Source organism: Lactobacillus ultunensis DSM 16047, from assembly GCF_001436305.1.
In the GTDB taxonomy this organism is placed as follows: domain Bacteria; phylum Bacillota; class Bacilli; order Lactobacillales; family Lactobacillaceae; genus Lactobacillus; species Lactobacillus ultunensis.
Window position 1 is genome coordinate 1 of sequence record NZ_AZFO01000016.1, and the last position, 44,266, is coordinate 44,266.

Below are 44,266 nucleotides of genomic sequence, written 5' to 3' on the forward strand. Positions count from 1 at the left end.
TTTAACTAGCACCACGCGTACTATTTATAAATAGTTTTATGATCGATCTATTCAACTTTTTTTGTAAAAAAATAATCCTCACACTAGTGAGGATCATTATAACTCAACTGTTGGTTACTTTTACTTTAAACGGTTTTGTTCGTCAAAGATTTGGTGAATTGAACGATCATTGTAAACATAATCGATACCACGTGCTAAAAGTTGATCTACAGAAATACGAACCATTCTGTCTGGGTAACGAGTATGCTTAATAGTATCAGTTACAACGATTTGTTCAATTGGCAATTCATTAAGTACTTCAGTTGCATTCTTTGAAAGAAGTGCATGAGTCGCAGCAACGTAAACTTTCTTAGCACCAGCTGCTAAAACTGACTTAGTTGAAGATGAGATACGAGAACCAGTATCGATTAAATCATCAACGATGATACACTTCTTATCTTTTACATCCCCAATAATATCGTGAACTTCAGTATCATAGCGTGCACCTCTTTGATCAACAATAGCAATTGGAGCATTGAAGTATTGACCAAAATTACGAGCAAGCTTAGCACCTGAGTGATCAGGTGAAACAACTACGATATCATCGTCTTCCTTAGTGGCAATACCATTATCTAAGAAGTATTGGCCAAGAAGTGGAATAGCATGTAAATGATCTACAGGAATGTTGTAAAAACCTTGAATTTGTGAAGCGTGCAAATCAACAGTGATCAGACGATCCATACCAGTTAATTGAAGCAAGTTAGCAACAAGCTTGGCAGTGATAGGTTCACGTGAACGTGTCTTGGTGTCTGAACGTGAATATGCTAAGTATGGGACTACCACGTTAATAGTATGAGCTGATGCACGATGAAGTGCGTCCAAAACAATTTCAAGTTCCATAAAGTTTTCGTTAACTGGATCTTGAATAGATTGAATAACGAAAACATCACAACCTCTAACTGATTCACCAATATTAACTTGAATTTCACCATCGCTAAAGTGATGAACTGCAGTTTCGATCAGTGGTTGATGCAAAATTGAAGCAATTTTTTCATTTAATGCGGGGTTACCACCTAACCCGATCACCTTCATTGGGTGCAATAATTGATGGAGTTCTTCCTTGTTCATAGCTACCTCTTCTGAAATTTTTAACACATATACAGATCTATTATATACAAAAAAACCACTCTTATAAATAAAAGAGCAGTGATTTTAGCTATCTTTGAATTTACGTCCCTTTTTGCACGCAAATTCATGATTTTTCGTCCAAAAAAGGACGCAAAATTTTGCGTCCCTTTTTACGTTCAAAATGAAACGTAAATCTAATTAATTTTTCTTCTAGAAATTCCAAACAAAATCAACCCAATAATGGCTGCTAATTCTGGAACAAATAAGTTTTGAAAATTTAGATTTAAATTATGAATGAAATAGACTAAACAAACCGCCGCAACTTCTATTGCAACTGCTACATCCCGCAAGTTGATTATTCTTGTCGCCTTTGTTACAAAACCAATGATTAAAGCAATAATCCCGATAACGACTAAAATTCCACCAGTAAACATCAGTATTGATGACTCATCGAAATCATTTAGCACCGGTATTGCTCCGATCATTAAAACTAGTCCAAATACTATGAAAACTGTACCTGCAGTAAACCAGTTAAACGCTTCTTGTCTTTCTTTTAGGCCGAAATAGGCTAACGCAATTGCAACCAATAAGTTAATTATCAATACTATCCACATTTTTATTATGTAACCCTTTATTTGTTAATATAAAAATCGCACTCTTTTTGGAGAGAGCGATCATTTTATTTTAATTCAAATTAATACCAACTTGGCTTGTCGCCTTCAGTACCTGGCTTACCTAAACCAATTGACTTATCAACGTCTTCCTTAGGATTCTTAATCAAGTGATAAATATATGCAGCTACAGACTTACGTGAAACCTCAGTGTCCTTAATAGGTTCACCTTTTTCGCTCTTTTCGTAGTCAACTTCATCCTTGTTAGTCATCCAAGTTGGACGAATAATAGTGTAATCCAAACCAGATTCTTCAATTCTCTTAGCAGCCTTAGCATATTCAGTAATGTAGTCGCCTAAAGTTTCTTTATTCCATTCACCGAACTTGCCAGGAACTTCGTCATAAATGCCTAAAGTTGAAATCCAAATAATTCTCTTCACATTGGCATTCTTCATAGCTTCAACAGTGGCTTCAGCTTCCAAGTCAATTTCATCTTTGCCACCTAAGTTAGCATAAACGATGTCTTGACCTTTCATTGCTTTCTCAAGTTGAGCAGCATCTGTAGCACTGCCTTCAAAAATCGTAGCTTGATTCTTTTTATCTTCCATACGAGCAGCGTTACGTAAAAATAATGAAGGCTTAACTTCTTTATCCGCGAATAAAAACTTTTCTACGATTTGGGCTACTTGTCCGTGAGCACCAAGTACTACAACTTTAACCATAATTTGCTCCTTTTCAATCTAGTCAAAATTTATTATGCAATCTTACTACTTTCCATACTAGACCAAAACGAAAAAATAAGCCAATTTACTTACAAAAATCTTTAATTAGATCAAGTAATTTTAGGCTTCTAACCGCATAACTATCATGGGTTTGACGAGGCATAATTACTAATCGAGCATTAGGCATAAACTGACTATACCAACGGACATGCTCGACCTTAACCCAATCTTTTTCTCCTACTACACACAAAGTTGGCGTCGTAATCTTTTTGAGATCATCAACGGAAATAAATGACTCAGTTAGTTCAACTCGACTATCACGATCTAACTTAAAAAAGCGGTGAAATCCTTCAGTTAAGTAGTGGTATGGACGGATACCTGCCCCATTGACAAAAACGCCAGCTACAATCATTTTCTTAAAAATTTGTGGATGCTGTTTAGCAAGCATCATTGCTACTAAACCACCAGCATCAAAACCAAAGCAGTAACACCCTTCAATCCCTACTTGTTTGATAAAGGCATAAACGTCTTCTACTTCAGTTTGATAATGTTCCGCAATATCGCCTTCACTTAATCCATGACCACGCATGTCCAAAACATAAACAGTATAGTAAAGAGAAAGCGGAGCAACGATCTTGTCAAACATGCCACCATCTAAATGGTGTCCATGAAGAAGAAGCAAAGGTGTCCCTTTGCCTAACTTGTGGTAATAAAATTCGACACCATTAACTTTTTCTTTCATACAATCCTCTCTTATTGAACGTCACTATCGCGCAAAGCTGAGCGATCTAGCTTTTTGCGCATTTTTTCATCTTCACGATCCTTAAGCATTGTCTTAATAATCTTGCGCCATACTCGGTAATTGCCACGAAAATTATCCGCAACTTTTTTAATATTTGGTTGATGAATAATGCTGCCTTTTCTTTGCCAATAATGATAATAAGGTTTTTGCGTATAATAAACGCCTTTGGCAACAGAAATATATTTTACGTTAAAAATTTGATCTTCTAACAAAGAAATATCTCGATCAAATTTTAAATGATATTTTCGAATTATTGCAGTCTTATAGGCTTTGTTCCAGCTGTATCCCTTCATCGGCGAGCCGAAGACATTAGTCAATTTAAGATAGGTCTCACCGCGTGTTAAAAAACCACGCTCTGGGTGACCAACTACACGTGATTTTTTGTCAGGATAATCCATCCAGTAACCACAAGAAACTAGGCTAACATCTGGATGTTCCTCAAAAGCTCTAATAAAAAATGCAGTATAACCAGGATCGACCCAATCATCGCCATCATGAAAGGTGACATATGGCGTATCGATATATTTCATACCGACATTACGTGCATCGGATGGGCCGCCATTTTTCTTTTGAATTAATTTGAAATATGGAAAGCGATTGGCATAGTTCTTGGCTACCTCAACCGAATTATCCGTTGAGCCATCATCAACCACAATCAGCTTAAAGCTCTTATCAATTTGCTTAAGCAGAGCATTAAAAGCGCGTGGTAGATATTGTGCCGTATTATAAATCGGCATAATGATAGTTAACTTAGGCACTTGTAACATATTGTCCCCCTTTGTTGCTACTTATTATACCATCTTCAAGATTTAGGTCGAAATTAAGAAAGTTTTAGTGTATGCTTTATTCTCTCTGAAGAATTTTTTAGTATAATATTTCGTATCAAAGGGAATAAACATTCGATTTAAGAGGAAAAAATCATGAAAAAAATTATCACATTACTTACAGCACTTTTCAGTGTTGTCCTAGTACTGTCATTTAGCCACAAAGTTTTGGCCGATGATGATACTCCAGTTGTAACGCTTGGTACTTCATTGACTGATTCACAAAAAGACGGTACTTTAAAAACTTTAACTGCACCTTTGAATGGTGGCAATTATCAAACCATTACAGTTACCGGATCTGATTTGGTTAAATATTTAAACCCATCGGGTGATAACTTCACCACTTCCTCTGGCGTTTGGTCCAGTGCTATGATTCAAAAAACTAGTAGCGGTTCAGGTATTAACGTGAAAATTTTGGATTACAATGGCAAAAACAACATCACAACCATTACTGCTAACCAATACAAGAACGCAGCTTTAACTGCTGGTATTACTGATGCTAATATTTACGTCACTAGTGCAATTCCAATTGACGGTTCCGGTGCTTTAGCTGGTGTTTATGCTGCTTATGCTAAAAATGGCAATGCTTTAAATCAAAAGCAGGTCAATGCAGCTCAAGATGAAATGAATACTTTAAGTGGTATTACTCAAGACAATAAAAATAAAAAAGGCTATTCAGATGCCCAATTAAACAACGCTGTAGCTGGTGCCAAGAACGAAATGGCTAAGCAAGGCCAAAATATTTCTGATAGTCAAATCCGCGATATTGTTAATAATCAAATCAATATCAACCATTTAGGCAATACTATTAACAATAACCAAAAGAATCAAATCGTTAATTTATTAATCGAAATTCGTGATTCAGGTGCGCTTAAGAACGGTGACTTTAAAGGACAAGCTGCTAAATTGTCCAGCCAAATTGAAAATGGTGCTAAAAATATTTTTAATAAATTCAATACTCCTGAAAACCGCAACTGGTTACAACAATTGTGGGATAGCATCGTTGGTTTCTTTAGTCACTTATTTGGCGGAATTATCTTAGGTTAAGCAAAAGGCTTGGAAATTTCCAAGCCTTTTACTTTTTTTACATGTGATTATCCATATAACGATTCAATTCATGATCAACAAATTCATTGCCACGATTATTGGCATGTCCCTTCGTCCATTCAAAAGTGGTATCAGGAAATTTCTGCAACAAATGATCTAATTCTTTCCATTCTGGAACATTTTTAAGTGGACCTCCAGAGCGTTTCCAACCACGCTTTTTCCACCCTTGCAACCAGTGTTGATTGATGGCATTTAAGACATATTTAGAATCAAGCACAAACAACAAATGCTTTTCATTAAAGCCAAGTTCAATCAATTTTTTCAAAGCATTAATCAAAGCAGTTTGTTCCATCTTATTGTTTGTAGCGCCGTATTCACCACCTGAACCATGAACTGATTGATCGTCCCATTCAATTAAATATGCCCACGCTGCTTTATCCGTCTTTTTAACATGACCACCGCTATGAACGCCAGTATTACGTGAACCACCATCAGTATAAGTAGTTGCAAAATAATTGTCATTAGTTGTTATTCGCTTTTGAGAGACTTTTGAAACAGGCTTTGTACTATTTTCTCTTATTTTTTTAATCGCATTTTCTAGCGTATCATCCTTACGATTCAATGTTTCCTGTCGAGCTTTTTCTTGCCAGCCTAAATAATCAATAGCGTCAGTAATATTCTTAAAAGATTTATACTCAGCTTCAGAAAAGCCATCAACTTGTTCTTTGGCCTCATCCCAACTGCGGTAAACACCTGGTTTACGGCCCTTTTTTACTGCATAAAACTTCATAAAATACCTCAAAAAATCAAAAAACTTCTGCTCAATGTTAAAATATACTTATTATTACTAACATTATAAGGAAAAAACAAAAAGAAGGTGGGCAAAAGGTGTTCTTTAACAGTAAAAAATATGCAGAGGAAGCTGAAAAAAATCATCGTCATAATCTTCAGCAAGAGCCTAGCATGTTTAATATGATTTCTTTAGGACTGCTTGCCACCTTTGGCCCAACCCGTATTTTCCTTAAAATGCACAAACGTCATATTATTAATCAAGCTAAGATTGAATCTAGTAGTTTAACACAAGTACCTATTATTTACTTCCATGGCTTCCGTGGTGGAGATTACACGACCAACGTAATGGTTCACCAAGCTACTAAAGACAAAGGCAATGAAAAGTTTTTAAAGGTTACTGTCGATCTGTTAGGCAATTTCAAGCTAGAAGGTACTTGGACCAGCGACAAGCATCCCATTGTTCAAATAGCTTTTCGCCAAAGAATCGTTGGTATCTACGGGATTGACTATTACCTTAGCTTTGTTCTTCCTTTTCTAGCTAAACGCTATAATTTCCGTAATTACATTGCAGTTGCCCATTCTTTAGCCTGTCCTTGCATTATTCGGACGGAAATGAAGCATTATTCTAGCAAAACTTTTCCGCATTTAATCAAATGTGCCATGATTGCTGGTCCCTTTGATGGTGTTACTTATCTCGGCGATATCCCCAACGTTAATGTTCTAAACGAAAAAGGTCGACCAACTATGATGAATCCCCATTACCTTTACCTTTTGTTCAATCGAAGGAAATTTAATCCTAACATTTCAGTCTTAAACATTTATGGCAATGTACTAGACAACACCAATACGGACAAATTCATCTCAGTAGTTTCAGCTAAAAGCATTCGTTATATTCTTGCTCCTAAAGCTCACTTTTATCAGGAAGTCGAGGTTCGAGGCAAAAACGATGCAGAACATAGCTGGATGCATGACAATCCTTTTGTAATTGATATCATCGATAAATTTCTTAATCTAAAAAAGTAATTTCTATGTTGGAGGAAGACAATGATCTGGTGGCATGACTTTATCAGAATTATTTTTATTACTAATACAATCTTAGCCTTCTACATCGTTTTCCACCGTAGAAGATCCGTATCTACCACTTGGGCTTGGTTAATCATTCTGCTTATTTTCCCAGTAATTGGTCTTACTTTATATGCTTTCTTTGGTCGAGGTATTTCCCAGGAAAATATTTTTGCTATTAATAAACAACGACACATTGGACTACGCAATGTCCAAAAGTCAATTGCTAAAGCACCGAAAAAGACCAGTTCTTCCGATACGTCCAAAGCTGGTGAAATTGCAATTAACTTTTTTAACCATAAACATGAATCGCCATTAACTAAAAACAATAAAGTGGAATTGTACACTGATGGTGAAGTGTTTTTCCATGATATGCTTAAAGACATTGTTCGCGCTAAAGAAACAATTAATGTCGAATTTTATACTTTCTACAGCGACAATATTGGCAATCGTGTTTTGCAATTATTAATCAAAAAAGCACGACAAGGCGTGAAGGTTCGCGTAATTTATGACGCTTGGGGCTCAATGGGAGCAACTAAAGCCTGGTTTGATCAATTACGCCACGCTGGAGGCGAAGTATTGCCTTTCATCACTTCTAAAAATATGATCACTAGATATCGTATTAACTATCACTTGCACCGCAAAATCGTAGTTATCGATGGTAAAATTTCCTGGACTGGCGGATTTAATATTGGTGACCAATATCTAGGCAAGAAAAAGAAATTTGGTCACTGGCGTGATAGTCAAGTGCGTATCGTGGGCTCAGCTTCTCTCCTGCTTCAAGAGCGATTCGTGATGGATTGGAACGCATCCGTTAAGCGTCCAGCACAGCTTATTCGCTTCAATTCCACTCTTTTCCCAGATCTTGATGAGAAAAACATTCATCAGGATGACGTCGCTACGCAAATCATTTCAGATGGTCCCGACCGTTATACGCCTTACATGCGCAACGGCATGATGCGACTAATGTTGTTAGCGAGAAAAAGATTGTGGATTCAAACCCCATATTTGATTCCAGATGATGCGGTTTTTGCAGCTTGGCAAACTATTGCAATGTCTGGTGTCGACGTTCGCATTATGATTCCATGCAAACCAGATCACCCTTTCATTTACCGTGCTACTCAATGGTACGCTAATGAATTGACGCGGTGCGGCGTTAAAATTTATATTTACGAAGATGGTTTCATGCATGCAAAAACCACTATCGTTGATGATACTTTTTCTACCGTTGGCTCCATGAATCAAGACTACCGTTCGTATGATTTAAATTTTGAAGACAATGCTGTTTTTTACGATAAAAAATTCAATCAAAAAATGGTTCAAGTATTTGAAGAGGATATGAAAAAGTCCCACCTACTCACACCTGAAGAAATAAAAAAACAAGGACGCTTATTGCGTACCTTGCAAAGCTTCTCACGTATGCTTTCACCAATCTTATGATTGGATTTCTACGGGAATATTTTTACCGATATATTTTTGCAGAGCTGGAAGCACTTCGGTGACCTGAATGCGGAAACGCATCATGTAGGCACGATTATTATTAGTTCTAAAAAGTGCCATGACCAGCGGCTTCTTTTGACTAGGGACATTAATTAAAGTGATATTGGCAATTTCATCATACTTAACAGTACGCTTGAAATAGCCAGAAACCACCATTCTTTTAGCGCTAAAGCCAGAGAAGCCATCCACAATACTAATTAATAAGAATAAGGCTAGAAAGACATTGAGACCTGGATCGCCCTTTTCGATATAGTTCCAGGTAAAACCTAACCAAATAAAAATAATTGCCCATATAATTGAGGAGATGCGATAACGTCCGTGAAATTCAACTTTAGCCTGCCAATACCAACTGTAACAAGCATAAGCAAGCATGATAATATTAACTACGATGTAAAAATAGGACATATAAGTCATAAAAAATTCTCCTCAACAGCTTCATTTTTTTCTATTATAACAAAGGCATGATTTATAATTAAATTAATGAATTCTAAAGGAAGCATTTTATGGAACAAAGTGATTTGACTGAATTACAACAAGATATCAATAATGCAAAGCATATCGTTTTCTTAACCGGTGCTGGTGTCTCAACTCATTCAGGCATTCCCGACTATCGGTCAAAGAATGGTATTTATAATGGCGTGCAGGAAAGTCCAGAGACAATTTTGAGTCCCGATACGCTCTATAATCGACCTCAATTTTTCTATCATTTTGTGATGAACAACATGTACTTTCCAAATGCTCGTCCTAATTTAATTCATAAAAAGATTGCTGAAATTTGTAACCGTAAGGGTGATCTAATCACACAAAATATTGATCGCCTAGATACTAAAGCCGGGAATCAACATGTAACAGAATTCCACGGAAATTTGTACAAAATTTATTGTACTAAGTGTCATCACCCCGTTTCTTATAAAGAATATGCAACCAGTTATCTACACAAAAACTGTGGCGGTATTATTCGACCTGGTATTGTGCTTTATAATGAATCCATCAATCCAGAGACTTTAAATAATTCTATTGAGATCATGCAAAAATCTGATTTAATTATTATTAGTGGCACAAGCTTTGTAGTTTATCCGTTCGCACAACTCCTAGCTTACCGCCAAGAAAACGCCAAGATTTATTCAATTAATAAAACAGAAATACCTGCTCCTGGCGTTAAGCAAATTATTAGTGATGCATTAGATGTATTTAAGGAATTGAATTAGAATACACGGTTTGTTATTCTTAGACTATTAGTTTTTTTAACATTTATAGGTGGTGAAAAAAACATGGCAGAGGTTTTTTATTATGATTATGTTACGATTGCACCGTGGACATACTTTTTAACGGCGTCAGAATTCGGTTTAACATATGTAGGGCTTAAAGGAGATGAAACTGTTTCACCTATTTTCAGTTTCTATCCTCACCGAATGCTCGTACGTGATCCTAAGAAATTGGCACCATACACTAAACAATTAAAAGAATATTTTGCTGGAACAAGAAAAAAATTTGATGTTCCAATAGATATCTCCGAGTTTGGCACTGATTTTCAAAGAAAAGTTTTACAAGCAGTACAACGTATTCCTTACGGAATGACTATCAGTTATGGGGATGTAGCAACAAGTTTGCCTGATGCGACTTCTTCTCGTTCAGTAGCACACGCTGTTGCCTTAAACCCAGTATTGATTTTTATTCCTGATCATCGAGTTATTTTATCTAACAATAAGGTAGGAACTTACCGATTAGGACAAAAAGAAAAGATTAGATTAATAGAATTAGAAAAGAGTCATTTGCATGACAATTCTTAAAATGTACGCTCCCTTCTTTGATCTAGGTAATTGGGCACATGTCTTAACTAGTGGCAAAGATTGGATGATTATCCTAACTTTGATTTTAATGGAATGTCTTCTTTCAGTTGATAATGCCGTAGTTTTAGCAGCTCAGACTCAAGTTTTGCCTACTAAGTCGGAGAAAGAAAAATCATTATTATATGGTCTTTGGGGCGCATATCTTTTCAGATTCATCGTTATTGGAATTGGTACTTACTTAATCAACTTCTGGGAGATTAAGCTAGCTGGAAGTATTTATCTTTTCTACCTGTCCTTTAAGTTCTTCTATGATCAACGTCATCCTAAGCAAGCAGCTGAACATGAGAAAGAAAAAGAAGCACGTGAAAGAGCACGTCATAAAGGAAAGAAAAAGAGAAAACATGTCCTTTCACTATTTTGGCGGACTGTTATCTCAATTGAATCAATGGATATTGTATTTTCAATCGACTCAGTTTTGGCAGCGTTGGCTATTTCGGACAATCCAGTTGTTGTTTTAATCGGTGGAATGATCGGAATCCTATGTATGAGAGGGGTTGCCGAGATCATCATCAAGTTAATGGATATTATTCCAGAATTGCAGCCAATGGCTTATGTACTGATTGGAATCATCGCATTGAAATTACTGTTGGCATTACCGCCGCTGAAATGGGAAATGCCAAATACGGCATTTGCGATTATTGTTTTCAGTATTTTAATTCTTACGATTCTATTCCACTTTTGGCGAATCAAGAAGCATGGGCACAAACATATTTAATGAAAAATAGAGCACAGTTTTGGCCGTGCTCTATTTTTGTATGATTTTCTGCTATGTTTACTACAGTTTTTCTTCTACATATTCTTTCAAGACAACTGCTTGATTGTGTTCTCTATTCTTTGCACCATAAAGGAAAAGTACATCACCTTGTTGCAACTTTTCTCTTACTGTTTTAATAAACTCAGGCGTAAAATCATTATCATCTAATTCCTTGATATATTTTTCTTCAAACTTAGGGAATTTTTCATCTTCATGATTAAACCATTTTCTCAGTTCATTAGTAGGGCCAATCTGCTTGTCCCACTCACCTAAATCTGCCTTAATCTTGCTCATGCCACGAGGCCACATCCGATCGACCAATATTCTATAGCCTTCAGGTTGTTCATGATCATAAATTCTGACTAACTTAATTTCTGACATTTTTTACTCCTTCCAACCATGATCTTCTCGCATATCTCGCTTTTTCATATCAGAGACAAATGGATTACCTGCAACATAATAACGCAAAGGTTTCTTAGCCCACTCTGGATCTGACTGATTAATTCCCACACGTGGAGCTGCAATAATTTCCTGGGGAATCTTCTTATGATTATCATCAAGGTCAATTGTAAATGGCGAATCTGATAGAAAATGTAAATCCCAATGACGACTGTGAATACCAAAGGCTTGCATCATTTTTGCTGGACCATTAGTTAACAATACGCCTTGCTTGCCACTACGATTTTTAATCATTGTATCTATTCCCCAGATGGGTTCAATCGCTCTAACCAAGACCCCTTGTGGTTCATTTTCTTCCTGGCAAGCAACATCGAAGAAAAAGTATTGTCTCTGAGAATAAATATAAATTGTTCCACCTCTACGGTAAAGTCCCTCATTCGCTTGACTTCTACGACCTGCATAAGAGTGAGCAGCACGATCTTTTTTGCCCATGTAAGCTTCAGCTTCAACAATATAGCCACCTAATTTTTCACCATTATTAAAAATTAGAGGGCGACCAATTAAATCTTTAGTTATTTTGTCAGTTGTATTTTGTGTGAAATATGTTGTGTAATCCATAGCTTTTTCTCCATTCGTTACTTATTTTACGACTTATATCAATAAGAGTTCTTGACAATAATCAAGTAATTTCCATTTGACAATAAATTAAATATAGTTTAATCTCTTTATCAGTTAAATAATTTTCCAATGCAATAGAGGTTGCGACAATCACAAGATATTTTGGAGTCCGCGAAGATGCAGAAGATTATCTCAGGATTGCCGCCGAAATGGATTCAATATTCGCGTATTAATCTGTTGGGCTATAGAATAATATTCTATAGACTGTCCTGGTTAGTCCCCAGGGAGCGCTATAAGATTTGGTTTAAACACTGATGATTATGACCTCGCGATTCTTTGGAATAGCGAGTTTTTTTATTTACGCTTTATTGTATTGGCTTTATGTTAAAACTATTTTTTGGAGGTTTTACAATTGAAGTCAAGATTTAGATGGGTTGCTGCATTGATGGCAATTCTTCTCAGTTTATTTATTGGATTCAGCTTTAACAGTCACGAGACTCACGCTGCTAAAAAAGATTCCAATACGTTAAAGATTGGTATGGAAGCAAACTATCCACCATATAACTGGACTCAACCTACTAAGTCCAATGGTGCTGTTCCAATCGATGGTTCTAATTCCTACGCTAATGGTTACGATGTACAGATCGCTAAGATCATCGGCAAGCGTCTTCACAAAAAAGTTATCGTTGAAAAGACACAATGGGATGGACTTCTACCAGCTTTAACTTCAGGCAAGATTGATCTGATCATCGCTGGTATGTCTCCTACTCCAGAAAGACGCAAGGCAATTAACTTCTCAGCTCCTTACCGTAAGAGTACTTTTGTTGTTATCACTAACAAGGCAAGCAAGTATTCTAACGCCAAGAAGTTAACTGACTTCAAGGGTGCTAAGTTGACCGCTCAACAAGGTACTTTACACTACGATTTAATCAAGCAATTAAAAGGTGCTAAGCGTGAACCCGCTATGCGTGACTTCTCAGCTATGCGTCAAAGTTTAGCTTCTGGTACCATTGATGGTTACGTTGCTGAAGATATCGAATTTGAAAGTTACCACAATGTTAACCCTAACATCATTGCTGTTAATTTGAACAAGATGGCCGGCTTCCACGTTGACCATGACGATTCTGTTACTAGTATCGGTGTTAAGAAAGGCAACACTAAGCTTTTAGACGAAGTTAACGCAACTTTAAGAACTATTTCTAATAAAAAACGTGATCAATTGATGTCACAAGCCGTTAAGGAACAACCTAAGGCTGGCAATGAAACCAAGAAAGAAAACTGGTTAGTTACTACTTGGAAGCAATATGGTGGCATGATCATGTCTGGTATCGGCATGACTTTACTCTTAGCCTTAGTCGGTACTATCGTTGGTTTCTTCATCGGTTTATTAGTTGGTATTGTTCGTACCATCCCTACCCCAACTACTCGCGGCAAGCGTTGGGCACTTAACTTTGTTAAGTGGTTACTTTCAGTTTACGTTGAAATTTTCCGTGGTACTCCAATGATGGTTCAGGCAGCTGTAATTTACTATGGTATCGCTCAATTCTGGCACTTAAACCTGAATAGAACTTTAGCCGCTTTAATCATTGTTTCTATCAACACTGGTGCCTACCTAGCTGAAGTTATCCGTGGTGGTATTATTTCAACTCCTGAAGGTCAATTTGAAGCTGCTAGTGCTCTTGGTATGACTCATAACCAAAGAATGTGGCACATTATTTTGCCTCAAGCTATTAGAAACTGTTTACCATCAATCACCAACGAATTTATCGTAAATATCAAGGATACTTCAGTATTGAGTATTATTTCAGTTTCTGAATTGTTCTTCGTTGGTACAACAATTGCCAGTCAATCATTTAAGTTCTTCCCAACTTACTTAATGATTTCAGCAATTTACTTGATTTTGACATTCACTATTACTAGAATCTTCAACTTCATTGAAAAGAAACTTGAAGGTAATAAGAATTACAACTTGATGGCTAACCAAGTCCAAGTTGGTACTCCAAAAGATGCGGAGGCTAACAACTAATGACAAAAAGTAACGAAGTAATTTTAAGTTTAAAACACATGCAAAAGTCCTATGGGGCTCACAAAGTATTAAAAGATATTTCTTTTGATATTAATAAAGGTGAAATCGTAACAATCATCGGTCCTTCTGGCGGTGGTAAGTCTACGACATTGCGTTGTATTAATTTGCTTGAAGAACCTACAGGTGGCGAAATCGATTTCCACGGCGAAAACATTTTGCACCCCGGCTACAACCGCAACGCCTTTCGCTCAAAGGTCGGCATGGTATTCCAACAATTCGATTTATTTGAAAACAAAAACGTGTTGGAAAATTGCATGATTGGCCAAGAATTAGTCTTGAAGCGTTCAAAAGATGAAGCACGTAAGATTGCTATGGAGAACCTTAAAAAAGTTGGTATGGATCCATTTATTAAGGCTAAGCCACAACAATTATCCGGTGGTCAACAACAGCGTGTCGCTATTGCACGTGCTATTTCTATGAATCCGGAGGTTCTACTCTTTGATGAACCTACTAGTGCCCTTGACCCAGAAATGGTTGGCGAAGTACTAGAGGTTATGCAAAAGTTAGCTACAACTGGTTTGACAATGGTCATCGTTACTCACGAAATGGGCTTTGCCAAGAGTATTTCTGATCGTGTATTGTTCATCAGTGATGGAATTATTACTGAACAAGGTTCACCTGATGAAATTTTTGATCATCCAAAGAATGAAAAGACACAAAAGTTCTTAAGCAATTTTAGAAAAAATGAATTTTAAATTCAAAAGGGCGAGAAGTTTAATTACTTCCCGCCTTTTTTAGCGTATAATTAGACAAAATTAATATTGGAGGAGTAAAAATGAATAATCGAGTATATTATTTCATCAAATCCTATGATGAAAATCTGCCCATGCCCCCTGCAGAAAGTTTTGTCCAAATTTTAAATGAAACTTATTTGCATCCCTTCGACTGGAAAGCAAGAACCACACGTAAATCTTTCTGGTGGAGTGTTTTAATTAATCCTATCATCAGCATCTTATGCATCATCTTGAGCTTCTACGCCTTTAATGAAAACATCAATCCTGGTATTAGAGTAATTGATGGTGTTATTGCACTTGCCGTTTACATCTGGATTTTTTTAGCTGGACTAGGTCAAACCGTTCGTCGCTTACATGATGTCGGTTATAGTGGCTACTGGTACTGGGCTGCTTTTACTGGCTATGGCGCAATGTTTTTATTCTACTTAGAATTACAACCATCTGCTCAAAGAAAAGTTAAATGGGGCCAATATCTCTTTAGCAATCAAGATTATCCTCAAGGTCATGAAGATAAAGTCCCAGTACCAACTATTGGTCAAATTTTAAAGGAACACTTTTTTGATTGTTTCAAATGGAATGCTAGATCTACCAGAACCTCTTTCTGGGTCGGAACTGCATTTAGCCAGGTAATAATGAGCATTTCTATTTTGTTCATTTACCTCTTTTCTTTCTTATTTGCCTTCATTCCTAGTCCGATAGTAAATGAACATATTCCTACGGCTGTAGCCATTGCCTTTCTTTGTTTCTTAATACTTGTATTAATCATTACAATCTGGGCATTTTTAGCCCAACTAGGACATACTGTACGCCGGTTACATGACGCTGGCTTCAGCGGTGGTTGGTGGTGGTTAAGCATCATCCCTTACTTAGGAGACTTGCTTTTAGCATTTTTGTTGTTCCACCCTACGACTAAATCAGATGTCAAATGGGACAAGTACTTATTTGAACCTGAAGACAGAATAAGATAATTATACAAAACGCTCATTCCTTCAAAATTGGAATGAGCGTTTTATAATGCATAATATTAATTTTTTAAATAATATCTTTATTTTCCTTAATACGCGCTAATTTCCAACCAGTATCAAAATATGTTTTACGGGTTTCACGCAAATCATCATAATCACTTTGCAAACTATCAATTGCATCTTGCAGTTGCTTATTTTGCTTCCGAATTTCATTCAATTCAGGATCATTGATGACACCCTTAAGATGAACCTGAGCAGCTAAGTAACGACGACGATGCTCAAATTCTTCTTTTAAAGTACCTAGCGCATTTTCATATTTAACCAGCTTTTTGTTAATACCAGAAATTTGATCATTCAGGTGAATAAACAACTCATATGGCATATCAGACTTGATTCGATTGCATTCAGCACAAGCTAGGGTTAAATTATCCAAACTATTATTGTGACTAAGCGAAACAGGATCCTTATGATCAACGCTTTGCCCGTGTCTGCCACAATACTGACAGCGATATTTATATTTAGCACGAATGCGTTCACGATCAATGAAATCAACTTCATTCAGCTGAAAATTGACCTCTAACCTCAGTTCTTTCAAGTTCTGAGCAAAAGTAACGCCTTGGTTAGGTATATAACCTAGCTTGCCATCTTCGCTCTTAATTATTGCTAAATTAAGATCTGCGCGCTTTATTTGTTGTTTAGCAATTTCATTGCCATCATAATCTTGTAAAAAGGCCTCATACTTTTTACGATCCTTTTTATTTTTAACAATCATATCTGGCTTTACAGTCGCTTCTTTCTCTTTACCTACATAAGTGTAAAGCAGACCCTTAGCAAAAGTAGCTACCGCTGTATTGGCATAATCTTCCGCATTTAAGCCACGAGTTAAACAAATATCGCAAATACTTGTTAATTTTGGGTTCATTAACCCAGCCTGTTTAAAATGCAAAGAGTCCATGCGTAAACCACATGAACTGCATAGAAATTTCACCTATTCATCATCCCCTAACAATAGAATGCTAAAAGCTATCCTTTGCATTTTATCCTTTCCGGCGAAATCACCTTTAAACAAATCTGGCAAGATCTTCTTAATAAAGTATTGTACACAAACTAAATCATCAAACTTCTTAATAGTTTCCAGACTTTCTTTAAACATTTGCATATATACCGGATTAGGATTGCCTAATTCAATTTCACCATACGCTTCATAAAGCAAATCTAATTTATCACAGATTGACAAGATTTTGCCTTCCAAGGTATTATCTTTGCCTTCTGAAAGTCGCTTAGTATAAATTTCCTGAAATTCTTCAGGGATCTCATCCTTAATAAATTTGGTCGTCATCGTTTCTTCAACGTCACCGATCATTTTTCTAAGTTGAGGAGTGGCATATTTAACTGGCGTCTTAATATCACCAATAAAACGTTCAGTATAGTCATGATTTAGACTCTTTTCATACAAAGCCTTCCAGTTGACCTTCTTTTTGCCATGAACTTCTTCAATATCACCCATCATTTGAGCAAGTTCAGCTGTTCTGAAACAGTGGTCAGCTACTGAGTGATGATGATACTTAAAGTAGCCTGGTGCACGATCAATTGACTCTAAACTATTAAAACCTTGAATGTATGCATTTAATCCCATATTTTGTTCCTCCCCAATACTTTATAAAAATTTTTACTATGTTACCAAAAAAAGGGAGGACCTGCAAGACACAATTCTAAATTCGATCAGCAGATAAAGCTACGATAGTCGTTAAAGCTGCATCATAATAATTCCTGGTAGGCAAATGGCGAGTAAAAACATATTGCTGGGACATAAACAAATTGTCATAGCCCTCGTTACGATTAAAAGTTACTGCATCAAATATTGGTGCACTAAAACTAGCGGACTGATATTTATTTAATGGCGTACCCTTTAACGTATAGCCAGCAGTTACAGTGGACTGTTTGCTGAAGAATTTAAGCATACGCTTAAGAGTATTTTGTGCTAATGGATCATTACAGTCTGCAAGCATTAAAGGAACACGACACGCATTAGCTGAGAAATTGCCATCGTTAACAGTTGCGACAGTTTTAGGTTTTGCAGGAATAGCATGCTTAGCAGTTACCTAAGCAAAATCTGGTACTAAACCGCTTTTGTGAAGATGACTTAGCTCATTTAATCGCTTAAGCATCGTTTTTTTAATTATTAACCAACGACCATCACCAGTTGCTTGATAGAAATTATCGAAAAATTCCGGCATTACATCTGATGTACGCATAAGATTATAATATTTTGACTTGGAATTGGCCCAATCACCCACAGTCAAGGTCTTAGTCCGAGCATTATATTCATAATGTAAAATATCAGCTAGTAAAGCTGTTGCTTCATTTTTATACTTTTTATTCTTCCACTGCTTACTTGCAAGTAATAATGCCTGGGCAATAAATAAATCACCATCTGTAGCACTATTTTTATCTATTGACCATTTGCCTTTCTTTTCAATTGCACGCCATGACATTAACATTGTCTTTTTCTTATTTACTGTGTCACGATGCTTTAGATAAAAATTGTTTAATTGCTCAAAGTCTTTTTGGTGACCCCATTTTCTCTCAGCAGCCAAAGCAGCAATATACATTCCGTAGCCTTGTCCTTCTGATAAAGCAACTTTTTTATCTGTATGTGGAGTAGTATTGACATACTTTTCATCAGACTTCATTTCCACCACATAATATCTCTGCCAGTGTAGATAAAAACTACGACGTACTTCCCGGCTATTATCAAACCGAACATATGCCATAATTGCCACAAAAATGGCAACCACGGTTACTATATACAGCGATAAATACTTTCGTCTTTTCATTTTCTTTTCCCAAATTAATCCGCAAATCTCTTTGTTTTAACCCATTTTGTCCCATCACGATGAAAAATTTTATCGCAAAAAACAGAACAAACTGCATGAACAGAAACAATAATGAATAATTGCGAGTAAGTAAAATATGACGCCAGAGATAACCAAATTTGCTCTGTAGTTGCCTGCCCATATTGCGTACACATTGCCACATTAATTTGTAAAATATAAAGCAAGATCATGAGTAGCCAATTAAGCAACAATATCTGAGCTAACAAAATGTTGCTAGAAGTAATGGTAAACGGCAAAGTAACATTCGGTTGCCAAATATGAATAATCATCGCACACAAATTAGCTAGAAAGATAAAATCTGATAGTACAATTGCGGCATTAAACCAAAAGAAAGTACATGAATAATAAAAAGTTTCTAGTTTAACTCGCCAATTACTATGGTCAAAAAGATGCTTGAAATTGCCAATTACTACTTCATAGTTACCTTTAGCCCAACGTAATCGTTGAAAATAGTAATCTTTCAACTTTTCTGGTTCTTGCTGGAAAGCTTCAGAATTATATGCCAAAGCTATTAATTTACCCGATCCCATAATTTTAAATGAAATATCTGTATCTTCAGTTAAAGCGCCGTTACGCCAGCCTCCAATTGATTCAACATACTCTTTATTAATAATGAAATTCGTCCCAGGAATACGACCTATTTTAAATAATTGCCAAATTCCACAGTGTTGTATTCGCTGCGTTACAACAATTTCCTGGTTAATGCATCTAGTTAAAAAGTTCTGCTTAGCGTTACGCGTTTTGTTACGACCGAAGGCAGCCATGTAGCGTTGCGGATTTCCTAAAACCTTTTTAACTAAAAAATACAATGCATTTTCTTCTGGCATTGCATCTGCATCATATACGCCCAAATATTCACCATGTGCAATTTTTAGTGCATCATTTAATACACCAGCTTTACCACCTGTACCAGTTCTTCTGATCACTTGCACATGATGATGACGATATTCTGGCCTTCGAACTACTTCATCTAACACATCCGCCGTTTTGTCTTCACAATTATCTGCATAAAATAGCACTTCTAATTTATCCTTGGGATAATTTAAATTCAAAATTGCTGTTGCTGTTTTTTCAATTACTACCTCTTCATTATGAGCTGGTACGACAACTGTTATTTTTGGATAACGTGGAAGTGGCGTAATTTTAACTAATACTTTACTGTGTTTTAACCAAAATACAATTGCCCCACTTAAAGTAATAATCGCCATTAAAAGTGAAAGCCAAATAGAAATCAAAGTAATTATTTGCATTGCATCATTCATTTTTCTTATTCCTTTTTGACTTAATCAATGTTCTTTCAACGTTGTAATAGATCTGCATTGCGCAAATAAAAATTACGATGAAACTTATGATAAAGATCAGCGTAATTCCAATTGCTAAGAAGTAAAACCAATTAGTCATTTTGATCATCCTTCAAGTATTCAACAATAATATCTGTCTCTAGTCCTCGCTCCAAATGTTTCATCACGTTATCAAGAGTATCGAATTTTTTATAATTAGTTTTGTCAATTCTTTGTGTCGCTACTTTGAGCATTAATGGGATATCAACATCCAGTGCCTGCAAACGAACATGTGCTTCTTGATTTAATTTCTGATACATATCATCCGAAACTTGTGGCGAAATAATCAAAAACATGCCGTCACCCATATAATAAATGAATTCATTCTTTAGACGCGTGTCCTTCAAGACCTTGGCAATTTTACGCAAAACCTCTGCGTAATAATCTGGATGATATTCCGCAACTTGTTGATGGCGGTCCCAACGAATTAGCTCTACGTTAGTCCAGAGATCCCAATCAGCATAATTTTCTATCTGTTTAATTTCATTCTTATAAAATTTATTGGCATTATAACCAGTTTGCAATTTAACATTTAAATCATAGTGATCAATATGCCGTTAAACGTCTTCATCTCTACTCCAGCCAATATTCCAATGTAAAAGATGGTGGCGAATTACACTAAGTAAACTAGCCTCAATTGGAAAGGCAATAATTAAAATTATCTTTTCAGGAGTAGGCATAACTACATAGCCTAACAAAAGAAAACCTGCAGCTATTGTCGTTAAAACAATAATCAGCCAGCTAATTGTGTATCTAGCTGACGATAACCCAACAAAAATAGCCAGTACAAATACCATCATTACGCCATTAGTAACATTAGGTGAAAAGGAGTCTGCTACCCAAAGCGTAATTACCGGAAAAATAAGTGCTGACATTAATGCTAGATATACTAGTCGAATATATCTCTTTGTCATCTTCTCAATCCCTCTTCAAAAATTCCCCACGACAGAAAAAAAGACTACTAAAAAATCTTAGTAATCTCTTAGTAGTCTCTCTGTTTTTTATGTTTTAAAAAACGAAATTACTTGTTTTCGTCTTTTGCGGCCTTGTTAAGAAATGCAACAACTGCTGCTACGTGAGCAACACGCTTCTTTGCGTTTCTCTTGTTCTTAGGTCTTTGGTTTGGTTCACAACCAGTGTTGTAATTTTCACCTTTACGCATAGTACTATACTTCCTTTCAGATTTTCGAAAATCTAGTATAGTTTACCATGCGACGCCTTTCAGATCAAGTCTATGCTTCAAGATCATTAGGCATTCGTACAACTGTAATGTAATTTAGAATTCTATTAGCATAACTTGAATTCCGTTGAAACTCCTTAATTGTTTTCTTAGCCAGTCCCACTTTATCAGTAATAATGCCATCAACTTGGTCATACATCATCTCTTTCATTAATCTCTCGTCATTAATTGTCCAAGCATAAACGGGATGATCTTGTAAATGAGCTTGCCAAATAAAATCAGTATTCAAAGTTGAATATTCCATTGAATAACCATCAGCCAAGCTATGCGGATAAGTGAAATTATATGGCTGAATATAAAAGACAGTAAGTTTAGGATTAATTTGATGAAGGCCTTCAATGACATGATAGTCAAGCGATTGGAGTTGATATTTATTCTTAAGAACCGTCTTACCGTATTTTTCGTTAAAGCGTTCTAACATTTCTTTAGAATCATTCGGCGTTGTTTTAATTTCAACTAACAGTTTTCGATGTAACTTTTCGGCTTCTTTAATATATTGATCAAAACTAGCTAATTTTGCTTCATGACCATTATCTTTAGCAATTAATTTAGTTAATTGTTTTAAAGTCAGCTGACTAGGGACCTCATCAAGACCTGTTAATTTATTTAGATTATCATCGTGTACAACAATGAATTGCTTATCTTTAGTTTCATGCAAGTCGATTTCTACAAAATCTGGTTTTTCTTTTGCCGTTTTCTTCAATGACTGAATCGTATTTTGTACACCATTTTGATCATCTACTCCACGGTGAGAAATAATTAATGGTGCGTGGGCATTAACATGTATCAAATAGAAAATATTTGTAGCTACTGCAGTAACAACTACCGCTCCGAATACCAAGGAAGTGAAGACAGCTAAAGTTCTATGTTTTACAGCGGTTCTTGTTTTAATTGGTAATCGCTTCAGTTTTAGTGGTTTAAAGACAATGAACAAACTTAAAACAGTAGCATACACAATCGTTAATTCACTAACAATCTGAATAAGCGTAAGATTAGCAATTGCAAAAATTAAAGCAGGATATTTCCCTGGCAATAAATCCCATAAAAGCTGTAAGCCATAAACTACCAAATAAAAGATTCCTATAGCGATTGCAACAACAATTCCTAGAACAAGTAAACGCCAAATGATTGACCACCATTGTTTGTTTTTAGTTAAACGCCAGCTTTTCTTCATTGCCATTCTGGTTTTCTTCTATTCAAAAATCATGAGTGGCAAAGTAAACAACAATCTCACTCCAAGGAAGAACACAATTACATAAAAGACTAGCAATATCGTAAGTAAAATTGGCGTTCTAGTCATATAATCCAAAATAAATTCAGGGATCTGAATTTTTGCCAATAATGGCGTCCGGAAAACAATGTCAGCGAAAGGAACGATTAATAGGAAATAAATAGATAAAAGTAATAACGAACTTAAGCGTATTTTTTTAATATTTTGCCAAGTTTGAATAAAACTATGCTTTAAAGTAAAAGAATCATTACAAATGTCGTGAATCCCATGAAGCAAATAAGCAAACTGAGCATAGATTACCACTAGCAAAAATAGCAATTCTATAATCAAGATGATAAAAATAAAAGTATGCGTAGTTATGATCGTCACTACGTTTTGATAAGAAACAAAAGGAATTGCACTAGCTTGCAAGATGAAAGTAGTAATGTAATGGAAAAAAGGAATGACAATAAACTGATTCAATAAATCTAAACTGAGAAAAAGCATCAAGTATCCTAGCCAATGCTTTTTGAACTCTTCAGTATAGATTCTTAGTTCTTTAAAAAAATCCATTTTTCTCTCCTCAATATCTAATCACTTTTTCTATTCTAAACTAAAAAGCGAGGGTAATCCCCTCGCTTCAGATAATATTCAGTTTTTTAGCATTGACCGCCATTCTTTAAATCATCTTCAGTAACAGCTTCTGGTTTAAATTGCGATACAGTCATACCACCATCGATAATGCCACTATCTGATGACAGACTTAAAGTTGAATTGCGTGCATTAACTACTAATCCTGGTTCAAAGAAAGTCGTTTCAGGTTGAGCAGTATACAGATCAAGACCAGCGTTATTCTCAAGTTTAATATTGTATTTAGGGTCCTTATTAGCTAAAACTACAAATTGGAAGCTATCGCCAATAGTACAAGTACCTCCCTTTTTAGAATACTTGTTGGAACCATCATCTAAAGCTAAGATAACGATTTGGTGATCAGGATCCATTTTGCTTTTAATTGCTTCTACTGCGTCAGGTTTAATATTGATTGAAAAATTTTCTTCCATAACATTACCTCGTTTCAGCCTATATATTACTTACTTAAATATAGCATCTGTAAGCCTCTTCTCACTAAAAATATGCTCAAAAATGTACTCTTTCTTTAGATTTTTCAAATTTATCATTGCAAGCTACAATAAAAAGGCTCAAAATGATACATAGGGTTTTAGACGATTGTAATACGTAAGGGGGACCTTTTATGACCGTCTTAAAGAATATTGCTAAAGATAGAATTTTACAAATAACCGTAATTATTACAGTAGTCAGTCTTTTTTTTGCAAGACCACGATTTGCGGATATTAACTTCCATACATTGTGGTCCGTTGCTGCAATGTTAACAATTATCCAGATCTATGCTTATCTGCACGTTCTGGATGTTTTAGCGTACAAGCTGACAAGCATTGCGGACAATACGCGTAAGCTTAACATTTTATTCACGCTTTTAGCTGTTCTTGCAGGGATGTTTTTGGGCAATGATATTACCGCACTGACCTTAATTCCATTGTATTTGAATATTGCTAAGCGTTACAAGCTGCCACAGATTTTACCTGTCACTTTAATTGGTATGGGTGCTAACATTGGGGCAGCATTTACGCCATGGGGTAATCCACACAACATTTTCTTAGTTAGCCGGTTCGATGTTAGTCCACTGCTTTTCTTTAAGTGGTCTGTACCGTACTTGCTAATTTCATGTGTTTTAATGTGCGTTGTCTTTTTATTTGTGCCTAAAAAAGAGATACCTGCACAAAAAACTGAAATGATTAACGTCAGTTGGCGTCTTACAATTATTACAACTGTAGTATTTATTTTCTTCTTCTTTGGCGTATTCAGAATCGTCAATATTATTTGGCCTTTAATCGTGGCGGTTGTTTTAGCATTAGCAATCAATCCTCGCATCATGCTCAAGATTGACTACGCGTTGCTATTAACTTTCACTGGCTTCTTCATCTTTATTAGTGATATCCAGCAAATCCCCGCTATCGTAAATTTAATTCACGGAACTGTCCACTCAGAGATTTCAACTTACTTCGCTTCAATCATCACAAGTCAGGTAATGAGCAATGTTCCATCAACTATCTTAGTTGGTAAATTTACTAACTATGCTCAAGCTTTGTTCTTGGGTTCCAACATTGGTGGTTTTGGTTCTGCTATTGGTTCTATGGCCAACATGCTTGTTCTTAAGACCTTCAACCAACATGCCAGCGTAAGTCGAAAGAAATTCTTTATTCAATGGACAATCATGCAATTTGCAGGATTAATCATTTTAACAATTGTTGGTTTAGGTCTATTAATCTTTAGAATTTAAAGTTTCATCAAGAATGTCGCAATGACATTCTTTTTTATTGCCCTTAGATTTCCAATTAGATAAAATTAAGTAAACATTCTGGGAGGGTTTTATTATGTCACCATTATTTTGGATAATTCTAGGTATTATAGTTTTAATCGTAGCTATTTATATTACGACATACAACGGTTTACAAAAAGCAAAAGTTTACACTGAAGAATCATGGAGTCAAATCGATGTTCAACTTAAGCGACGTAATGATTTAATTCCTAACTTAGTAGAAACCGTTAAAGGATATGCCAAGCACGAAAGCGAAACTTTCGAAAAGGTTGTCAAACTGCGTAATCAATTAACGCAAGTTCCTGCTAGCGATCGTGAAGAAAAATTAAAAGTTTCTAATCAAATTACTGACTCATTGAAGACAATTTTTGCTTTGTCAGAAAACTATCCAAACTTAAAAGCAAACCAAAACTTCTTAAGTTTACAGGAAGAACTGACTAATACTGAAAACAAAATTGCTTACTCACGTCAGCTTTACAACTCAAGTGCTGCTCAATATGATCAAAAGCTTTTGACTTTCCCATCAAATATTGTAGCTAAGCTTCACCACTTTACTAAGGTGGACTACTTAGAGACACCTACGGAAGAAAAAGAAGTACCAAAAGTTAAATTTTAGAGGTTAATCAATGCTATACCAACAAATTGCATGTAATAAACGCAAAACTGTCCTGGTTATGGCTGCCTTTGTAATTATTTTGACTTTAGTTGGAGCTGGATTCGGCTATCTTTTTAGCGATACCCCGTGGGGCGGAATTGCTATTGCCTTGATTGGTAGCTTAATCTACCTCTTTTTGGTAATGCGTAATCCTGCCAATATGGTCATGAGCTTAAATCATGCTCAAGAGATTCATGAACAAGATAATCCACAACTATGGCATATTGTAGAAGATATGGCCATGGTTGGCCGTGTTCCAATGCCTCGAGTTTTTATTATTAACGATCCGAGTCCCAATGCTTTTGCGACTGGTCGTGATCCTGATCACAGTGCCGTTGCCGTCACTCAAGGATTGTTAGATCTAATGGATCGTGAAGAACTAGAAGGAGTTCTAGGACACGAAATTTCTCACATTAGAAACTACGACATTCGCTTATCGACAATTGCAGTTGTCCTAGTGGGAGTAATTTCCTTTCTTTCAGGCATTGCCAGTCGCTTTATCTGGTTTGGCGGTGGCAACAGCGACGATGATGACAATAACAATGCATTTACAATGATCTTTAAAGTTGTAGCTATTGTCTTCGTACTCATTTTAGGGCCGTTATCAGCTACTCTCGCTCAAATGGCTTTGTCACGCAATCGTGAATACTTAGCAGATGCCGGCTCAGTTGAATTAACACGCAATCCGCAAGGACTTATCTCTGCTTTGACTAAAATCGAAGGTAGTCAGCCAATGAAAAAAGCTGACCGTTCAAGCAGTGGCATGTATATCGAAAATCCTTTTAAACATAGTGGAAGCTTATTCGATACACACCCACCTACAGAAGAACGTATTAAACGGCTTGAAAAAATGTAATAAAAAGAGATCTGAATTTTATTTCAGATCTTTTTTCTTTACCGTAAATTGATATTTGCTTGTTTGAATAATTCCTCGCGCATCGCAGCAGGCGTCATGTGATAATATTGATTAAATTTCTTATAGAAAAATGACTTGCTAGAGTAGCCAACGCGACCAATAATATCTTTTAATGAAATATCTGGTTGAGCTAAAAGTTCACGTGCTTCTTGCATTCTACGATCATCAACATGATCAACAAAACTCTTTCCTGTCTTCGTCTTAACCATGTTTGAGAAGTAATTTGGATTAAAGCCAAAGTATTTTGCGGCATCAGACAGCGACACATCAGCAAAGTGAGCATCAATATAATTATCCAAAGATTTCTTTTCAAATTTGGTTTTATCCAAGTTATTCGGCGTTGCCATGCGTTGATTTCTAATTGAAATAATCAACATAACTGTTAGCTCAGCTTGAATTAAGGCTTTAGCAAATAAGTCATTATTTAAATAGCCACCAATAATATGTTGCATCACTTGTGAAGCCCGAGTTATTTGATTATTCTTCAGCCATAAGACATGTTCATTTTGAAGGCTATCAACAATTTGATTAATTATCTTATTTTCCTGCTTGCCTTTATAACTAAAGTCTTTAAAGTACTTGCGGTATTTAAAGCCTGGTCTGAATTTCAATTTAGCCAAAACCGTATCTTCTTTTTGATCTACGACTTCATACTTGCATCCCTCTGTAAGTAAGAGCACATTGCCTGATTTCATCGTAATAATCTTTTCGCCGCTTTTAATTGTTACAGTACTTTTAGCAACATATAAGATTGTCGAAACATCCATCCGATAAAGATGAATTCCCTTATTATGATTTTCAAGGTAGATAGCAAACAGGTCAAAATCTGGATTACCAGCCTCTAATTTAATTTCATTTTTATCGGTTGAATTCGATTTTAATATGCTAGCCAGATATTGGTCTAAAGCAACAGCTGCCATATGTCCACCTTCCTCAAGTTTGAAGTTTTGTAATAGTTCTATAAGTAGATTATAAAGCAAAATTTTGATTAATAATGTATAATTATGCTTTCTTGTACCGAAAAAAGCTAGCTTCTCGTATATAGACAGTCAAAAAATCATTTTGTACAATCAGTTTTATGATGATAACAGTTAATAATATTACTTTTTCATACGAAAAAGTACCTATAATCAAGCAACTTAACATGAATATCCCAGGTGGTTTTTCACTACTGATCGGACCAACTGGTTGTGGCAAATCAACTTTGCTTAAGATTCTTGCTGGTCTTTATCCTAAATACGCAGGTAAGATGACTGGTTCCGTAGACTTGCATCAGCAAAAAGCGGCAATGATGTTCCAAAACGCCGCTGAGCAATTTACAATGGCTACTCCTCGAGAAGAAATCGTTTTTGCTTTAGAAAACCTGCAAGTTGATCCAAAAGAGTATCAAGTCAGACTAGCTAAGGCTGTGGAATTTATACAGATCGATGATCTATTAGATCAAAAAATCAATACACTCTCGGGTGGTCAACAGCAACGCGTGGCTTTAGCCGTTTTATTGGCCATGGACGTCGATATTTTCTTGTTGGATGAACCTTTTGCTAGTTGTGATCCCGAAACACGCCTTTTTTTGATCAAAAAATTAGCACGACTAGCTAAAACAGGAAAGACAATTATCCTCAGCGATCACGTATTAGATGACTACGAGAATGTGTGTGACCATCTTTTTGAATTCAAAGATGAGAGCGTGCATGAATTATCTGGCAGTGAAAAAACTACCTTGTTTGTTAAAAACAAAAAGCTACATGAGCAAAAATATGCTTTTGTTATCCCTAGCGGGGACGCGGTTTTCACATTGAAAAATACAAAAATTTCGCAGAATACCCTTCTTTTGAATCAACCTTGTCTAAATATTTATAATAAAAGCACTCTGATTACCGGACCAAATGGTGTAGGCAAAACCTCACTATTCAAGGCAATGACTAAAATGATTCCTTACACGGGTAGTTTTTCTTACCAAGGACAAGAAATTGCCAAATTAAAGAGTAGAAAATATCTACAACAAGTAGCGCAAATTTTTCAAAAAGCACCTGATCAGTTCCTAACCGTTACTGTAAAGGATGAAATTGAGCTCAGCAAGAAGGACCGAAATACTTTCTTTACTGATGAAAAGATTGATAAATGGCTACAGAAGCTTGCTTTGTCTAATCATTTAGATCAAGTAGTCTACACCCTTTCAGGTGGTCAGCAAAAAAAGCTGCAAATTCTATTAATGCTGATGACTAGGCACCAAGTTTTGTTAATTGATGAACCTTTAAGCGGTCTTGACCATGACTCTATCAAATTGACTTTAGAATTAATGCGAGAAAGCCAAGAGAAGCTGCATCAGACATTTTTAATTATTAGTCATCAAGTAAACGAGCTTGCCAGTTTTTGCGATTATCGTCTTGTTTTTGACGATCAGCGGCTTAAATATGTGGAAAGGTAGCTTATGAACCCAAGTTTAAAATTTATTTTGGCTTTTATTATTTCCTTGGAAATATCTTTAAAAGCTAGTTTAACTACCAACATTCTGGTAATCGTTTTTGCTTTAATCTACTTAATCTGTACTAGGATCAAGATTAAAGAATTGTTACTATTAATAATCTTGCCTTTCATTGCAGCTTTTACTATTTTTGCAACGCTTTATTGGTTTTCACCTGCGTCTGACCCCTACTACGCTTGGGATCTATCTACACGTGTCTACGTCTATACATTAACTATCGCATGCGTGACGCGCAACGTTACAGTGACGGGTTTTGCTCGTTCGCTTGAGCAAAACCTGCATCTGCCAAGCAAATTCGCCTATGGCGTCCTGGCAGCGATCAATATCATTCCCAAGATGAGAATGGCAGTTAAACAGATTCGCGCCGCTGCTATGATGCGAGGCATGTACCTCAGCTTTTGGTCACCTGTGCTCTACTTCAAGGCCATCTTGGTAGCATTAAACTCAGCTGACAATTTGGCTCAAGGTATGGAATCACACGGCTACGTTGAAGATCAAAAAAGATCTACAATAGTTGTAATTCCATTAACTAAAAAAGATTGGCTGATCTTCTTTGGTTTGTTAATTTTGACAAATATCTCATTATTCTTGTTTAAGTAGGTGAAAAATATGGAAATTATTGAAGGAAAAATGCCCTTCATGGGTTATGAAACTTACTACCGCATTGTAGGCAAAAGAAGTGAAAAGCCGCCACTAGTTTTACTTCATGGCGGACCTGGTTCAAGCCACAATTATTTTGAAGTTCTAGACAAGTTAGCAGAAATTGATGATCGCCGGATCATCATGTACGATCAGTTAGGTTGCGGCAATAGCAGCATCCTTGACGATCATCCTGAACTTTATACGAAAGAAACTTGGGTTAAAGAACTACAAGCCTTACGAGAGCACTTGGCATTACGAAAAATGCATTTGTTAGGTCAAAGCTGGGGCGGGATGCTCGCCATCATTTATATGTGCGACTATCATCCAGAAGGTATTCAAAGTTTAATTCTGGCTTCTACTTTGTCTTCTGCCTCACTGTGGTCAAAGGAACTTCACCGCATGATTAAATACTTGCCAATTGAGGAGCAAGCCGCAATTCACCGTGCTGAATTGACTGACACATTTACAGAACCTGACTATTTAAAGGCCAACGAACACTTTATGAATCAGCATGCAATTGACATGACGAAGAAGTGGCCTGAGTGCGTAATGCGCAAGAAAAATGGCGGTATTGTCGCTTATGAAACAGCATGGGGTCCAAATGAATACACGCCAGAGGGCAACTTGCATGATTATGAATACACGGATAAATTAGGCAAAATAAAAGTTCCAACTCTAATTACGAGCGGAACTGATGATTTGTGTACTCCATATGTAGCTAAGACGATGCAAGATAGCATCCCTGGCAGCAAGTGGAAATTATTTGAAAATTGTGGTCATATATCCTTTGTCCAAAAGACTGACGAATATATTGACCTGCTTAAAAAATGGCTTGATGCAAATGACTAATTATGAAGACACTGCGGTGTCTTTTTTATTTTGGATTAAAACTTTCCCTTCAAAAAATCCGTGATGTAAACGATTGGAATGCCATCGATCATTCCTTCATCAAATTTTCGATTTGTGACAACAATCTTTTGATAGCCAGTCGGAATATGAAGTAAATTATCAGTCTCACGAGTACTATTTTCAGGAATATGGTCCGTTACCTGTACATAGATTGTCCTTTCAGGATTAGTAGCAACAAAGTCGATTTCTTTGCCTTCATACTGCCCCACAAACACGTTATACCCCTGTTCAAGTAATGACAGGTATACTAGATTTTCAATTCTAGCTCCCATATTTGTATTAGACTTATGCAATTGTGAATCAATGAACCCTAGATCAACCACATAATATTTAGCAGGACCATCCAAATACTCTTTTCCACGGATATCATAACTCGGTATCAATCATTGGTATCAACCGCTTCAGATAATTAGGTCTAGGAATAACTAACATTTGCTCACCTATTTTGATAAATATATTTACATTTTTCTTCTATTTTAACAAAAAAGTAAATATATTTATATTTTTAGTAATTTTAAGCAAAAAAGTAAACGTATTTATCAAAAAAGCGAGAAGAGCATAATGCTTTTCTCACTTTTATTTCTATAATGAGTATTCTATTCGAAGTTCACTACTTTGACATAGCGTTTGTTGGTTGCTGTTTCGCCAGCTACACGGTAGTAGCGCTTGCCGTTTTTGAATTTGTAAGAGCCACCATATGTGGTGATAGTTGTGCCCTTTCTAAGCACTGTGTAATCAGCACGGCGTTTGCTGGTTGCGTAAACGTAGGTGTTACGTTTTAGGACACGGCCTCGACCACTAATGTTAGTGGCTTTGATGTAGGCATCCCTGTCAGCTAACTTATAGTATTGTGTACCATCAATAGTAACCAATGATGAGTTCACTGTTACCTCACGGTATGAACCATACTTTTCACCGAGTGACTTGCCGTTTTCATCGTATAAAAGTGCAGCATGCATAATCTTCATGGTAGCTGTCTTAGTTTTAGCATCTGAAACTGTGTCTTACTATTGGCTAAGTATTTAGTGGCAATCCATTTTACTGAATTGCTAGTAGCGCTAGCATTTTGCGATTGTTTGGAAATCCCAGTAAAGAATTCGCCTCTAGCAAATTTCACATTATTAGTGATGTAATACTGTTCTCCTTGATAAACAGTATCTGTATCGCCTAAACCAAGGGCATAATTCATTGGCAAATTCAATTGGAATAAACCTTCAGGTTTAACAAATACAGTATACGAAATCGATGTTGCTTTACCAGCTGCATCAGTCGCAGTCAACTTTACAACGCCAGTACTACCTGCCTTAGAGGTGTCTACGGAATTAGAATCTACAGTTACTTTCATCCCTTTAGCACCAGTAAGCTTAAATTCAACACCGCTAGTACCTGTGAAATCTGTTGGATTAAAAGTTGAATTTGGCGCTACTTGGAAATACAAACCATCTGGACTTACAGTATGAGTCTCACCATTTAAAGTAAAATCTACAGAAATTGGTGTAGTGGCAACAGGTGTGGTAGCAGTTGCTGTTGTATTAGTAGTTTGAGTGTTCGTAGTGGTAGTCGTTGTTGATTGCTGTGTACTTGTGGTATCAGCTTGTACAGTGGAAGCTAATGTAGGTGCAACTGTTAACAAAGCTACTGCAGCTAAGCTGATTAATTTTGTTCTCTTGTTCATGATTTTGTCCTTTCTTTCATATCTAATATTGCTTGATATGAAACTAATGGCATAATATTTTTATCGTAAAATAAGTGTACCTTATTTCGAAATTATATAATTAAAAAAATCTTATCTGCTTAGTTGCAAATATCCAGCTTTCTTTTAAGTGTTCATCGTCTAAAGAATCCAGAAATTGTCTGATTGGATATTCTTTACCTGCATCAACGTAGTTCAATAAAACTTTCATAAATTTGATTCTTACTTTAGTCACAACATCATTTTTAGGAAAATTTAAATGAACAGTTGCATTCAGAATTATCTTAGCTTTATCAGGAGTTTTTCTCTTTATTAAAACAAATACTGCATTAAGTAGTGAAATACTAACAACTACTTCAACTAAGGATTTATCATACATTTTACTAATTAGTGATCTAGATAGCTCATAAACAGTGGAATTATCTAACAGCAATTGGACATCACCAAATAAAATTATTTCTTTCTTAAACCAATAATTAATATTTTCAAATTGCTTAGTTAATGACATTTTATATTTTTTGTTAGTTATATCTATGCCCGTCAAATCTATATAAAAATTGACAGCAATTGCAGACTTAATTAACAATTCTAAACGTAAGTAGTTTTCTTTTTCTTGATAATATTCATTGAGTAATTGCGTAGCATAATTTTTTAACCCATCTATATCATTTTTTTGATAAAGCAATTCGATTTTCATCATTACTTGCTTAACTTCTACTTCATTAGCTATTATTTCGTTATATGAAATATTCATAGTAGTAAGCAATTTTTCAAAGATTTCTACGGGCAATCCTTCTTCTCCACGTTCCCAACGAGATAATGTAGATGGCGAAACAATTCCAACTTTTTTAGCTAATTCTTTAAGAGAAATATGTGCTTCTTTTCTAATTTCTTTAAATTTTGGACCAATCGTTTTAGTAATTTTTGCATTTCTTCTTTTCACTGAAAGGACCTCATAATGTTAAATAATAAATTCAAAATCTTTTTACTTTCTATCATTATTAGTAGCGGTTTAATTTTTAACGGTGGAACAATTAGCATTTATCTTCCCCACCTTCAACTAATAATCTAATATAGTACTCTTTTTTCAGTAGAAAACAATTCCAATCATACAGAAAAAGGACCTCTATTCTTCTCAATTGAAAAATAGAGGTTCTTTTATTATATTCTCTCAATCAATCTTGCAGCATTTGCCTGCATAACTTTTTTCCGCTTACCCAAAAGCATCAAAACCACAACCAGCATATTAACTACTAAAACCAGTACTGCACCTATCGCTTCAGCATCCCCGTAAAGCGATAAAAATCCAGCACCACCATTACCAACTGAATATGAAACCAGATCCAATGTAAAATGCGACAACATTGTTAGCCAGATTTGACCACTGTATAAATACAGAACGGCTAAAAAGCAGCCATAACCGAAAGTGTACAGTACCTCATAAAAAATACTGGATGCATTAGCATCAGAATCTAAAAAGTGAGTTAAGTGAAGCAAGCCAAATTGCAGAGCACTGAAGAAAATAGCTATCTGAACTTGAAACTTGGAGTTGCGCGCAAGATATAAAAGCAAAACTAGAATCAAATAGCGCTCAGTTTCTTCAAAAATCGCAGCACCGGCACTTCTTAGTACGGTCCACTGAGTTGGAGCCAAAATACTCAAATTCCAGTTGAAGAACAACTGCTCTGGTACGGTCGCAATGTAAACGTAAGTATTAAAGAATGTGAGCCAAGCAGCAAAAAGTACTAACAAAATCAAAACTAATACTTGAAAATTCTTTTGTTTCCCAGGAAATACATTCATCTGGGATTTGAAACCCCACTGTTTTAATAAAAGTGGAGTCAAAATAAGAAAGGCTAGACCAGAGACAACATTTGTTTTTAGTAAATTATCAATAAAATCCACATTCACAGACAGGCTTGTGTTGATACTAGATAGAAGAACTAAAAACAAATAAATACTTGTTATAACGCGAAAACATCCGTTTTTAATTTTGCTAAAATCAACTACAACGGTTGGCAATAAATACAGCAATAACAATATTAGGTAAACGATAATAATTCCTAATTTTAATGCTGGTAAAAAATGAGTTAGCGAAATAACTAGCCAATTTAGATAATAAGTCAGTAAAACTGGTAAGCAGATTATTTCTAACGCCAAGTCAATCTTTTTCACCCGTCGGTCTTTAATTAAGAATCTAGCAACGGTTATATACAACAGAATAATATCAAATATAAGTTGAATATTTAACTGTTTGTCTACATTCACTAGTAGATATCCTGCTATCAAAATATTGATAATTAACTGAATATTCAGTATCTTATCCCAACTTCTTGCTTTCATATTTTCCCTCCTTATAAAAAAGCATGGTTTCCTTAAACCATGTTTTCTATCATTACTTTGTCGTTGCTTTCTTTGCTTTAAACTTGATTTCAAATAATTCCTCAACCATTACTAGCAAAGTGAAGATAATCGCAATTTTGAATTCAATGACAAAAAGCGGAAAGCAAAAAACTAAGGAAAGAAACATGCTGAAAACGTAGATTGCTTCAATGATCAGCATTCTTTCTTCTATTCTTCTAGCACGTATCCACTTGTTCTCCTTCATATTTGGTCCCACCTTTTTGTTCAAAGTTGGTTAGACTTTAGCATAATTTTTCAAGAATATCTTCTAGTCTATAAACTACAAATTCCAGTTTTTTACTATATTTGCAAAATTAAGATCTATTAACTCTTGTTTAATTTCAATTGCTTGTTCCTTATTTCCTTCAATCAAATTCTTCCCCAGACTACCTAAAAGTTTATAAATCAACAAATGTGGTTCTTTCAGATTCATCATAAATAGATACGCTTTATCAATTACAGGTGATTCTATTTTTCTTTGCCAGCAACTGTACAAGTGATCGCAATCCTTTCATCATACTTCTCGGTCTTATCTTTTATCCTACTAGCTCCTGTTAACAACATATTCATTAAGTAATTAAGCTGCTCATCTGACAGTACTGGCATTACATTTGTAAATAATCTAATTGCATTAATATTACGACTAAGTTCATCATTTTCATCTAATTCCGAGTATATTCGATTAACTATTTCAGGTGATAAATGTTCAATCTTGTTTTCCAAGTACGCAATTCCCACAATCACACGTAATTTAAGCACTTCATCATCTAGTTGATTAACCGCTTGCATGTATTGTCGCATTTTAACTACATCATGATTATTAAATGCAAGACAGATATTATCTTCCAAAGCTACTTTTTCAATAATCTCACTTGGGGCGTAGGTATCTTTTATTTTTTCGAAAAATTCTTCAATATTAATCTCATGCACAAACAAGATCTTTACTAAAGCTTCTGCTCCAATATTACGATTTTCTCGCTCTACCCGAGAATAGAAAGTAGGATCAATAATCCCTTGAGCCATTTTTCGAATTGATAATCCTAACCTTAATCTTTCTTCTTTTAAGGCTTCACCGATTTTCATATTTATAACTCCTCGTATGTACAAAAAACGTCCCTGTCTTCTCAGAGACGTTCTTTTACTTATGATAAGGACTACCCGAATTAATCATAAACGCACGGTAAATCTGTTCAATCAGTACCACTCGCATCAATTGGTGCGGCATCGTCAACTTGCCAAAACTAATCAAATCATCACCACGCTTATTCACCGCATCGCTTGTTCCCAAGCTACCACCAATAACAAAAGTGATATCCGAATGGCCATACGTTGCCAGGTCCTGAATTTCCTTCGCAAATTCCTCACTGCTTCGTTGCTTTCCTTTAATTGCAGTGACGTAAACATATTCTTTATCCTTAATCTTGCTTAAAATTCGCTGACCTTCGATTTCCTTTACTTTTTCATCTTCAGCCGCACTGAATTTTTCAGGTGCTTTTTCATCGGGCACCTGTACAATCGATACTTTTGCAAAACGACTAAGTCGCTTTTTATATTCTGCAATTGCATCTTTAAAATATTTTTCTTTTAACTTTCCAACACAAACAATCTTAATATTCATACAGACTAGTTTACTACAAAACAACAAATAGTCTTTCACATTCACTAGAAAATAAAAAAAGACGGTCATAAGACCGCCCACGCTTGGCACGACTAAAGTCATGTAAGCATCCATATTCCTCAATTTATTATAGCACGAACATGATAAAATAGAAATTGCATGACTATCCATGCTTAATTTTCCCTATTAGATGGGCGGGAAGGAGGCAAGTCATGTGAATAACGTATCCATATTCCTAATTTGCGTTCTGTTGCATGAGCTTCATTTAGTGCTTCATGAACTAAATAATTTGCTCGATAAATAATTAGCGGCAACAAACGTGACCAAAGTCATCGGTAATTGTAGAGTCGATGGCTTTTTTTGACTGTTCCTGCACGTTTTAAATCTTCAATTTACAAATATTTTTTAACTTTCCAACACAAACAATCTTAATATTCATAAGAACTAGTTTACTACAAAAATAGCCAATAGTTTTCCACATTCTCCAGAAAACAAAATCTATATTTTGTGGTATCATTTTAATTATGCTCAACAGATTGTGGCTCATAAATTTCTAAAATTTTTTCTAAAAAACTTACCCACGTTTTAAATTTAGAGGGCTTTTTTCACAAACTTTATTCAATTTTTATTGATATATCAACTTGAACATTCGTTTTAACAAATAAATTTCACTAAATATTTCAACAATTTTGAATATTTTTCCACAAGTGAATAAAGCTATGATTACACAGTTATGCACAATCCACAAAGTTATCCACATTTATCAGCAGGTGCATATCTATTTGACAACTTACAAAGCCGAACTTTCTGCTGTTACACACTTAAATAGTTAATAAAAAGGCTATATCTACGTCTAAAGCGCATGATATAGCCTTTTTCTAGCTTGTAAACTTTTTTCTTTACTTATTAGTTACCTTCCAACTTAACCTTTAAGTTGATATCTCTACCATTTCTGTTCACGGTTACATTGACGGTATCACCGACTTTGTGACTGTACAAAATACTGTGTAACGATGCCACGTCTTCGACTTTCTTGCCGTCAACCTTGGTAATTACATCTCCGCTTCTCATACCTGCATTAGCAGCTGAATCACTCTTATTTACAGAAGCAACGTAAATACCATCTTTCAAGTTAGACTTGATCTTCAAACGACTTCTGTAGCCTTCTGGAATACCTTGCAATGCAATTACTCTTACGCCAAGTTGTGGACGAGTAATCTTACCCTTCTTAACAAGTTCATTAACAATTGTTACTACTTCATTTGATGGAATAGCGAAGCCCATCCCTTCAACAGAAGTACCATCACTAGATTGTGCCAATTTCATTGAGTTAATTCCGATAACCTGACCTGCAGAGTTAACTAAAGCACCACCTGAGTTACCAGGGTTGATAGCTGCATCAGTTTGGATAACTGTTTGTTGATTGCCTGATGAAGTTGCAATCATTCTAGCAGGTGCTGAAACGATCCCTTGAGTTACCGTAGAAGCGTATTCACTACCAAGTGGCGAACCTACAGCAATAACCGTTTGGCCAGCCTGTAAGCTTTTAGAATCGCCAAATTTAGCCGTTTGAGTAACATACTTGGCATCAATTGATAAAACAGCCAAGTCAGTCGTACTATCCTTACCAACAACTTTAGCATTCACAGTTTTACCATTAGCGAGTTGAACTTGAACAGCATCACTACCTGAAATAACGTGATTGTTAGTAACAACATAACCTTTGTCATTTGACTTCATATAGACAACGCCAGAACCTTCACTATAAGTTTCTAACTTAGAATTCTTACTTGAAGAGTTGTCATCATCATCGCCAAATAAGCTACTATAGAGTGAATTTGTTCCACCTGCGGATGATTGACGCTTTAAGTTAATTACGGACACTACAGCGCCCTTAACGTCGTTATAAGCGGTGGTCATTGTACCGCTAGTCTTAGCACTTTTTTCTGAAACCTTACTATTACTTGAAGATATACTAGTTTGAGCAGCATTATTAACAGATGCATTATTCATTTGATCAGCTGCATAATATGAAACTCCACCACCAACAAGTCCACCAACTACACCAACGATAGCTGCAGTGGCGACAATTTTACTGTTACTATTTTTTCTTTTAGGTATTTGATTATTATTTTCTATCATACGTCAATTTCTCCCCTCATAATGATTTTATCATACCGATCAAATTTGAACTTTATATGAAAAAAAGGTGCTGAAAATACTAAATTTCAACTAATTTTGTTGGTTTAGTTGGCTCAGTATCAATTATTTTAATGTTATCGTCTAAATTTACATCCCCCTCAACCAACACTTCTTTCGCCGTTTCACGTGCTAAATATTCAGTATTATTATGTTGGCTGCGATGAGCTAAAAAGATATGTTTCGTCTTCGGCGTAACTACATCTACCAAAGCTTGGGCTGCCTCATCATTAGACAAATGGCCCACATCCGATAAGATTCTCTGCTTCAATGGCCAAGAATAAGGACCATCTCGCAACATCATCGTGTCATAATTGAACTCCATCATGTAGGCATCTGCATCTTCAATAGTACCTTCAACCTCTTCAGATACATAGTCAGTATCTGTCAAAAAAGCAACTCTTTTACCACCACTGGTAAAAATATAGTATTGAGGTTCAGCTGCATCATGGCTCGTAGCAAAAGCCGTAACATCTAAATCACCAAAAGTTTTAGTCTGACCCGGTTCAATTGTATTGATCTGTTCTGCTGGCAATTTGCCAATTTTTTGCGTATCTAATAAATATTGCCAAGTACCACTATTAGCAAATGCATCGATCTTAGGGTAACGGCGCATCAATACACCTAAGCCACCACTATGATCCGTGTGATCATGACTTAAAAAGGCCATATCAATATCATTAATATTTACACCAACCTCAGCCAGCAATTCTTTTATCTTTTTACCAGAAAGGCCAGCATCCATAAGGATCTTGTGCTGGCCTGTCATAATTAAACTTGTATTGCCGGTTGAACCGCTCGCTACCTTCATTCTTTTCCTTTCTACTTTTCCACGTTATAAACACTCGACTGCAGCATTTGCGCTGTATATGCGTTAACTCTCTTTAACGTAATATTCTTCGTCGTTTTATTTTCTACCCAAACCAACCAAGTTGGCAATAAAATCGTACTGCCTCTAACTTCAGTTAATTTAGAATAGCCTAATTTAATTTGTGTTACCCGCGAATTGTTGGTTAACTCGCGATCTGTGTACATTGCTTGAATAGCCCGCCATGCACTAATCGTTGACTGCAATTCTCTTACCGGACTTGCTTGACCCATATAAGTCTCTGTATAATTAGTAATTTGATCATCTTTTACATTGATATTCAATTGAGCAGAATTGGCATAAATTTCACCATAATCAGACGTCTGCACAAAAACATAGTTATCTGAACTCGACATATCTGGTTCATATTTAAATGCTTTACCATAAGGTACATTTTTAGCATCATTCTTAAACTCAATTACTTGTTTCAAAGCTTTCTTGGAATCTTTATCCAAAATCGTTTCTAATTTTGGTGTCGCATAAAGTATATTATCCGTCTTAGAATAATGCGCATCAACATTGGTTAAAACACTCACTTTAGAAGACAAATAATCGCGATTTTTAGTAGCTAAATAGTAGCCAGATGCTGGCGTGTTGGAAATTTCCGCTGGCAAATCAATGTTGTCAGATTTCATTTCCGAACGAACATTAGCCACGCTCTGCGTAGTAGTATCCGCATTACTCAAGCTAACAGGGGAACGCAAGATTTCAATTCCTAAATAAATATCAATCAACAAGAAGACGATGAAAAATAGCCATTCTATCCGTTTATGATCCATTTTTATTTTCCCCCTCCATTGTCAACTGATTCATTGAATTTACGATAAGCAACTAAATCTTGCTTTTCCCATTCACCAACGCTTTTCCATTCATCGTAAGCTTTTACGTAATAAGTTGGAATCAAATTAATCAAACTATGATGACTATTATCTTTTTCCATCTTAAAGCCCACAATAATTCGTTGAATGTCATCTTCCTTTAAACCATGAGCGGATAATTCTTCAATAACATCATTCGTAGGCTTCAATTCCTTGGTTTGACCATCAAATGGGATCGGGATCTGGAAATTGATGCTGTTGAAAGCTACATTAATAGAATCTGTTGAGAAAGTAGTTTTAACTTGCATATCATGTTGATTCAAAAATACAGGAATACCTTCAATATAGTTCAGATAACCCACATCAGATCCATCTGCATCAAAGAAATGCAAATCTTGTTCTGTTAGCCCAAGTTGATGAACATAGTAAACACTATCTAACAAACGGTTGGTTGCAGAAGGAATTTTATTCTTCTCAAAATGGGTATACATATAATTGTGATTACTTGACTTAGGCTCAGGAACTTTCAATCTTGTATAGTAGTTGAGTAAATAAACTGTTTGACCATCTTTGTTAGTCTTACTCGTTACACCAGAAGTTCCTAACAAACGTGAAACAAAGTATGAGTATGATTGATGGTCAATTAAGTAACTATAAACTTTGCTATTAATGGCCTTACTATAGAAAGGTGAATACCCTTCTTTTAATCGAACTAAACGTACTGGATTCTTGCTCTTCGCATTTTGAGCGTATTTACGAAGCTTATTAAAGTTGGCACCATTGATTTTGACTTGATAAATTTCATTAGTCTGATCATTACCAAAATAAATCCAATGATTTGAATTTGAAACAAAGAAGCGGTTAAACTCACGTTTATTTGTACTTAAATTATTCAAACGATTAAACAAAGAGAATGTAATCTCATCTGGGTAAACTAATTGAACATATTTAGGACTATTCAAATATTCCTCATATTTTACTTTAGTTTTTACAATCTTTTTAATCCTGTCAACCGCATTAGCCTTCTTAATTTCCTTAGTAAATTCCAAAGTTAGATTGTTCTTAGAATCATATAATTGGCATACGTTGCCATCAGAAAAGCCAAACGAAGTTGTTGGGATGTACAAATCATAAAGAGATTTAGCACTACGATTACGAACCTGTTCTTTAGTAGTATTGCTTTGATTTTGCCCAATATTACTAAAGCGCTGATCACTCGTCATAATAAAAATCCATAAAACAATAGATAGAACTATAACGATTAATGTGCCTAAACCTAAGAAGAATTCACCGAATTTGAATTTAAACTTCATCCCAGTCATCCTCCTCTGTCATTGGTTCATAAGGTAAAGAAATGTAGAAAGTGGATCCTCTACCTTCGCTACTATCAGCCCAGATACGGCCATGATGAGCTTCAACAATTTCCTTAGCAATTGCCAAACCTAAGCCGGTACCACCTTGAGCACGTGAACGTGCTTTATCAACTCTATAGAATCGATCAAAGATCTTTCCTAAGTCTTTTCGTGGAATACCTAAACCTTGGTCTGAAATACTCAAGATAACGTGGTTCTGATTTTGAGTCAAACGTACGGTAATAACACCACCATCAGGTGAGTATTTGATAGCATTATTCATAATATTATCGATTACTTGCATCATCTTATCGGTATCAATTTCTACCCAAAGAGCCTGGCTGCCTAACTCACGGTTGATAGTATATTTCTTCTTGTGACTCTTGTTTTTGTCAGTTTTAACGATCATATCAAAACGATTCAAGATATGGTTAACGAAATCATTTAAGTTAACAAATTCAAGATCCATCTTTGAAACGCCACGATCCATTCTGGAAAGACTGAGCAGATCATTAATCATTCTAATCATACGACTAGTTTCTTGCTGCGTAACTTCCAAGAACTTAGGAGCAATCTTGGGATCTTTCCATGCACCTTCATTTAAGGCTTCAATGTAAGCTTGCAAACTGGTAAGTGGCGTTCTTAACTCATGCGAAACATTAGAAACGAATTGTCGTTGTGAATCTTCATTCTTTTGCTGTTCCGTTACATCATGCAAAACGCATACGCTACCAGAAACGAAGCCTGTTACTCTCTTAATCAAGGAGAAACTAGCATGCAAGATCATTTCATCACGGGTTCCTTCATCAATCGTGATAACAATCTCTTTTTGACTAGAAATTAGATCCTGTGATGATCTATCTTTTAATCCTAAAACTTCCGCAATTGGTTTGTTAATAACGTCTTTTTCTTTAACATTCAAATAGCTTAACGCAGTATGGTTAACCACACTAACATTACCGTGACGGTCCGTAGCTAGCACTCCATCACTCATATGCGATAGCACGCTATCCAGTCGCCGTCGTTCACTATCAGACTCTTCTTGTGAACGTTCAATTCGTACAGATAAAGTATTAAAAGCGTGTCCTAATTGACCTAATTCGTCGTTAGAATAGATTTTAACCTGACTAGAATAATCCCCATCAGCAATATGCAAAGCTTGTTTTTGCATTTCTTCAATTGGTTGAGTAATTGCCCGGGAAATTACTAGTGCTAAAAATGCACCTAATAATGCCGCAATCAGTGATGCAATTAAGAATGTCAGCGAAATTTGTCGTAGGTTATTAAAGACATCTTGCATGCTGGCCTTTACATAAATTGCTCCAACATTGTTATTAGAACCATTACCACTAGTTAGCGGTGATATTTGGATCATGTAATTGCCATGATCATCAACCACTTTATTAATCTGGTGGCCCGTTGAAATTACCTGCTTAACATCGGTATTGTTAATCCGTTGACCAATTTTGCTTTTATCATTTAAATTTGAAACGGCTCGAATCGTATCTTTGTTGTCAACTACGATAATTTCACTGATTAAGTCGTTGTTATAATCATTAACGATCTGGTTCAAGCGATCATTAGCATTTTTATTATCACTAGCTAACTGATTAGCCAATTGATTGCTTACAATAGTTTGAATCTGAATTGAAGACTGAAAGTTTTCAATACTGCTTTGTTCAAGTTGTCTAGTGAAGTAAGCACCAATGACTTCAATCGTAGCTAGCAACATTAACATGAACACGATCGCTAATTTAATATTGATGGAATTAAATGTAGTACTTAACTTTTTCTTGAGTCTTTTCATTGTTCTCATTCAACATTAAAAATACAAAAAGAAAGCCACCTACTTTTTCAGTTCTGTGGCTTTCTTTATTATCCTTGATTTGGCTGTTTTACATAGTAACCGACACCACGACGGGTGACCAAAATTTGAGGCTGGATTGGATTATCTTCAATCTTTTCTCTCAAACGGTGAACGGTTACATCAACAGTCCGCACATCACCAAAATAGTCATAACCCCAAACAGTTTGTAAAAGGTGTTCACGGGTCATAACTTGTCCCATATGTTGAGCTAAATAGTAGAGTAATTCAAATTCACGGTGAGTAAGTTCAATCTTCTTACCATTTTTTTCAACAATATAAGCATCGGGCATGATAACCAAATTGCCGATCTTGATATTCTTGTCGGTCTCTTCTTGGGTTGCAGCTTCTGCTTTTTTGACAATATCACGACGGCGCAAGTTAGCCTTAACACGAGCAACTAGTTCTCGGTTAGAAAATGGCTTAGTTACGTAATCGTCTGCACCCATTTCTAGTCCTAAAACTTTATCAATTTCAGTATCTTTAGCAGTTACCATAATAATTGGCATATCATGCGTTTGACGAACTTCGCGAGCTACTTCAAGTCCGTCCTTCTTTGGTAACATTAAATCCAAAATCATTAAATCTGGATCATATTCGTCAACTTTTTTTACAGCTTCTTCGCCATCATAGGCGGTGTCGACATCAAAGCCTTCCTTAGTTAAATTGAACTTAATAATATCAGATATTGGCTTTTCATCGTCGACGACGAGAATCTTTTTTGGCATCGGGAATGCCTCCTTTGCCCTTACATTATACTGAATTTTGTAACATTAGCCAAAAAAATCGAGTTTTTTCTAAAAAAGCCTTGCATTTTTTAGCTATTGATAGCATAATGATATCTGTTGGTTGATTCAACCAATGGGTGGCTAGCTCAGCTGGCAGA

The 44,266-nt window shown here is 35.7% G+C and carries 47 protein-coding genes, 2 pseudogenes and 1 riboswitch; of the genes and pseudogenes, 15 read left to right on the forward strand and 34 right to left on the reverse strand.

The genetic code is table 11. The annotated features are described in order from the left end of the window. Positions 1 to 120: 120 nt before the first annotated feature. From FC57_RS05765 to FC57_RS05785, 5 genes are all read right to left on the reverse strand, one after another. Complete coding sequence (locus FC57_RS05765) at positions 121 to 1,107, reverse strand: ribose-phosphate diphosphokinase (protein WP_040530136.1); 987 nt, start codon at positions 1,105 to 1,107, stop codon at positions 121 to 123. A gap of 194 nt (positions 1,108 to 1,301) precedes the next feature. After that, on the reverse strand, positions 1,302 to 1,721 hold the full coding sequence (locus tag FC57_RS05770; protein WP_007127022.1) for a hypothetical protein: 420 nt from the start codon (positions 1,719 to 1,721) through the stop codon (positions 1,302 to 1,304). A gap of 80 nt (positions 1,722 to 1,801) precedes the next feature. Beyond that, complete coding sequence (locus FC57_RS05775; protein ID WP_007127023.1) at positions 1,802 to 2,440, reverse strand: NAD(P)H-binding protein; 639 nt, start codon at positions 2,438 to 2,440, stop codon at positions 1,802 to 1,804. Positions 2,441 to 2,525: 85 nt separating this feature from the next. Then, positions 2,526 to 3,182, reverse strand: coding sequence for an alpha/beta fold hydrolase (locus tag FC57_RS05780; protein ID WP_007127024.1), 657 nt, complete (start codon positions 3,180 to 3,182; stop codon positions 2,526 to 2,528). Positions 3,183 to 3,193: 11 nt separating this feature from the next. Next, positions 3,194 to 4,009, reverse strand: coding sequence for a glycosyltransferase family 2 protein (locus tag FC57_RS05785; RefSeq protein ID WP_007127025.1), 816 nt, complete (start codon positions 4,007 to 4,009; stop codon positions 3,194 to 3,196). 153 nt (positions 4,010 to 4,162) lie between these two features. On the opposite strand from FC57_RS05785, the gene FC57_RS05790 reads away from it, so the two are divergent. After that, positions 4,163 to 5,113, forward strand: a complete 951-nt coding sequence (locus tag FC57_RS05790; RefSeq protein ID WP_007127026.1) for a DUF1002 domain-containing protein — start codon at positions 4,163 to 4,165, stop codon at positions 5,111 to 5,113. 37 nt (positions 5,114 to 5,150) lie between these two features. On the opposite strand, the gene FC57_RS05795 is transcribed toward FC57_RS05790, so the two are convergent. Beyond that, positions 5,151 to 5,903: a ribonuclease H family protein gene (locus tag FC57_RS05795; RefSeq protein WP_007127027.1), complete on the reverse strand. Its 753-nt coding sequence runs from the start codon at positions 5,901 to 5,903 to the stop codon at positions 5,151 to 5,153. A gap of 98 nt (positions 5,904 to 6,001) precedes the next feature. Here FC57_RS05795 and FC57_RS05800 point away from each other — a divergent pair, with 98 nt between their 5' ends. Beyond that, a complete protein-coding gene (locus tag FC57_RS05800; RefSeq protein ID WP_007127028.1) occupies positions 6,002 to 6,928 on the forward strand; it encodes an alpha/beta hydrolase in 927 nt (308 codons plus the stop codon). Positions 6,929 to 6,949: 21 nt separating this feature from the next. Next, positions 6,950 to 8,407 carry a cardiolipin synthase gene (cls, locus tag FC57_RS05805; RefSeq protein WP_007127029.1) on the forward strand — a complete coding sequence of 486 codons (1,458 nt, stop codon included), beginning with the start codon at positions 6,950 to 6,952 and terminating at the stop codon, positions 8,405 to 8,407. Here the strand turns inward: cls and FC57_RS05810 are convergent. Next, the gene (locus tag FC57_RS05810) at positions 8,402 to 8,881 is read right to left on the reverse strand and encodes a hypothetical protein (RefSeq protein ID WP_007127030.1); all 480 of its coding nucleotides are present in this window, start codon (positions 8,879 to 8,881) and stop codon (positions 8,402 to 8,404) included. The two genes, cls and FC57_RS05810, sit on opposite strands and share 6 nt — an antisense overlap. 89 nt (positions 8,882 to 8,970) lie before the next feature. Between FC57_RS05810 and FC57_RS05815 the strand changes: the two genes are divergently transcribed. The 3 genes from FC57_RS05815 to FC57_RS05825 all read left to right on the forward strand — a co-directional run bounded on the left by FC57_RS05815 (position 8,971) and on the right by FC57_RS05825 (position 11,032). Further along, a complete protein-coding gene (locus FC57_RS05815; RefSeq protein ID WP_007127031.1) occupies positions 8,971 to 9,675 on the forward strand; it encodes an NAD-dependent protein deacylase in 705 nt (234 codons plus the stop codon). A 63-nt stretch (positions 9,676 to 9,738) separates the two neighbouring features. After that, complete coding sequence (locus FC57_RS05820; protein WP_007127032.1) at positions 9,739 to 10,257, forward strand: methylated-DNA--[protein]-cysteine S-methyltransferase; 519 nt, start codon at positions 9,739 to 9,741, stop codon at positions 10,255 to 10,257. Next, complete coding sequence (locus FC57_RS05825; protein ID WP_007127033.1) at positions 10,244 to 11,032, forward strand: TerC family protein; 789 nt, start codon at positions 10,244 to 10,246, stop codon at positions 11,030 to 11,032. The genes FC57_RS05820 and FC57_RS05825 overlap by 14 nt, the downstream gene beginning before the upstream one ends. A 60-nt stretch (positions 11,033 to 11,092) precedes the next feature. Here the strand turns inward: FC57_RS05825 and FC57_RS05830 are convergent, their stop codons facing one another. Together FC57_RS05830 and FC57_RS05835 are read right to left on the reverse strand one after the other, a co-directional pair. After that, a complete protein-coding gene (locus tag FC57_RS05830; RefSeq protein ID WP_007127034.1) occupies positions 11,093 to 11,452 on the reverse strand; it encodes a DUF488 domain-containing protein in 360 nt (119 codons plus the stop codon). 3 nt (positions 11,453 to 11,455) lie between these two features. Beyond that, positions 11,456 to 12,088 carry a DNA-3-methyladenine glycosylase gene (locus FC57_RS05835; RefSeq protein WP_007127035.1) on the reverse strand — a complete coding sequence of 211 codons (633 nt, stop codon included), beginning with the start codon at positions 12,086 to 12,088 and terminating at the stop codon, positions 11,456 to 11,458. Between the two features lie 127 nt (positions 12,089 to 12,215). Further along, positions 12,216 to 12,389: riboswitch (Lysine riboswitch) on the forward strand. A gap of 111 nt (positions 12,390 to 12,500) precedes the next feature. Between FC57_RS05835 and FC57_RS05840 the strand changes: the two genes are divergently transcribed. From FC57_RS05840 to FC57_RS05850, 3 genes are all read left to right on the forward strand, one after another. Continuing rightward, the gene (locus tag FC57_RS05840; protein ID WP_040530138.1) at positions 12,501 to 14,114 is read left to right on the forward strand and encodes an ABC transporter permease subunit; all 1,614 of its coding nucleotides are present in this window, start codon (positions 12,501 to 12,503) and stop codon (positions 14,112 to 14,114) included. Further along, entirely contained in the window at positions 14,114 to 14,869 is a 756-nt protein-coding gene (locus FC57_RS05845; protein ID WP_007127037.1) for an amino acid ABC transporter ATP-binding protein, read from the forward strand. Before FC57_RS05840 ends, FC57_RS05845 begins: the two co-directional genes overlap by 1 nt. An 80-nt stretch (positions 14,870 to 14,949) precedes the next feature. Then, a complete protein-coding gene (locus tag FC57_RS05850) occupies positions 14,950 to 15,876 on the forward strand; it encodes a DUF805 domain-containing protein (protein WP_007127038.1) in 927 nt (308 codons plus the stop codon). A 64-nt stretch (positions 15,877 to 15,940) separates the two neighbouring features. Here the strand turns inward: FC57_RS05850 and FC57_RS05855 are convergent, their stop codons facing one another. The 10 genes and pseudogenes from FC57_RS05855 to FC57_RS05885 form a co-directional block, all read right to left on the reverse strand. Further along, the gene (locus FC57_RS05855) at positions 15,941 to 16,861 is read right to left on the reverse strand and encodes an HNH endonuclease signature motif containing protein (protein ID WP_081445828.1); all 921 of its coding nucleotides are present in this window, start codon (positions 16,859 to 16,861) and stop codon (positions 15,941 to 15,943) included. Next, the gene (locus FC57_RS05860; protein WP_007127040.1) at positions 16,862 to 17,509 is read right to left on the reverse strand and encodes a YfbR-like 5'-deoxynucleotidase; all 648 of its coding nucleotides are present in this window, start codon (positions 17,507 to 17,509) and stop codon (positions 16,862 to 16,864) included. A gap of 76 nt (positions 17,510 to 17,585) precedes the next feature. Beyond that, positions 17,586 to 18,710: pseudogene (locus FC57_RS05865) on the reverse strand (family 8 glycosyl hydrolase). Positions 18,711 to 18,724: 14 nt separating this feature from the next. Further along, positions 18,725 to 20,032, reverse strand: a complete 1,308-nt coding sequence (locus tag FC57_RS05870; protein WP_007127043.1) for a glycosyltransferase family 2 protein — start codon at positions 20,030 to 20,032, stop codon at positions 18,725 to 18,727. Beyond that, complete coding sequence (locus FC57_RS11110) at positions 20,025 to 20,171, reverse strand: hypothetical protein (protein ID WP_169302928.1); 147 nt, start codon at positions 20,169 to 20,171, stop codon at positions 20,025 to 20,027. Before FC57_RS11110 ends, FC57_RS05870 begins: the two co-directional genes overlap by 8 nt. Continuing rightward, entirely contained in the window at positions 20,164 to 20,634 is a 471-nt protein-coding gene (locus FC57_RS11270) for a hypothetical protein (protein ID WP_007127045.1), read from the reverse strand. The genes FC57_RS11110 and FC57_RS11270 overlap by 8 nt, the downstream gene beginning before the upstream one ends. Positions 20,635 to 20,667: 33 nt before the next feature. Continuing rightward, the gene (locus FC57_RS11275; RefSeq protein ID WP_007127046.1) at positions 20,668 to 21,024 is read right to left on the reverse strand and encodes a hypothetical protein; all 357 of its coding nucleotides are present in this window, start codon (positions 21,022 to 21,024) and stop codon (positions 20,668 to 20,670) included. Between the two features lie 107 nt (positions 21,025 to 21,131). Beyond that, positions 21,132 to 21,272: a hypothetical protein gene (locus FC57_RS11115; RefSeq protein ID WP_003548644.1), complete on the reverse strand. Its 141-nt coding sequence runs from the start codon at positions 21,270 to 21,272 to the stop codon at positions 21,132 to 21,134. Positions 21,273 to 21,342: 70 nt separating this feature from the next. Further along, positions 21,343 to 23,133: pseudogene (locus FC57_RS05880) on the reverse strand (glycerophosphoryl diester phosphodiesterase membrane domain-containing protein). A gap of 86 nt (positions 23,134 to 23,219) precedes the next feature. Next, positions 23,220 to 23,621, reverse strand: a complete 402-nt coding sequence (locus FC57_RS05885) for an iron-sulfur cluster biosynthesis family protein (protein ID WP_007127049.1) — start codon at positions 23,619 to 23,621, stop codon at positions 23,220 to 23,222. Between the two features lie 191 nt (positions 23,622 to 23,812). Between FC57_RS05885 and FC57_RS05890 the strand changes: the two genes are divergently transcribed. The 3 genes from FC57_RS05890 (at position 23,813) to htpX (ending at position 26,469) form a co-directional block, all read left to right on the forward strand. Further along, positions 23,813 to 24,919 (forward strand): SLC13 family permease, encoded by a 1,107-nt coding sequence (locus FC57_RS05890; protein ID WP_007127050.1) that lies wholly within the window; start codon positions 23,813 to 23,815, stop codon positions 24,917 to 24,919. Between the two features lie 94 nt (positions 24,920 to 25,013). Continuing rightward, positions 25,014 to 25,574, forward strand: coding sequence for a LemA family protein (locus FC57_RS05895; protein WP_007127051.1), 561 nt, complete (start codon positions 25,014 to 25,016; stop codon positions 25,572 to 25,574). 10 nt (positions 25,575 to 25,584) lie between these two features. Beyond that, positions 25,585 to 26,469, forward strand: a complete 885-nt coding sequence (gene htpX, locus FC57_RS05900; protein ID WP_007127052.1) for a zinc metalloprotease HtpX — start codon at positions 25,585 to 25,587, stop codon at positions 26,467 to 26,469. 38 nt (positions 26,470 to 26,507) lie between these two features. Here the strand turns inward: htpX and FC57_RS05905 are convergent, their stop codons facing one another. After that, the gene (locus FC57_RS05905; RefSeq protein ID WP_040530142.1) at positions 26,508 to 27,449 is read right to left on the reverse strand and encodes a helix-turn-helix domain-containing protein; all 942 of its coding nucleotides are present in this window, start codon (positions 27,447 to 27,449) and stop codon (positions 26,508 to 26,510) included. 158 nt (positions 27,450 to 27,607) lie between these two features. Between FC57_RS05905 and FC57_RS05910 the strand changes: the two genes are divergently transcribed. The 3 genes from FC57_RS05910 to pepI are packed head-to-tail and all read left to right on the forward strand — an operon-like array spanning position 27,608 to position 30,505. Beyond that, a complete protein-coding gene (locus FC57_RS05910; RefSeq protein WP_007127054.1) occupies positions 27,608 to 28,957 on the forward strand; it encodes an ATP-binding cassette domain-containing protein in 1,350 nt (449 codons plus the stop codon). Between the two features lie 3 nt (positions 28,958 to 28,960). After that, the gene (locus FC57_RS05915; RefSeq protein ID WP_007127055.1) at positions 28,961 to 29,614 is read left to right on the forward strand and encodes an energy-coupling factor transporter transmembrane component T family protein; all 654 of its coding nucleotides are present in this window, start codon (positions 28,961 to 28,963) and stop codon (positions 29,612 to 29,614) included. Between the two features lie 9 nt (positions 29,615 to 29,623). Beyond that, positions 29,624 to 30,505 carry a proline iminopeptidase gene (gene pepI, locus FC57_RS05920; RefSeq protein WP_040530146.1) on the forward strand — a complete coding sequence of 294 codons (882 nt, stop codon included), beginning with the start codon at positions 29,624 to 29,626 and terminating at the stop codon, positions 30,503 to 30,505. A gap of 35 nt (positions 30,506 to 30,540) precedes the next feature. Here the strand turns inward: pepI and FC57_RS05925 are convergent, their stop codons facing one another. The 14 genes from FC57_RS05925 to yycF all read right to left on the reverse strand — a co-directional run bounded on the left by FC57_RS05925 (position 30,541) and on the right by yycF (position 44,108). Then, the gene (locus tag FC57_RS05925; protein WP_007127057.1) at positions 30,541 to 30,948 is read right to left on the reverse strand and encodes a DUF4143 domain-containing protein; all 408 of its coding nucleotides are present in this window, start codon (positions 30,946 to 30,948) and stop codon (positions 30,541 to 30,543) included. Positions 30,949 to 31,161: 213 nt separating this feature from the next. Further along, positions 31,162 to 31,533, reverse strand: a complete 372-nt coding sequence (locus FC57_RS05930) for an SLAP domain-containing protein (protein WP_007127058.1) — start codon at positions 31,531 to 31,533, stop codon at positions 31,162 to 31,164. Next, complete coding sequence (locus tag FC57_RS05935) at positions 31,530 to 32,240, reverse strand: hypothetical protein (RefSeq protein ID WP_056990017.1); 711 nt, start codon at positions 32,238 to 32,240, stop codon at positions 31,530 to 31,532. The genes FC57_RS05930 and FC57_RS05935 overlap by 4 nt, the downstream gene beginning before the upstream one ends. 100 nt (positions 32,241 to 32,340) lie before the next feature. Further along, positions 32,341 to 33,201 carry a helix-turn-helix domain-containing protein gene (locus FC57_RS05940; RefSeq protein WP_007127060.1) on the reverse strand — a complete coding sequence of 287 codons (861 nt, stop codon included), beginning with the start codon at positions 33,199 to 33,201 and terminating at the stop codon, positions 32,341 to 32,343. A 218-nt stretch (positions 33,202 to 33,419) separates the two neighbouring features. Then, the gene (locus FC57_RS05945) at positions 33,420 to 34,601 is read right to left on the reverse strand and encodes a CPBP family intramembrane glutamic endopeptidase (protein ID WP_007127061.1); all 1,182 of its coding nucleotides are present in this window, start codon (positions 34,599 to 34,601) and stop codon (positions 33,420 to 33,422) included. A 52-nt stretch (positions 34,602 to 34,653) separates the two neighbouring features. Beyond that, positions 34,654 to 34,866, reverse strand: a complete 213-nt coding sequence (locus tag FC57_RS11280) for a hypothetical protein (protein ID WP_007127062.1) — start codon at positions 34,864 to 34,866, stop codon at positions 34,654 to 34,656. A gap of 263 nt (positions 34,867 to 35,129) precedes the next feature. Next, positions 35,130 to 35,744 carry a helix-turn-helix domain-containing protein gene (locus FC57_RS05950; protein WP_007127064.1) on the reverse strand — a complete coding sequence of 205 codons (615 nt, stop codon included), beginning with the start codon at positions 35,742 to 35,744 and terminating at the stop codon, positions 35,130 to 35,132. 55 nt (positions 35,745 to 35,799) lie between these two features. Further along, positions 35,800 to 36,279 carry a 23S rRNA (pseudouridine(1915)-N(3))-methyltransferase RlmH gene (gene rlmH / locus FC57_RS05955; RefSeq protein WP_025015279.1) on the reverse strand — a complete coding sequence of 160 codons (480 nt, stop codon included), beginning with the start codon at positions 36,277 to 36,279 and terminating at the stop codon, positions 35,800 to 35,802. 906 nt (positions 36,280 to 37,185) lie between these two features. Further along, entirely contained in the window at positions 37,186 to 38,421 is a 1,236-nt protein-coding gene (locus tag FC57_RS05960; protein WP_007127066.1) for a S1C family serine protease, read from the reverse strand. 79 nt (positions 38,422 to 38,500) lie between these two features. After that, entirely contained in the window at positions 38,501 to 39,289 is a 789-nt protein-coding gene (locus FC57_RS05965) for an MBL fold metallo-hydrolase (RefSeq protein ID WP_007127067.1), read from the reverse strand. A gap of 11 nt (positions 39,290 to 39,300) precedes the next feature. Continuing rightward, a complete protein-coding gene (locus FC57_RS05970) occupies positions 39,301 to 40,125 on the reverse strand; it encodes a two-component system regulatory protein YycI (RefSeq protein WP_007127068.1) in 825 nt (274 codons plus the stop codon). Positions 40,126 to 40,127: 2 nt separating this feature from the next. After that, the gene (locus FC57_RS05975; RefSeq protein ID WP_007127069.1) at positions 40,128 to 41,477 is read right to left on the reverse strand and encodes a YycH family regulatory protein; all 1,350 of its coding nucleotides are present in this window, start codon (positions 41,475 to 41,477) and stop codon (positions 40,128 to 40,130) included. Continuing rightward, positions 41,467 to 43,323, reverse strand: a complete 1,857-nt coding sequence (gene walK / locus FC57_RS05980; RefSeq protein WP_040530158.1) for a cell wall metabolism sensor histidine kinase WalK — start codon at positions 43,321 to 43,323, stop codon at positions 41,467 to 41,469. The genes FC57_RS05975 and walK overlap by 11 nt, the downstream gene beginning before the upstream one ends. A gap of 68 nt (positions 43,324 to 43,391) precedes the next feature. After that, positions 43,392 to 44,108 (reverse strand): response regulator YycF, encoded by a 717-nt coding sequence (gene yycF / locus FC57_RS05985; protein WP_007127071.1) that lies wholly within the window; start codon positions 44,106 to 44,108, stop codon positions 43,392 to 43,394. Between the last annotated feature and the right edge of the window lie 158 nt (positions 44,109 to 44,266).

What these genes read in the sequence shown, in the direction of transcription:
- FC57_RS05905 (WP_040530142.1), bottom strand. Translation starts at nt 27,449, where the DNA reads ATGGCAGCTGTTGCTTTAGACCAATATCTGGCTAGCATATTAAAATCG.
- FC57_RS05860 (WP_007127040.1), bottom strand. Translation starts at nt 17,509, where the DNA reads ATGGGATTAAATGCATACATTCAAGGTTTTAATAGTTTAGAGTCAATT.
- FC57_RS05945 (WP_007127061.1), bottom strand. Translation starts at nt 34,601, where the DNA reads ATGAAAGCAAGAAGTTGGGATAAGATACTGAATATTCAGTTAATTATC.
- yycF (WP_007127071.1), bottom strand. Translation starts at nt 44,108, where the DNA reads ATGCCAAAAAAGATTCTCGTCGTCGACGATGAAAAGCCAATATCTGAT.
- FC57_RS05935 (WP_056990017.1), bottom strand. Translation starts at nt 32,240, where the DNA reads ATGAACAAGAGAACAAAATTAATCAGCTTAGCTGCAGTAGCTTTGTTA.
- walK (WP_040530158.1), bottom strand. Translation starts at nt 43,323, where the DNA reads ATGAAAAGACTCAAGAAAAAGTTAAGTACTACATTTAATTCCATCAAT.
- FC57_RS05975 (WP_007127069.1), bottom strand. Translation starts at nt 41,477, where the DNA reads ATGAAGTTTAAATTCAAATTCGGTGAATTCTTCTTAGGTTTAGGCACA.
- FC57_RS05780 (WP_007127024.1), bottom strand. Translation starts at nt 3,182, where the DNA reads ATGAAAGAAAAAGTTAATGGTGTCGAATTTTATTACCACAAGTTAGGC.
- FC57_RS05815 (WP_007127031.1), top strand. Translation starts at nt 8,971, where the DNA reads ATGGAACAAAGTGATTTGACTGAATTACAACAAGATATCAATAATGCA.
- FC57_RS05850 (WP_007127038.1), top strand. Translation starts at nt 14,950, where the DNA reads ATGAATAATCGAGTATATTATTTCATCAAATCCTATGATGAAAATCTG.
- htpX (WP_007127052.1), top strand. Translation starts at nt 25,585, where the DNA reads ATGCTATACCAACAAATTGCATGTAATAAACGCAAAACTGTCCTGGTT.
- FC57_RS11115 (WP_003548644.1), bottom strand. Translation starts at nt 21,272, where the DNA reads ATGCGTAAAGGTGAAAATTACAACACTGGTTGTGAACCAAACCAAAGA.
- FC57_RS05960 (WP_007127066.1), bottom strand. Translation starts at nt 38,421, where the DNA reads ATGATAGAAAATAATAATCAAATACCTAAAAGAAAAAATAGTAACAGT.
- FC57_RS05930 (WP_007127058.1), bottom strand. Translation starts at nt 31,533, where the DNA reads ATGAAGATTATGCATGCTGCACTTTTATACGATGAAAACGGCAAGTCA.
- FC57_RS05790 (WP_007127026.1), top strand. Translation starts at nt 4,163, where the DNA reads ATGAAAAAAATTATCACATTACTTACAGCACTTTTCAGTGTTGTCCTA.
- FC57_RS05785 (WP_007127025.1), bottom strand. Translation starts at nt 4,009, where the DNA reads ATGTTACAAGTGCCTAAGTTAACTATCATTATGCCGATTTATAATACG.
- FC57_RS05775 (WP_007127023.1), bottom strand. Translation starts at nt 2,440, where the DNA reads ATGGTTAAAGTTGTAGTACTTGGTGCTCACGGACAAGTAGCCCAAATC.
- FC57_RS05835 (WP_007127035.1), bottom strand. Translation starts at nt 12,088, where the DNA reads ATGGATTACACAACATATTTCACACAAAATACAACTGACAAAATAACT.
- FC57_RS05845 (WP_007127037.1), top strand. Translation starts at nt 14,114, where the DNA reads ATGACAAAAAGTAACGAAGTAATTTTAAGTTTAAAACACATGCAAAAG.
- FC57_RS05870 (WP_007127043.1), bottom strand. Translation starts at nt 20,032, where the DNA reads ATGAATGATGCAATGCAAATAATTACTTTGATTTCTATTTGGCTTTCA.
- FC57_RS05825 (WP_007127033.1), top strand. Translation starts at nt 10,244, where the DNA reads ATGACAATTCTTAAAATGTACGCTCCCTTCTTTGATCTAGGTAATTGG.
- FC57_RS11110 (WP_169302928.1), bottom strand. Translation starts at nt 20,171, where the DNA reads ATGACTAATTGGTTTTACTTCTTAGCAATTGGAATTACGCTGATCTTT.
- cls (WP_007127029.1), top strand. Translation starts at nt 6,950, where the DNA reads ATGATCTGGTGGCATGACTTTATCAGAATTATTTTTATTACTAATACA.
- FC57_RS05950 (WP_007127064.1), bottom strand. Translation starts at nt 35,744, where the DNA reads ATGAAAATCGGTGAAGCCTTAAAAGAAGAAAGATTAAGGTTAGGATTA.
- FC57_RS05895 (WP_007127051.1), top strand. Translation starts at nt 25,014, where the DNA reads ATGTCACCATTATTTTGGATAATTCTAGGTATTATAGTTTTAATCGTA.
- FC57_RS05890 (WP_007127050.1), top strand. Translation starts at nt 23,813, where the DNA reads ATGACCGTCTTAAAGAATATTGCTAAAGATAGAATTTTACAAATAACC.
- FC57_RS05885 (WP_007127049.1), bottom strand. Translation starts at nt 23,621, where the DNA reads ATGGAAGAAAATTTTTCAATCAATATTAAACCTGACGCAGTAGAAGCA.
- FC57_RS05810 (WP_007127030.1), bottom strand. Translation starts at nt 8,881, where the DNA reads ATGACTTATATGTCCTATTTTTACATCGTAGTTAATATTATCATGCTT.
- FC57_RS05965 (WP_007127067.1), bottom strand. Translation starts at nt 39,289, where the DNA reads ATGAAGGTAGCGAGCGGTTCAACCGGCAATACAAGTTTAATTATGACA.
- FC57_RS05970 (WP_007127068.1), bottom strand. Translation starts at nt 40,125, where the DNA reads ATGGATCATAAACGGATAGAATGGCTATTTTTCATCGTCTTCTTGTTG.
- FC57_RS05915 (WP_007127055.1), top strand. Translation starts at nt 28,961, where the DNA reads ATGAACCCAAGTTTAAAATTTATTTTGGCTTTTATTATTTCCTTGGAA.
- FC57_RS05795 (WP_007127027.1), bottom strand. Translation starts at nt 5,903, where the DNA reads ATGAAGTTTTATGCAGTAAAAAAGGGCCGTAAACCAGGTGTTTACCGC.
- FC57_RS05765 (WP_040530136.1), bottom strand. Translation starts at nt 1,107, where the DNA reads ATGAACAAGGAAGAACTCCATCAATTATTGCACCCAATGAAGGTGATC.
- FC57_RS05830 (WP_007127034.1), bottom strand. Translation starts at nt 11,452, where the DNA reads ATGTCAGAAATTAAGTTAGTCAGAATTTATGATCATGAACAACCTGAA.
- FC57_RS05820 (WP_007127032.1), top strand. Translation starts at nt 9,739, where the DNA reads ATGGCAGAGGTTTTTTATTATGATTATGTTACGATTGCACCGTGGACA.
- pepI (WP_040530146.1), top strand. Translation starts at nt 29,624, where the DNA reads ATGGAAATTATTGAAGGAAAAATGCCCTTCATGGGTTATGAAACTTAC.
- rlmH (WP_025015279.1), bottom strand. Translation starts at nt 36,279, where the DNA reads ATGAATATTAAGATTGTTTGTGTTGGAAAGTTAAAAGAAAAATATTTT.
- FC57_RS11275 (WP_007127046.1), bottom strand. Translation starts at nt 21,024, where the DNA reads ATGACAAAGAGATATATTCGACTAGTATATCTAGCATTAATGTCAGCA.
- FC57_RS05910 (WP_007127054.1), top strand. Translation starts at nt 27,608, where the DNA reads ATGATGATAACAGTTAATAATATTACTTTTTCATACGAAAAAGTACCT.
- FC57_RS05770 (WP_007127022.1), bottom strand. Translation starts at nt 1,721, where the DNA reads ATGTGGATAGTATTGATAATTAACTTATTGGTTGCAATTGCGTTAGCC.
- FC57_RS11280 (WP_007127062.1), bottom strand. Translation starts at nt 34,866, where the DNA reads ATGAAGGAGAACAAGTGGATACGTGCTAGAAGAATAGAAGAAAGAATG.